General features: G+C 39.5%; 53 protein-coding genes (1 of these 53 running past the window's edge). 22 read left to right on the top strand and 31 right to left on the bottom strand.

The genetic code is table 11. The features are described from left to right. A protein-coding gene (locus I6F42_RS11945; protein WP_101163826.1) for a spondin domain-containing protein crosses the window boundary here: on the bottom strand, positions 1 to 131 show its 5' end (the start). 571 nt of this gene lie to the left of the window's left edge; the window shows 131 of its 702 coding nt (coding positions 1-131); its start codon is at positions 129 to 131; its stop codon lies off the left edge, out of view. 184 nt (positions 132 to 315) lie between these two features. Here I6F42_RS11945 and I6F42_RS11940 point away from each other — a divergent pair, with 184 nt between their 5' ends. Further along, a complete protein-coding gene (locus tag I6F42_RS11940) occupies positions 316 to 681 on the top strand; it encodes a DUF4870 domain-containing protein (RefSeq protein ID WP_007580507.1) in 366 nt (121 codons plus the stop codon). A 228-nt stretch (positions 682 to 909) separates the two neighbouring features. Then, positions 910 to 1,344 carry a YqaA family protein gene (locus tag I6F42_RS11935; protein WP_197112607.1) on the top strand — a complete coding sequence of 145 codons (435 nt, stop codon included), beginning with the start codon at positions 910 to 912 and terminating at the stop codon, positions 1,342 to 1,344. A 17-nt stretch (positions 1,345 to 1,361) separates the two neighbouring features. Here I6F42_RS11935 and folX read toward each other — a convergent pair whose 3' ends face one another. The 7 genes from folX to ycaO all read right to left on the bottom strand — a co-directional run bounded on the left by folX (position 1,362) and on the right by ycaO (position 10,055). Then, positions 1,362 to 1,718 carry a dihydroneopterin triphosphate 2'-epimerase gene (gene folX, locus I6F42_RS11930; protein WP_007377309.1) on the bottom strand — a complete coding sequence of 119 codons (357 nt, stop codon included), beginning with the start codon at positions 1,716 to 1,718 and terminating at the stop codon, positions 1,362 to 1,364. A 4-nt stretch (positions 1,719 to 1,722) separates the two neighbouring features. Further along, positions 1,723 to 2,277 carry a GTP cyclohydrolase I FolE gene (gene folE / locus I6F42_RS11925; RefSeq protein ID WP_002962341.1) on the bottom strand — a complete coding sequence of 185 codons (555 nt, stop codon included), beginning with the start codon at positions 2,275 to 2,277 and terminating at the stop codon, positions 1,723 to 1,725. Between the two features lie 22 nt (positions 2,278 to 2,299). Further along, positions 2,300 to 3,019 carry a dihydromonapterin reductase gene (folM, locus tag I6F42_RS11920; protein WP_010554547.1) on the bottom strand — a complete coding sequence of 240 codons (720 nt, stop codon included), beginning with the start codon at positions 3,017 to 3,019 and terminating at the stop codon, positions 2,300 to 2,302. Positions 3,020 to 3,244: 225 nt separating this feature from the next. Then, the gene (gene nadE, locus I6F42_RS11915) at positions 3,245 to 4,075 is read right to left on the bottom strand and encodes an ammonia-dependent NAD(+) synthetase (protein WP_197152282.1); all 831 of its coding nucleotides are present in this window, start codon (positions 4,073 to 4,075) and stop codon (positions 3,245 to 3,247) included. Between the two features lie 68 nt (positions 4,076 to 4,143). Then, the gene (locus I6F42_RS11910) at positions 4,144 to 4,773 is read right to left on the bottom strand and encodes a YceH family protein (RefSeq protein WP_197152280.1); all 630 of its coding nucleotides are present in this window, start codon (positions 4,771 to 4,773) and stop codon (positions 4,144 to 4,146) included. A 43-nt stretch (positions 4,774 to 4,816) separates the two neighbouring features. Continuing rightward, positions 4,817 to 8,179: an ATP-binding protein gene (locus I6F42_RS11905; RefSeq protein WP_197152279.1), complete on the bottom strand. Its 3,363-nt coding sequence runs from the start codon at positions 8,177 to 8,179 to the stop codon at positions 4,817 to 4,819. A gap of 115 nt (positions 8,180 to 8,294) precedes the next feature. After that, complete coding sequence (ycaO, locus tag I6F42_RS11900) at positions 8,295 to 10,055, bottom strand: 30S ribosomal protein S12 methylthiotransferase accessory factor YcaO (RefSeq protein ID WP_007580513.1); 1,761 nt, start codon at positions 10,053 to 10,055, stop codon at positions 8,295 to 8,297. 156 nt (positions 10,056 to 10,211) lie between these two features. Between ycaO and I6F42_RS11895 the strand changes: the two genes are divergently transcribed. From I6F42_RS11895 to I6F42_RS11880, 4 genes are all read left to right on the top strand, one after another. Beyond that, the gene (locus tag I6F42_RS11895) at positions 10,212 to 12,497 is read left to right on the top strand and encodes a penicillin acylase family protein (RefSeq protein ID WP_197152277.1); all 2,286 of its coding nucleotides are present in this window, start codon (positions 10,212 to 10,214) and stop codon (positions 12,495 to 12,497) included. Positions 12,498 to 12,583: 86 nt separating this feature from the next. Beyond that, positions 12,584 to 13,432 carry an MBL fold metallo-hydrolase gene (locus I6F42_RS11890; protein ID WP_165729336.1) on the top strand — a complete coding sequence of 283 codons (849 nt, stop codon included), beginning with the start codon at positions 12,584 to 12,586 and terminating at the stop codon, positions 13,430 to 13,432. A gap of 99 nt (positions 13,433 to 13,531) precedes the next feature. Next, positions 13,532 to 15,064, top strand: a complete 1,533-nt coding sequence (locus I6F42_RS11885) for a bifunctional GNAT family N-acetyltransferase/carbon-nitrogen hydrolase family protein (protein WP_166419551.1) — start codon at positions 13,532 to 13,534, stop codon at positions 15,062 to 15,064. Beyond that, entirely contained in the window at positions 15,064 to 15,381 is a 318-nt protein-coding gene (locus I6F42_RS11880; protein WP_166377884.1) for a multidrug efflux SMR transporter, read from the top strand. The genes I6F42_RS11885 and I6F42_RS11880 overlap by 1 nt, the downstream gene beginning before the upstream one ends. A 67-nt stretch (positions 15,382 to 15,448) precedes the next feature. Here I6F42_RS11880 and I6F42_RS11875 read toward each other — a convergent pair whose 3' ends face one another. After that, positions 15,449 to 16,327 (bottom strand): DMT family transporter, encoded by an 879-nt coding sequence (locus tag I6F42_RS11875; protein ID WP_197152275.1) that lies wholly within the window; start codon positions 16,325 to 16,327, stop codon positions 15,449 to 15,451. A 239-nt stretch (positions 16,328 to 16,566) separates the two neighbouring features. Here I6F42_RS11875 and I6F42_RS11870 point away from each other — a divergent pair, with 239 nt between their 5' ends. Beyond that, positions 16,567 to 16,950 carry an MAPEG family protein gene (locus tag I6F42_RS11870; RefSeq protein ID WP_002961011.1) on the top strand — a complete coding sequence of 128 codons (384 nt, stop codon included), beginning with the start codon at positions 16,567 to 16,569 and terminating at the stop codon, positions 16,948 to 16,950. Between the two features lie 73 nt (positions 16,951 to 17,023). Here the strand turns inward: I6F42_RS11870 and I6F42_RS11865 are convergent, their stop codons facing one another. From I6F42_RS11865 to I6F42_RS11855, 3 genes are all read right to left on the bottom strand, one after another. After that, on the bottom strand, positions 17,024 to 18,232 hold the full coding sequence (locus tag I6F42_RS11865) for a TonB family protein (protein ID WP_197152273.1): 1,209 nt from the start codon (positions 18,230 to 18,232) through the stop codon (positions 17,024 to 17,026). A 9-nt stretch (positions 18,233 to 18,241) separates the two neighbouring features. Next, positions 18,242 to 18,616: a BlaI/MecI/CopY family transcriptional regulator gene (locus I6F42_RS11860; RefSeq protein WP_007580531.1), complete on the bottom strand. Its 375-nt coding sequence runs from the start codon at positions 18,614 to 18,616 to the stop codon at positions 18,242 to 18,244. A 102-nt stretch (positions 18,617 to 18,718) separates the two neighbouring features. Beyond that, positions 18,719 to 19,411, bottom strand: a complete 693-nt coding sequence (locus tag I6F42_RS11855; protein ID WP_007580533.1) for a pseudouridine synthase — start codon at positions 19,409 to 19,411, stop codon at positions 18,719 to 18,721. Between the two features lie 109 nt (positions 19,412 to 19,520). Here I6F42_RS11855 and I6F42_RS11850 point away from each other — a divergent pair, with 109 nt between their 5' ends. Both I6F42_RS11850 and I6F42_RS11845 read left to right on the top strand, forming a co-directional pair. Further along, positions 19,521 to 19,826 (top strand): DUF6482 family protein, encoded by a 306-nt coding sequence (locus I6F42_RS11850; protein WP_197152272.1) that lies wholly within the window; start codon positions 19,521 to 19,523, stop codon positions 19,824 to 19,826. A 40-nt stretch (positions 19,827 to 19,866) separates the two neighbouring features. Further along, positions 19,867 to 20,274 (top strand): GNAT family N-acetyltransferase, encoded by a 408-nt coding sequence (locus I6F42_RS11845; protein WP_197152271.1) that lies wholly within the window; start codon positions 19,867 to 19,869, stop codon positions 20,272 to 20,274. Positions 20,275 to 20,284: 10 nt separating this feature from the next. Here I6F42_RS11845 and I6F42_RS11840 read toward each other — a convergent pair whose 3' ends face one another. The 8 genes from I6F42_RS11840 to I6F42_RS11805 form a co-directional block, all read right to left on the bottom strand. Beyond that, positions 20,285 to 20,641: a HopJ type III effector protein gene (locus I6F42_RS11840; RefSeq protein WP_197152270.1), complete on the bottom strand. Its 357-nt coding sequence runs from the start codon at positions 20,639 to 20,641 to the stop codon at positions 20,285 to 20,287. Between the two features lie 21 nt (positions 20,642 to 20,662). Continuing rightward, positions 20,663 to 21,766 carry a retroviral-like aspartic protease family protein gene (locus tag I6F42_RS11835; RefSeq protein ID WP_197152269.1) on the bottom strand — a complete coding sequence of 368 codons (1,104 nt, stop codon included), beginning with the start codon at positions 21,764 to 21,766 and terminating at the stop codon, positions 20,663 to 20,665. A gap of 23 nt (positions 21,767 to 21,789) precedes the next feature. Next, positions 21,790 to 22,497, bottom strand: a complete 708-nt coding sequence (locus tag I6F42_RS11830) for an HAD-IA family hydrolase (RefSeq protein ID WP_197152268.1) — start codon at positions 22,495 to 22,497, stop codon at positions 21,790 to 21,792. 10 nt (positions 22,498 to 22,507) lie between these two features. Then, positions 22,508 to 23,452 (bottom strand): tyrosine recombinase XerC, encoded by a 945-nt coding sequence (locus tag I6F42_RS11825; RefSeq protein WP_197152267.1) that lies wholly within the window; start codon positions 23,450 to 23,452, stop codon positions 22,508 to 22,510. After that, positions 23,449 to 24,060, bottom strand: coding sequence for a DUF484 family protein (locus tag I6F42_RS11820; protein ID WP_197152265.1), 612 nt, complete (start codon positions 24,058 to 24,060; stop codon positions 23,449 to 23,451). Before I6F42_RS11820 ends, I6F42_RS11825 begins: the two co-directional genes overlap by 4 nt. After that, a complete protein-coding gene (dapF, locus tag I6F42_RS11815; RefSeq protein WP_007580548.1) occupies positions 24,057 to 24,887 on the bottom strand; it encodes a diaminopimelate epimerase in 831 nt (276 codons plus the stop codon). Before dapF ends, I6F42_RS11820 begins: the two co-directional genes overlap by 4 nt. 64 nt (positions 24,888 to 24,951) lie before the next feature. Continuing rightward, the gene (gene lysA, locus I6F42_RS11810; protein WP_197152263.1) at positions 24,952 to 26,205 is read right to left on the bottom strand and encodes a diaminopimelate decarboxylase; all 1,254 of its coding nucleotides are present in this window, start codon (positions 26,203 to 26,205) and stop codon (positions 24,952 to 24,954) included. After that, complete coding sequence (locus I6F42_RS11805) at positions 26,206 to 26,400, bottom strand: lipoprotein (protein ID WP_024592613.1); 195 nt, start codon at positions 26,398 to 26,400, stop codon at positions 26,206 to 26,208. It abuts the gene before it with no gap. Positions 26,401 to 26,741: 341 nt separating this feature from the next. Here I6F42_RS11805 and cyaY point away from each other — a divergent pair, with 341 nt between their 5' ends. From cyaY to add, 8 genes are all read left to right on the top strand, one after another. Then, the gene (gene cyaY, locus I6F42_RS11800; RefSeq protein WP_002960979.1) at positions 26,742 to 27,065 is read left to right on the top strand and encodes an iron donor protein CyaY; all 324 of its coding nucleotides are present in this window, start codon (positions 26,742 to 26,744) and stop codon (positions 27,063 to 27,065) included. Then, positions 27,062 to 27,718: an alpha/beta hydrolase gene (locus I6F42_RS11795; protein ID WP_007580555.1), complete on the top strand. Its 657-nt coding sequence runs from the start codon at positions 27,062 to 27,064 to the stop codon at positions 27,716 to 27,718. Before cyaY ends, I6F42_RS11795 begins: the two co-directional genes overlap by 4 nt. Positions 27,719 to 27,740: 22 nt before the next feature. Further along, the gene (locus I6F42_RS11790; protein ID WP_197152261.1) at positions 27,741 to 28,718 is read left to right on the top strand and encodes a DUF2914 domain-containing protein; all 978 of its coding nucleotides are present in this window, start codon (positions 27,741 to 27,743) and stop codon (positions 28,716 to 28,718) included. Positions 28,719 to 28,753: 35 nt separating this feature from the next. After that, entirely contained in the window at positions 28,754 to 29,692 is a 939-nt protein-coding gene (gene hemC / locus I6F42_RS11785; protein ID WP_010554568.1) for a hydroxymethylbilane synthase, read from the top strand. Continuing rightward, positions 29,693 to 31,534 carry a uroporphyrinogen-III C-methyltransferase gene (locus tag I6F42_RS11780; RefSeq protein WP_197152258.1) on the top strand — a complete coding sequence of 614 codons (1,842 nt, stop codon included), beginning with the start codon at positions 29,693 to 29,695 and terminating at the stop codon, positions 31,532 to 31,534. Next, the gene (locus I6F42_RS11775) at positions 31,531 to 32,640 is read left to right on the top strand and encodes a heme biosynthesis HemY N-terminal domain-containing protein (protein WP_197152256.1); all 1,110 of its coding nucleotides are present in this window, start codon (positions 31,531 to 31,533) and stop codon (positions 32,638 to 32,640) included. The genes I6F42_RS11780 and I6F42_RS11775 overlap by 4 nt, the downstream gene beginning before the upstream one ends. A 51-nt stretch (positions 32,641 to 32,691) precedes the next feature. Then, positions 32,692 to 35,379 carry a CHASE domain-containing protein gene (locus tag I6F42_RS11770; protein ID WP_197152254.1) on the top strand — a complete coding sequence of 896 codons (2,688 nt, stop codon included), beginning with the start codon at positions 32,692 to 32,694 and terminating at the stop codon, positions 35,377 to 35,379. 126 nt (positions 35,380 to 35,505) lie between these two features. Then, positions 35,506 to 36,507 (top strand): adenosine deaminase, encoded by a 1,002-nt coding sequence (gene add / locus I6F42_RS11765; RefSeq protein ID WP_197152252.1) that lies wholly within the window; start codon positions 35,506 to 35,508, stop codon positions 36,505 to 36,507. 58 nt (positions 36,508 to 36,565) lie between these two features. Here add and I6F42_RS11760 read toward each other — a convergent pair whose 3' ends face one another. From I6F42_RS11760 to I6F42_RS11740, 5 genes are all read right to left on the bottom strand, one after another. Next, positions 36,566 to 36,976, bottom strand: a complete 411-nt coding sequence (locus I6F42_RS11760; protein WP_197152250.1) for a CBS domain-containing protein — start codon at positions 36,974 to 36,976, stop codon at positions 36,566 to 36,568. A 168-nt stretch (positions 36,977 to 37,144) separates the two neighbouring features. Continuing rightward, positions 37,145 to 37,858 carry an NAD(P)H-flavin reductase gene (fre, locus tag I6F42_RS11755; protein WP_024589658.1) on the bottom strand — a complete coding sequence of 238 codons (714 nt, stop codon included), beginning with the start codon at positions 37,856 to 37,858 and terminating at the stop codon, positions 37,145 to 37,147. A 109-nt stretch (positions 37,859 to 37,967) separates the two neighbouring features. After that, entirely contained in the window at positions 37,968 to 39,434 is a 1,467-nt protein-coding gene (gene ubiD / locus I6F42_RS11750) for a 4-hydroxy-3-polyprenylbenzoate decarboxylase (RefSeq protein ID WP_007580574.1), read from the bottom strand. Between the two features lie 71 nt (positions 39,435 to 39,505). Then, positions 39,506 to 41,536 (bottom strand): methyl-accepting chemotaxis protein, encoded by a 2,031-nt coding sequence (locus I6F42_RS11745; RefSeq protein WP_010555427.1) that lies wholly within the window; start codon positions 41,534 to 41,536, stop codon positions 39,506 to 39,508. A 66-nt stretch (positions 41,537 to 41,602) separates the two neighbouring features. Continuing rightward, positions 41,603 to 41,884 (bottom strand): MliC family protein, encoded by a 282-nt coding sequence (locus I6F42_RS11740; protein WP_007580576.1) that lies wholly within the window; start codon positions 41,882 to 41,884, stop codon positions 41,603 to 41,605. 145 nt (positions 41,885 to 42,029) lie between these two features. On the opposite strand from I6F42_RS11740, the gene I6F42_RS11735 reads away from it, so the two are divergent. Continuing rightward, positions 42,030 to 42,935: a DUF808 domain-containing protein gene (locus I6F42_RS11735; RefSeq protein ID WP_024592606.1), complete on the top strand. Its 906-nt coding sequence runs from the start codon at positions 42,030 to 42,032 to the stop codon at positions 42,933 to 42,935. 44 nt (positions 42,936 to 42,979) lie between these two features. Here I6F42_RS11735 and I6F42_RS11730 read toward each other — a convergent pair whose 3' ends face one another. The 3 genes from I6F42_RS11730 to I6F42_RS11720 all read right to left on the bottom strand — a co-directional run bounded on the left by I6F42_RS11730 (position 42,980) and on the right by I6F42_RS11720 (position 47,668). Continuing rightward, complete coding sequence (locus tag I6F42_RS11730; protein ID WP_010555425.1) at positions 42,980 to 43,921, bottom strand: tetratricopeptide repeat protein; 942 nt, start codon at positions 43,919 to 43,921, stop codon at positions 42,980 to 42,982. A gap of 86 nt (positions 43,922 to 44,007) precedes the next feature. After that, positions 44,008 to 45,408 carry a M20/M25/M40 family metallo-hydrolase gene (locus I6F42_RS11725; protein WP_197152248.1) on the bottom strand — a complete coding sequence of 467 codons (1,401 nt, stop codon included), beginning with the start codon at positions 45,406 to 45,408 and terminating at the stop codon, positions 44,008 to 44,010. A gap of 181 nt (positions 45,409 to 45,589) precedes the next feature. Further along, the gene (locus I6F42_RS11720) at positions 45,590 to 47,668 is read right to left on the bottom strand and encodes a TonB-dependent siderophore receptor (RefSeq protein ID WP_007580580.1); all 2,079 of its coding nucleotides are present in this window, start codon (positions 47,666 to 47,668) and stop codon (positions 45,590 to 45,592) included. A 191-nt stretch (positions 47,669 to 47,859) separates the two neighbouring features. On the opposite strand from I6F42_RS11720, the gene dbpA reads away from it, so the two are divergent. Next, complete coding sequence (dbpA, locus tag I6F42_RS11715; RefSeq protein ID WP_007580581.1) at positions 47,860 to 49,248, top strand: ATP-dependent RNA helicase DbpA; 1,389 nt, start codon at positions 47,860 to 47,862, stop codon at positions 49,246 to 49,248. 22 nt (positions 49,249 to 49,270) lie between these two features. Here dbpA and I6F42_RS11710 read toward each other — a convergent pair whose 3' ends face one another. Then, positions 49,271 to 49,843 (bottom strand): DNA-J related domain-containing protein, encoded by a 573-nt coding sequence (locus I6F42_RS11710; protein WP_007580582.1) that lies wholly within the window; start codon positions 49,841 to 49,843, stop codon positions 49,271 to 49,273. A 76-nt stretch (positions 49,844 to 49,919) separates the two neighbouring features. Between I6F42_RS11710 and I6F42_RS11705 the strand changes: the two genes are divergently transcribed. Further along, positions 49,920 to 52,739: an ATP-binding protein gene (locus I6F42_RS11705; protein WP_197152246.1), complete on the top strand. Its 2,820-nt coding sequence runs from the start codon at positions 49,920 to 49,922 to the stop codon at positions 52,737 to 52,739. 63 nt (positions 52,740 to 52,802) lie between these two features. On the opposite strand, the gene rho is transcribed toward I6F42_RS11705, so the two are convergent. Then, the gene (rho, locus tag I6F42_RS11700) at positions 52,803 to 54,062 is read right to left on the bottom strand and encodes a transcription termination factor Rho (RefSeq protein WP_002960945.1); all 1,260 of its coding nucleotides are present in this window, start codon (positions 54,060 to 54,062) and stop codon (positions 52,803 to 52,805) included. 185 nt (positions 54,063 to 54,247) lie between these two features. Continuing rightward, complete coding sequence (gene trxA / locus I6F42_RS11695) at positions 54,248 to 54,574, bottom strand: thioredoxin TrxA (RefSeq protein WP_002960942.1); 327 nt, start codon at positions 54,572 to 54,574, stop codon at positions 54,248 to 54,250. Between the two features lie 91 nt (positions 54,575 to 54,665). Here trxA and rhlB point away from each other — a divergent pair, with 91 nt between their 5' ends. Both rhlB and gppA read left to right on the top strand, forming a co-directional pair. Next, a complete protein-coding gene (rhlB, locus tag I6F42_RS11690) occupies positions 54,666 to 55,943 on the top strand; it encodes an ATP-dependent RNA helicase RhlB (RefSeq protein WP_002960940.1) in 1,278 nt (425 codons plus the stop codon). A gap of 43 nt (positions 55,944 to 55,986) precedes the next feature. Then, the gene (gppA, locus tag I6F42_RS11685) at positions 55,987 to 57,480 is read left to right on the top strand and encodes a guanosine-5'-triphosphate,3'-diphosphate diphosphatase (protein WP_007580584.1); all 1,494 of its coding nucleotides are present in this window, start codon (positions 55,987 to 55,989) and stop codon (positions 57,478 to 57,480) included. Positions 57,481 to 57,671 lie beyond the last annotated feature (191 nt).

Here is a 57,671-nt window from a genome sequence, read left to right as displayed (position 1 = left end):
GCTGTAATTAACAGTGGAGTGAAGTGAATACCCTTGGTTAGGTTAGTAACTTTTAGGTCTAATTCTGCGGCCATAGTCGATTGGCTAGCTGCCGCTAAAAGAATTGCAATTGTTAATGTAGAAGTTTTCATTATTATTCCTGTAAGTGATGATTCGAGTTAAGTATTGAATAATCGTCTCCAGAAACTCTCACAAACTTATCACTTTTTTATCACAAGATTTCACGCTGTGATTTTTAAATACAAATACGTTGGTTGATTTGTAGACATTTGTTTAGTTAAGAGGCAACATACATAAAACAAAAAGGAGAGTGTTATGGAAGAAAATCAACAGGTTGAACCAGTTAATAAAGATGACCGTATGTGGGCTATGTTATGCCATTTGAGTGCGCTTGCCGGATTTATTGTGCCGTTTGGCTCAATAATTGGGCCATTAATTGTGTGGTTAATTAAAAGAGATGAGATGCCAGTTGTTGACGTGCACGGTAAAAAGGCGCTTAACTTTCAAATAACGATGGCAATTGCATATGTAGTTTGTTTTTTACTGATGTTTGTAGCAGTAGGCTTAATATTACTACCTATAGTGGCAATTTTTGGGTTTGTAATGGTTGTAATGGCAAGTATTAAAGCTAATGAAGGTAAAGAGTTTAATTACCCGTTTAGTTTAAATTTGATAAAATAGACACACAGTTTATTTTTATACCAATTGCATTAAATTAGTGATCTATTATAGCGATAAGAAAATAGCTCAATAACAAGGCTAAAATTATGATACATAGTTGTTCTATATGAATAATTTTTAACGTAGTTAGTGAGTTATTTAATACGCTAGAATGATCATGTTTTTAATAAAATTGGTATTATAAACCCAGCTATAGGCTGGGTTTTTACGTTTAGCCATAAGGGCATTATGCTTTATCTCACGTTATTTATTAGCGCATTTATATCTGCCACATTACTGCCTAGCTCTTCTGAGGTGATAATGGTGGGGATGATTGCCCAAGGTAAAGTTAATTTATGGCTTATGTGGTGCGTAGCAACACTTGGAAATGTGTTAGGGAGCTGTGTTAATTACTGGTTAGGCACGCAGGTACTGCGTTTTAAAGATAAAAAATGGTTTCCGGTATCGCAAAAAGGGCTTGATAACGCACAAAAGCAATTTAATAAATACGGTGTGTATAGTTTGTTGTTTGCTTGGCTGCCAGTAGTAGGCGATCCGCTAACTGTAATTGGGGGGATATTTAAAGTACGCTTTAGTATGTTTTTATTACTAGTAACACTAGGCAAAGGCGCGCGCTATTTAGCGGTTATCGCCCTTGCCGTAGGATTCGAAAAGCTTTTTTAAATAAGTTTTTTAAGGCCTTATTTAGCCCAGTCAAGCGTTAACGACACCGAGTCGGCAAAACGCAGTGCATGCGGTTTATCAACACGTGCTTTAGCGTAATGAACACTTGGGTGTGAGTGACAAACCGCAAGAATTTCAGCCACTAATTTTTCGAGCAATAAGAAGTGCCCTTGCTCTACTAAGCTAATTACTTCTTTGGTGATCACTTTATAATTAAGTGCTTGGTCAACTTCATCCGTTTTACACGCGTCATCAGCAGGGTAGTGAATCTCTAGATTGATCACTACATCTTGCTTTTTTTCACGCTCATCGGGGTTAAAGCCAATAAACGTACGCAGGCGCAAATTAGTAACGTTAATAATTGCATTAGCCATAGGGTTAACCTTTTATAAGCTGCAAAAATTCGTTGCGTGTTTTAGGGTCGCTTCTAAAGTTACCTAACATTACTGATGTACGCATGCTTGAATTTTGCTTTTCTACACCACGCATCATCATACACATGTGTTTTGCTTCAACAATAACGCCCACACCTTTAGCGCCAGTAACTTCTTCAACTGCTTTAGCGATTTGATGCGTTAGCTGTTCTTGAATTTGAAAACGGCGTGAAAACATATCAACAATACGTGCAAATTTAGACAAGCCCAATACTTTACCGTTTGGAATATAAGCAATATGGCAACGGCCAATAAAAGGTAGTAAATGATGCTCACACATAGAGTAAAGCTCTATGTCTTGCACTAACACCATGTCGTCAGCGTCAGATGTAAATACCGCTTTATTAGTTATTTCATCAAGCGTTTGACGATACCCTTGCGTTAAATATTCCATTGCTTTTGCAGCACGTTTTGGCGTATCAAGTAAGCCTTCGCGGTTAGCATCTTCGCCTACTGCGGTGATGATTTTTTCGTAACTTTCTTTTAATTCATTGTGCATAAATATCTCAGTTTATTTATATTTACTTTAAATGACGGCCGCCATCAACAGGCAAAGAACGCCCTGTGATGTAGTGGCTTTGTAATAGTAAATCAATGCTATTGATAATTTCTTGGCATCCGGGTTCAATGCCCATTAATGATTTTTTAAGGGTCTTAGCTCGATATTGCTCATCGTCATGTTCATTAAAAATAATGAGTGATGGAGCAACCGAGTTCACTTTTATGTTTGGCGCATATTTAGCGCTAAACGATTTAGTTAAGTTATCGAGAGCTGCTTTACTTGCTGCATAAGCTAAGTGTTTAGGGCTGCCTGTTTCAACTACATAATCAGTAAGGTGAATTATATCAGCAGGTACTTTTTCACTTTGCTGATAGTTTATAAGCAGCTCAGCGCACATTAAATTAATTAAATACGGTGTTTTGGCGTGTATACGCATCATATTATCGAACAGTACTGCAAAGTCAGGATTGTTGGCTTCGCAGTCCCAGCTTGATGCATTGTGAACAACAGCGCGCAGCGATGTTGTATGCTCTTTAAGCGTATTTATAAATGCACTTATACCGTCATCGGTACTAAAATCGGCATAAATACATACAGCGCCTAGTTGCTCTAATTTATCAACAGCGTTGTGGCGAGTACGATACGTAATAATAACAGCCTGCCCTTGGGCTATATAATGCTGAGCGAGCGCTAAACCAATACGTTGGCCTGCGCCGGTAATTAAGATGGGCGATGTCATATAAGGCAGTGTTCTCTTTGGCGGGTAACTTATACCAATATTGTTAAAACATGATCGATCTATCGCTATTTTCTTAGGGCTATAATAGATCACTAATTTAACGCAATTGGTATTATAAAATTTAAAGCGTTAATTTATTAAAATATACGCAGTTTCTTAATCTGTCGATCAAAAAAGCAATTAATCCTCAAAGGCGTTAATTGCTTTATTTTATTTACTAAAACATTAATCGTAAATTGTCGGAATTGGTTGGCGCTTATGTTGTGTACGCATGTAAATACTTACAAGCTTTTGTTCAACGTCTTTAGAAACAGATTTACCTTCTAAAAAGTCATCAATTTGCTCATAGCTCAAACCAAGTGCTTCTTCATCTGTTAAGCCTGGGCGGTCGCTTTCTAAATCAGCTGTAGGTGCTTTATCTACTAATAAAGCTGGGGCACCGAGTGCAGTAGCAAGTGCACGCACTTGGCGTTTTGATAAACCAAATAGCGGAGCTAAATCGCACGCGCCGTCACCAAATTTAGTATAAAAACCAGTAATGTTTTCAGCACTATGATCGGTACCCACTACTAAGCCTTGGCAAAAGCCAGCAATTTCGTACTGAGCAACCATACGTTGGCGTGCTTTAACATTACCTTTAATAAAATCTATCTGAGCTTGCTCAGGCAGTGCTTCACCACAGCCAACTACAGCAGCTATCGCTTGCTCATGCAATGCATCAGCCGCAGGTTGTACGTTTACGGTCATACGTTTACTTGGCTGGATAAAATCAACCGCCATTTGCGCTTCGTCTTCATCGGCTTGTACGCCATAAGGTAAGCGCACAGCAATAAATTGGTATTTGTCAGTATCGTGTTCTTTATTTAGCTCGTTTACGGCAAGTTGACATAAGCGGCCGCAAGTTGATGAGTCAACACCACCACTAATACCCAATATTAGTGATCGTGAGTGAGCTGCTACTAAACGTGCTTTAATAAAAGCAACCCGGCGAGTTATCTCAGCATTTACATCAATAGTTGGCTTAACCTTCATTTCAGCCATAATTTCGGCGCGCATTGCCAGCTCCTTATAAAATTTAATATGTGATACGTAATAAACTTATTATGTGATTTAGTCTTAATTAATTAAAGTTTTAAATGAGCTTTTATTTTGCGAAGCTCTACTTTTAATTCTTCTACTTCTGCTAGTAAATCACTTAATTCTTTATCTTTAATTACTTCGCTTGGTAGAGCAACAAAGGCATCGGCGGGATTATTTTGTTGTTCGCCAAATAAATGAATGTATCGGCTGTCGCGTTTACCTGCTTCTCGTTCTAATTTACGGGCGTAATCGCTTTCAATCAGTTTATTGAGCGCTGTTTCTACTTCATTTACGTTATTAAAATCAGCAAGCCTAGCACTGCGAGTTCTTAATTCACCTGGGGTTTGGGCACCACGTAAAAGTAATAAACAAACAATGGCACGTTGCTGAGCAGAAAATTGCAGATTACTAAACTCAGTGTTGCAAAAGCGGTGGTCGTATTTATTTACGCGACCAGAAAGCGCTTCATCTATAGTTACCAAACGCATGTCTATTAGTTCATCAAGTGCGTTTTGCACGTCACTATCTGTAAGATTTAACACAGGATCGCGATTAGACTTTTGATTACATGCGTTCACTAGAGCGTTTAACGATAGCGGATAATGTTCTGGCGTTGTGCTTTGTTTTTCTAGTAAGCAACCAAGAATACGTTGTTGATTTGCTGATAACTGCATAAATAATCTCAAATTAGTAAGCGTATTTTATTAGCTTACACCTTTATTGGATACCAAGCCATTGCTGGAGTTTAGGTTTTAGAGCGGCTAAATCGAGCGGCTTACTTAAATAGTCGTTCATGCCTGCTGCTAGGCATTTTTCTTTATCGCCCTGCATGGCATTGGCTGTAAGTGCAATAATAGTAATATTTTCATTACCCTTACCTGCATCGCCTTCTCTAATGGCTTTAGTGGCTTGGTAGCCATCCATTTCAGGCATTTGGCAATCCATTAAAACTAGCTTATATGGCTTACCTTGTTTTGCATTGAGTTTTACAATTGCCTCAAGCCCATTTTCAGCAATATCAAAAGTCATACCTGCTTGCTTTAATAGCGCCGAGGCAACTACTTGGTTTATTTTATTGTCTTCAACGAGCAGTAGTTGTGGTTCTGATGAATCGAGTACTGGTGCTTTAGTTAGTTTATTTTGTAGTTGTGCTTGTTGCTGCTGTTGTTCAATGTATTTATCGTTAGTGAGTGAGTCAAACAAATCAGAAGGTGTGAGTGGTTTGAAAATCATACAGTCGACTTCCATACCTACTTTAGACTCTTCAGGTGAATAACTCATTGGCGCCATAAGAACTAACTTGCAACTATGCATATTTATAAAGTTTTTAAGCGCAGTTATATGCGTTTGCGGCGCTTTTTCAAAAAAGTAGTAATCAACTAAAATAGCTTCAGGGTGGGTGGTTACATTATTTAAACAATCATCAACCTCAAGATAGTCATGTATGCAATTAACCTTTGCACCCCATACCGTGAGTTGTTTGCTGGCTGTATTTGCATTTAACGAGCACTCATCAATAATTAAAATATGTTTGTTTTTAATTAAATGACTCGGTAAATCTTGTTCTTTACTTAAGCGAGGCTGTATTTGTATTGTGAAAGAAAATGTACTTCCTTCACCTTGCATGCTGTTTACACTTACTTCACCGTTCATCAGCTCACACAGTTGTTTTACTATGGCAAGGCCAAGCCCTGTGCCCCCAAACTGGCGTGTAGTTGAGGTATCTGCTTGTGTAAACGAATCAAATAACGACGCTTGTTTTTTAGGGTCAATACCAATGCCAGTATCAATAATCGAACATTGCAGGAACGAGCCATCCGTTGTTTCATCCACTTTGGCGGTAATAACTACTTCGCCATCAATAGTAAATTTAACGGCGTTGCCAATTAAGTTATTCAAAATTTGGCGTAAGCGGTTCGGATCACTAATTATTTCGCTAACTGTAATTTGAGTGGCATCTAAAATAAGTTTTGTATTGTTTTGCTCTACTTTTAAAGCAAACGACTCAACCACTTCTCCTAATAACCGAGGTAGGTTAAATTGCACGTTTTCAATATCGAGCTTACCGGCTTCAATTTTAGAAAAGTCTAATATGTCGTTAATTATATTAAGTAAAGATTGAGCTGATGACTGAGCAAGTTCGATATGATGCTTTTGCTGTAGGTCTAGTTGCGTTTGCTTAATTATATTAAGCATGCCTAAAACACCATTCATTGGTGTGCGAATTTCGTGGCTCATACTTGCTAAAAATTCACTTTTAGCTTCAACAGCTTGTTCTGCTGTTTCTTTGGCAGCAACCAGCTTTTGTTCAGTTTCAATTCGTTGCTGGCTCGAGTGCAAGCTGCCAATTAACGCTGCAACGGCAATTAAAAAGCTTTCTTCGTTTTTAGACCAGTGGCGCTTGGATTGACATTGCTCGGCGCAAACAACGCCTATAGCACCACTTCCCGCAGGAATAATTACGCACAGCATTGATTTAATCTCGAGTGGCATTAAATACTGCTCTTTAATTGGTGCGAGTATTGGGTGTTCTAGTGCATCGGGTGCATTAAATACTGCTTGATGATCTATTGCATTAAAAAAGCCGGGGTTGTTTTTTCTTAGCCAAATAGAGTCAATTTTGTCACTAGACGAATGTTTGCTATGTATGGCAAAGGGGCTTAGTTGAGACTTGTCTTCATTAAAAAACCAAATACTGGCACGTTTAATATCGAATGCTTGGCAGATTGCTTCAGTGATAATATCTTTCGATTGGCTAAGTTGCCCATTTAATATTAATTTATTAACGGTAAGAGAAGCTAAAATTTCGTTATGTAATGCGGTTTTATTATTTTCTAATTCAATTTTTTTACGGGTATCAATATTCTGTAGTGAGCCAAAAATACGTGTGCATCGTCCATTCTTTCGTTCTGCTTCACCATGTACGAGTACCCAAACAGATTCACCTTCTGCATCCATTACTTCTAATTCAACTTCGTAGCTTTCACCATATTTTATGGCTCGTTCAATTAAAGGTTTAATTGTTTCTCGGCTAGTGCCTTTTTTAAAGTAGTTTAAATCTTTAGGCCATTCTGGTTGGTTATTTAATGGGTATTTAAATAGTTTTTTGGTCATATCAGACCAATACACTTGTTTAGTTTCTAAGTTAAATGACCATGCGCCTATTTGAGCTAGATCACTCATTGCTTCAAGCATTTTTTCGTTTTGTTGCTGACGATTAAGCATTTTCAAAAAGAATAAAAAGGCCCAGATTAATAACCCGCAAATAATAATAATCGATAACCGAAGTGGCCAGATTGATGAAATAGGAGGGCTCCAACCGATTTTTGGCGCTACATATAACTGCCAGCTGCCGCCTTGAAAATTTAGAGTGAACTCAAGAGGATCTTGCTGAATAATATTTTGATTGCCGAAAAAAAACTCGCCTTTTTTACCTAAACCATTACGCCCTTGAATGGCAACGTTGTACTGTTTTTCTAATTCGTAAACACCAGAGTTGATATAAACCTTGTCAATATCGAGTACAACCGACAACAACCCCCAAAACTCATTATTGGGAGGGGTATACACCGGAACCCTGGCGATTAATGCTTCCCCCCCCTGAACTAATGTTAGCGGTCCTGCCATAATAATTGTGTTGGTATCGCGGGCTCTAAGTGCATCAGTACGCTGATTTTTATTATCTAAAAAATTAAGGCCAATTGCTTTTTCGTTCCCTTTTAAAGGATAGGTCATTTGAATGACCATATTGGGAGCGCCACCAATATTACGAAGTTCATTTGATGTATCAAAAAGAGGAGCTGCGATTTGTTCAAAGCGTTCTTGTTCTAAACCCGGTTCTGCGGCAACGGCAACACCTAAACCCCGTACTAGTTGAATATTAGAAACTAAGGTTGATTCGAGTTGAGCTCTATAAGTACTTACTTCTGAAAGAATTTGTAGGCGGTGAGCATCTTTTACACGATTATAGTTAATACGATCAAGAACAACACCAACTAGTACAGTTAGCGTAAGCGATAACCAAAAGGTCAGCTTAAAGTTATGAACATTCGTTTTTTTGTTATTACTAGACGGTGGCATTAGCTACATCGTGGCGTTAATTTAGGCAAATTAACTATAGCTAATTTATGACATAAATGAAAACGGCGCATTAACAAATGCGCCGTTTATTTTTTATAATTAGTAGTTTAGCGAGTTACGAATCGCTAACTTCACGTGCCCAATGATTTTGCTTTGCTACGTGTAGCTTGCGGTAACCATCAAGTAGTGCCGCATGCTTTTTAAAGCCTTCAAGCGATAAACCTGGAAAAGTTAAACCGTTAAACTGCTTTTTACCTTCGGCAATTTCTATAGCCAGCGCTACATTATTAGCACCAAACATTAAGCCTAATGCATCTTGGTAATCAGCGTATTCGCGCTCGTCATCGTATTTAATTTCAAGAATCGCTTTTAAACAGCGGAAGTGGCGCATTGCATCTTCGTTTACTTGGCCCGTATGAAGTATCCAATCAACCCAATCAATGGCTTCTTCGCTGCCTGCGGCTAAGCATAGGTGCGCTTTAAGCTCACCTATACGCAGTGTGTGCCATGGTGTGTCGGCATCAGTTGCTAAGCCAATAAATTCTGCGGCGCGGATAATATCGCTATGACCGGCTTCTTCTAGGCTGTCGTAAATTTCCATCCATTGCTCTGCATCGTACTGATCAAGCGATAGGAATGCTTCGCGAAATTTTGCGCCTTCGTTGTTGTTGCGCCAAATAAGCTCATCAACTGGATAAATATCTGACATGCCTGGTACTAAAATACGACATGCGTATACGTTTAGGTGCGTGTAATCCATGATGTATATATCGTGATCCATGCTGTGAATCAGGTCAGTACAGAAGTTATACTCTTGCTCTGTTGTGCCGCTAAAGTCCCAGTGTACAAATTCAAAGTCAGGTTTTGCACGGAAGAAATCATGCGAAATCAAACCGCTTGAATCAATAAAGTGCAGTTCAATGTTCTCTGGTGTTGCTACTTCATCGTTATCAAATGTTGCAGGTTGGAATACATCTAGTTGATCTAAACGACGACCTTGTAGTAACTCAGTAACGGTACGCTCAAGCGCTACTTCAAATGAAGGGTGAGCACCAAAAGAGGCAAACACAGAACCATCAGTTGGGTTAATAAGCGTTACGCTCATTACTGGGTAAATCCCCCCAAGTGATGCATCGGCAATACGTAAATGAAAGCCATGGCTGCGAAGCTCTTCACACGCTTCGTGAATTTTAGGATATTGCTTAACAACGTCTTCAGGCACGATTGGTAAACAAATGCCTTCGGCGATGATGCGGTTTTTAATAGCGCGTTCAAATACTTCTGATAAACCTTGTACGCGAGCTTCAAATTTTGTGTTACCTGCGCTCATACCGTTAGATACAAAAATATTACCAATAACGTTTACCGGAATGTATACGTCTTGGTTATCGCGTTGGCGAGTGTAGGGCAGGGTACAAATGCCACGATCAATATTGCCAGAGTTAAAATCAAAAAGGTGTGATGCGGTAAGTTCGCGCTCTGGGTCAAAGTAATCCCATAAGCTTTCATCCATAATGCCTTGTGGTACTTCATCGCCTTCAACTTTAAACCATTTTTCGGTTGGGTAATGAGTAAACTCGCCATTGGCAAATTCTTCACCTAGATAAAAGTCTGCAAAAAAGTAGTTACAGCTTAAACGCTCAAAGTATTCACCGAGTGCTGAGGCAATAGATGCTTTGTCGGTTGCGCCTTTACCATTGGTAAACATAACACCGCAGTCACTGTCTTTTATATGAACCGAATAACAGTTAGCTACAGGGTTAAGCCAAAGCGCTTCTTCAACATTAATGTGTAGGGCTTCAAGCTTGTTTTGCATGGTAGAGATTGACGACTCTAGGTCGCGGTCTTTACCTTTGATAAATGTTTTTTCAGTCATATTGATCTCAACTAGTTCTGCACGATGTGTGGAGCTGACATTATCGTGGATTTTGATGTTTATTTCACCCTTTGCGAGCAAGAACATTATTATTTAATAAAACTGTGGTTATTATATGGCCTTAACGCTTGGTCAAAACGTGCAAAGGAAAGGTTGATGTTTAAAGTAATCAAACGCTTGTTATTATTAATTGTGATTTTAGGGCTGGCAAGTACCGCCGTTGTTTATGGTGTACTTAGTTTAAGTTTACCTGCCCTTGATGGAAACGGACGTAGTAACGCGGTAGTAGATCCCGTAAAAATTTCGCGCGATGCACTAGGGCAAGCAGTGATAAATGCAAATAGCCGAAACGATGCAGCCTATGGTTTAGGTTATGCGCATGGGCAAGACCGATTTTTTCAAATGGATTTACTAAGACGTAATGCCGCAGGCGAGCTAAGTGAATTATTTGGCGAAGCCGCGTTGGGGCTCGATAAAAAGATGCGTTTTCATCAATTACGTAAACGCAGCCAAATTATTTTACAAACGCTGCCTGAGACCGATAAGCAATTACTTAAAAGTTACGCTCAAGGTGTAAACGAAGGTTTAGCGCAAGTAGGGTATTCAAGCTTTGAATATTTACTAACAGGTGCAACACAAAAGCCATGGCAAAGCGAAGACAGCCTACTTGTGATATTTAGCATGTACCTTGATTTGCAAAGCGCCACATTTGAACGCGACCAAGCACTCATTCAAATTGAGCAAGCGTACACAAAGCAAATGGTTGATTTTTTAACGCAACCAAGTAAGTACCAAGCCGCGCTTGATGGCAGTAAATTAGCGCCTTATAGCGGCGGCATACCTACTTTGCCAACTCAAACACAGCATACAGTTAAAAGTATTGAAGCCAACCAAGAGCGCGGCAGTAATAACTGGGCAGTTACAGGAGCGCTGACTAAAACAGGTGCTGGTATGGTGTCGGATGATATGCATTTATCGATGGCAGTGCCTGTAATTTGGTACAGAGCGAAATTAAATTATATACAAAATGGTGAGCAAACTCAGGTAACCGGTGTATCGCTGCCCGGAGCGCCTGCTATTGTAGTGGGCACTAACAATAATATTGCATGGGGGTTTACTAACGGTTATTTAGATACAGCCGATTGGATTGCATTAAACGATGATAGTAAAACATGGCAAGTAGATGAACCTATTGCATTACCCGATGGGGAAGTTGAAAACTACCCATTAATACTCAGCGAATATGGCCCTGTAAAATACATTAACGAAAAACCTTATGCATTGAGCTGGGCTGCACATCAGCCTTACGCCGTTAATATGCAATTATTAAAGTTAGAGCAAGCCGAAACAGTAGATGATGCACTTGCCGTAGCAAGCGATGTAGGAATACCTGTGCAAAACCTAATGGTGGTAGATAGCCAAGGTAACGCAGCGTGGAAAAATATGGGCGGTATACCGGCTCGTAAAACGCCAAGTGAGCTTGGCGTAAATGCCGATGACTACTCAGTGCTTTGGCAGCAAACCGAATTAGAACGTCCCTTTATTAAAAACCCACAAAGCGGGCGATTATGGACTGGTAACTCTCGCGTGGTATCGGCTGAAGATAACGCGCGTTTTGGTAATGGTGGCTATGCACTCGGTGCACGTTCGAGTCAAATTCGCGATAGATTATTTGAAAAACAAACATTTGCTGAGAGTGACTTTTACGCATTACAACTTGATAACCAAGCTCGCTTTTTGATGCCTTGGCATGCTCTGCTATTAAAGCAATTAAAAACCGATAAAACTAAAAATCAGCAATATATAACAGCGCTTGAAAACTGGCAGCAATGTGCGTGTTCAACCTCCACAGGGTATACCTTAGTTAAGCGCTACCGCGATGAAGTGATTAATATTTTATTTAGTAATATTGAAAGCCAATTAAATAAACAGCAAGGCACACTTAAATACGTAAAGCGAGATTTAGAGCCCGCAGTGTGGCAGCTTATTAATAACAAACCCGATACGTGGATAAACCCGCAATTTAAAAGCTGGGATGCACAATTACACGGTGCATTTAACCAAACTATTACTAAGCTTACTGAGCAATTTGGTAATAATGTACAAAGCTGGCAGTGGGGTAAGGTAAATGAGTTAGTGATAGAGCACCCGTTTGCAAAGCAAATGCCGTTACTTGCTAAGTTATTAAATATGCCCACAGCAGCGGGTTTTGGTGATAGCTACATGCCCGCCGTACAAGGGCGTAGTTTTGGCGCATCGCAGCGCTTTATTGCTCAACCTGGGCATTTAGAACATGCAATTTTAGCTATTCCGGGTGGGCAATCGGGACATCCTCTTTCTGAATTTTATAGAGCGGGGTTTAGTGATTACGTAGAGGGTAAACATACACCTTTATTGCCGCAAACACTTATGCATCAAATAGTCATAAGTCCTATTAAATAACGTTTAAGTGATAAGTGATAAGTGAGTGAGCTTAAATAGTGATAAAAACGTTCTATATTAATTACTTCATACAACAGAGAACAAAAATGAAAAAAATACTACCCGCATTAATAACAGGTTTATTACTAAGTACAGCAGCGCAAGCCGACGAGGGACCAGTAACAGCACAAAAGCTAAGTGAGCATATATACGTACTATTTGGGCAAGGCGGTAATATTGCAGCAAGTGTAGGCGATGATGGCATTTATATTATTGATGATCAGTTTGCCAAGTTATCAGACGACATTAAAAAAACGATTAGCGATTTAAAACCAGGCAGTGCAGAGTTTGTTATTAATACGCATCATCATGGCGATCATACCGGTGGCAACGAAAACTTTGCTAAAGCGGGTGCGCACGTTATAGCACACGACAATGTACATAAACGTTTAGAAGAGCAGCATGGAGAAGGGTCAGACTTTTTACCGCGCATTAGTTTTGGTCACGATTTAAAACTGCATTTTAATAATGAACATGCCCATGTAGTGCATTACGAACATGCACATACTGATGGCGACTCGGTTGTTTTTTTTAGTAACGACAACATAGTGCACATGGGCGACATTTACTTTAATTTTGGCAGCTTACCGTTTGTTGATGTAGATAGCGGCGGCAGCGTTGATGGTATTTTAGCGGCAGTAGACGATGTAGTTAAACAAATTGACGACAACACTAAAGTAATACCAGGACACGGTAAGGTAAGTGACCGTTCAGGACTGATAGCGTATGGTAAGCTAGTTCAAAACGCGAAAGACGTAATGCTAAAAGCAATGCAAAATAATGCAAGCTTAGAGCAAGTACTTAAAGCCGATCCATTGGCAGAACTTGGTCTTGAATACGCAGGCTGGTTACCAAAAGAGAAAGTAACCACACTTTTTTATCGCAGTTTAAAGTAGTACATCTAAAGTAAAAAACATGATACAAAGCTGAGTGTATTCTTGATTTAATCGAGCGTACATTCGGCTTTTATTTTCTTATGCCTAAAGGAGTTGTGTATGTCGGCAGAAAAAACCCATCTTGAAATTTGTAACTTAACCAGAGAGCAATATCCGCAAATTAAAACCTTGATGGATCAAGCGTATCCCGACTTAGGTGGTGCGTGGCCAAGTCATACCATTTTTAGATTAATAGACCAATTTCCTGAAGGGCAAATAGGTATTGTAGATGACGGTGTGCTGGTGGGCTTAGCATTAAGTGTACAAGTTGATTACACACGTTTTTCAAACCCGCATACATACGAAGATATTGCAGATGGTCACGACCGGGTATTTAGCGATACCGACGGCGATGCGCTATACGGCTTAGATGTTGCCATTAGCGAAACTCACAGAGGCATGCGCTTAGGTCGTCGCCTTTATGATGCCCGTAAAGAACTGTGCCGCCAATATAACCTACGCGCTATTTTAGCGGGTGGGCGTATTCCGCGTTATTACAATCACAGTAGTGAAATGACGCCAATGGAATACATTGCAAAAGTAGATCAGAGAGAGCTATACGATCCTATTTTAAGTTTTCAGTTATCTAACGATTTTCAGGTAAAGCGTTTACTTAAAAAGTACTTACCAGAGGATCAAGAGTCAGTTGGTTACGCCACTTTACTTGAGTGGAATAACATTATGTATGAACCAACCGACACGGTACTCGAGTCAACTAAATCAATTGTGCGTGTAGGTGCTGTGCAATGGCAAATGCGTTGTGTTGAATCGGTTGAAGAAATGCTAAAGCAGGTTGAATACTTTGTAGATACCGTATCTGACTACAAAAGTGACTTTATATTATTCCCTGAATTTTTTAACGCGCCATTAATGGGCTTAGGAAATCAAAGCAACCAAACTGAAGCGATTCGTTATTTAGCGGAATATACCGAAACGTTTAAAAACGCGATGTCGCGTATGGCAATAGAATACAACGCCAATATTATTACTGGCTCTATGCCGCTTGCCGAAGACGATAAAATTTATAACGTGAGTTATTTATGCCACCGCAGCGGTAAAATAGACGAGCAACGTAAAATACATATTACCCCGCATGAGCAAAACGATTGGGTTATTCAAGGCGGCGACAAAATTGCTGTATTTGAAACCGATGCTGGGCGTGTAGGTATTCAAATTTGTTATGACGTAGAGTTTCCTGAGCTTTCACGCATATTAGCAAAACAAGGGTTAGATATTTTGTTCGTCCCATTTTGGACCGATACTAAAAATAGCTACTTACGTGTGCGCCATTGTGCACAAGCGCGTGCAATAGAAAACGAATGTTATGTGGTTATTGCAGGCTCGGTAGGTAACTTACCACAAGTAGAAAGCCTTGATGTGCAGTACTCACAATCGGCTGTGTTAACGCCATCGGACTTTTCGTTCCCGCACGATGCAACACTTAACGAAGCCACACCTAATACAGAAATGCTGTTATTTAGTGACCTTGATATGGATAAGCTTAAAATCCTTCACAGCGAAGGCACAGTGCGTAACTTAAAAGATCGACGTGAAGATTTATACGACGTAATTTTGAAAAAGAGAGATGTTTAATGGCGTGGATTTATTTGGTTATTGCCGGTTTACTTGAAATTGGCTGGCCGATAGGTTTAAAAGTTTCACAAAACCCAGATACTCGTTGGCAGGGTATCGCAATAGCGGTGGCATTTTTAGTCGCTAGTGGTTTTATGTTGTGGCTTGCACAAAGGCAAATATCAATGGGCACCTCATACGCCGTGTGGACAGGCATTGGCGCTGCGGGTACGTTTTTAGTGGGTATATTGTTTTATAACGATGCCGCTACATTTGGTCGTATTGCGGGAGTATTAATGATTATTAGCGGTGTGATAACACTTAAAATAAGCTCTTAATTGGTAATTTGAATAAACGCTTAATTATGAATAGCGCAGGTATAAAAGCCTGCGCTTTTTTATGCTCTTAACTTGGTAGCATGACTAAAACAGCGGCAATGGCTATGAGTATTAAGCCTGCAGTATCTTGTTTTTTAAGTGGCTGTTTTAACCAAAGTACAGCAATTAGCATGGTAAAAAAGACTTCAACCTGCCCAAGTGTTTTAACGTAAGCAACATGTTGTAAGCTCATTGCACTAAACCAGCCAATAGAGCCGATACAACTAAAAACACTAATTGCGGCTGTAGTGCCTTTGTATTGCCACAGTTTACTGAGTGTTTGCGGTTCTTTTAATAATAAATAGCTCAGTAGTATTAGTGTTTGTAAGCTAATTACAAACAGCAAAACCCAAGCGGCTGAGTGTGGAAATAATAATCCTGAGTTTAAGCTGGCTTCACGTACCCACAGTGATGTAAGTGCAAAGCAAGTACCACAAGCAAGGCCTAATAATGCCGTTTTAGCATTAAAGTGTTTAACGCTTGTTATGCCGCTGAGTAGCAATACGGCAATAGCGCCAAAAAACACACCAAGCCAACCGAGTAAAGAAAGTGCCGAGCCAAAAAATAATACACCTAAAATAGCAGCCACTAACGCCTCGCTTTTGGCAAGCCCAGCACCTACGGCGTAATTATTCATTTTAAATAACTTAACCATTAAACCAGTGGCAAGTATTTGCATCACACTTGCGCCTATAATAAATCCCCAAAAGGCATTATTAAACGTAGGCATGGCGGTATCTTGATATTGATAAAGGCCATATAAATACACGGCAGCAATAGGGCCTGCAATAATAAAGCGGGAGAGAGTTACGCCAGCCACACTCACATCGTTACTTAATTTACTTTGCAGGGCATTACGCCATGCTTGCATAAAGGCGGCTAAAAAAGTGAAAAATATCCAGGTCATGGTCGTCATCGTTAAAATGTAAGGCAGTAAAGTTAACAAGCTTTGTGAAGTAAAGCGATGCATTAACTATGATGTTGAATATTCATCATCTGCGACATTATGTCGCATGGGTTTGAGGATATATTTAGCTATAGTAAGCCTGATGTTATTGTTAGCCGCCAGCGTTTGTCATAAAACGTATCTGGCGGCTTTTTTATTGCGCTTATGCTAAATTATCCGAAACATCAAAAGGATAAATTATGACAACATTAGTTGTATGTGCATTACTTGCGGTATTAATGCCTTACTTTGCAAAAGTGCCGGTTGCTATAGCAATGGCAAAATTAGGTCGATACGACAATAAACACCCAAGGGCGCAACAAACAAAATTAACCGGCTTTGGTGCACGGGCGCTTGCTGCTCATCAAAACTGTTTTGAATCGCTTGCTGTTTTTGCTGTCGCTATTGCAGTTGTACTGGGCACTAACTCTGTAGGTGCAGTAACCGAAATGCTAGCTGTTACGCATATTGTGTCGCGTATTTTGTATTGCGTATTTTACTATATGAACCTAGATATAATTCGCTCATTAGTGTGGTTTATTGGTTTGGGTACAGCCATTGCCATGATTGTGGTGAGTTTGTAACTTTATAGCGTAAAACCACAAAGCAAGCAGCCTAAAAGGGCGCTTGCTTTGTAGTCTTGAACAACTCGAGGTGTTAATGCGATACTTTAATTCGCTCTATTAAATCGGTAGGCGCCACTTCACTATTAATCGCAAAATCTAGTTGCACAAGTACATCTTCAAAACCTGAATCTGATGCTTTATATTTCCATTTTGCTAGCGCCTCTTTCGCTGATTTATCAAAAACATCTTTAGGTTTAGATTGAATAACACTAATGTTTTTTGTTTTACCGTTTGCTGCAATATCGTATTTTAATACAACAGAGCCGCTGATCCCTTGTTGAGCTGCTTGTATTGGGTAAGCAGGTTCAATGCGTATTGTTGGTGAAATGTGATCCTCTTTAGTCATTGCTTCTGGTTGCTTTGCAATTGCTAAGCCACTTAGCATGCTTGCGGCTACAAGTAATAAGCCACCTTTAGCAAACTTTGAACGCTCCCCGTTGTGTTTTATATTAGTAAGTCGTTGTAACATGGTTTTTTTATCTCCGTAGTGTGAATAAGCCATAAGTCCTGTGGGCGCATTTGCCGCGCAGTTTATTAAGGCTTTGCTATATAAAATATGTTGTTGTGTGGTTTTATTGCTAAGTACCCGTTCATCACAAGTCAGCTCTTGTAGTCGGCGCATGCTTGCGTAACAAAACCAAGCTAGTGGGTTAAACCAAAGTAAAATAGTAGGTAGTAATATAAGTGCGTTTGTTAGGTTGTCTTTGCGTTTTATGTGTACGTTTTCGTGCTCTAAAATAAGCGCTAATGTGGCTTTATCAAACTGGGTATTGTAGTTACTCGGTAACACCAGCTTGCTGTTTAAAATACCCACCACCATTGGCGTTGCCACATATTGACTGGTGTAGGTTTTAACACTAGTGGCAAGAGTGCCTTCAAATTGTGTTAACTCAGTTAACTGCAGGCTTTTAACAAAGCGGGTATGCGTAATAAAGCTAGCTATTAATAACCCTGCGGTAATAAGTACATATATGAGCGCCCAGCTAATACCCATTTCATGTGTAAAAGGCTGGTTAGGGGTGATTAAGTAATGGCTAATATTGCTATTTTGCAGTGGTTTAATCGCATTTGGTAAATTAGCAATAACCAATGCCGCAGGTAATAGCCATGCTAATTTATATACAAACCGCGAGCCAAGGGCTTTTAAACCAAATCGCTCGAGTAAAATAAATCCACAAAACAAAATGCTTAATAGTAATTGCTGCTCAATCAACCAATTAAAACCAGTTTGAATAACCATGTTAATCCCTTACTTTTGGTTTTTTTCCCAGTCATCTATAACTTTTTTAAGCTCGTTTATATCTTGCTGAGAAAGCTGCTCCGATTTAGCAAAACCACTTACAAGTGGCGCAATACGCCCACTAAAAAAGCGCTCAATAAAGTTTTGGCTTTCTTTTAAGGTGTAGTCGGCGCGCTCCATACACGGCATATAAATATACTGACGACCTTCTTTTTCAAATGTAAGTGCGCCTTTTTTTACTAGTCGACCTAGTAGGGTTTTAATGGTTTTTTCGTGCCATTGCTTATCGTCGCTTAAGCGCTCAATTATTTGGCTCGCGGTGGCGGGGTAGTTAATCCAAAGTGCGTCGAGCACGTCAAACTCTGCTTTTGATAACTCAATCATGCTATTGCCTACAAATGTAATCTTTAATTAAAGACTACACCTGTAATCTATAATTGCAAGTTTATTTTTTAAATTTTTGAGATGTAATTAAGTGACTTGGTATTAGACTTTTGAAATATCGTTTTTATTAATTTGTATATATTGGTTTTCAGGTAGGTTTAGTTTTGAAAGGGTGAGGTCACTAAATTGCACTCTAAATAAATCAATTACTTTATATCCGCAGTAATGCGCCATTTTACGTATTTGTCTGTTTAGCCCTTGTTTTAAAACAATACTAAACTGATTGCTGGCTATTTTATTTACTTCACAAGGCAGGGTTATGTGTTTATCAACGGGTACGCCTGCTGCCATTTTTTTACAAAAAGCATCGTCTAAAGGCTTATTTACGGTGACTAAATAATGTTTAGGCTGGTGGAAGTCAGGATGTATTAGTTGATTACAAAAATCCCCATCGTTGGTCAAAATAAGCAAACCGCGAGAGTCTTTATCTAATCGACCAATAGGGTAAACGCGGGTGAGTGTGGGCAAATGGTGAATAAGGCTGGCTGGGTCATCAATATTTAATTTACAGTCAATACCTACTGGTTTGTGGTACGCAAAATAAACTAAATCGGCAGCACCTTTAATTTCTTTTTCGTTCACAATTATTGTGTCTTGCTCATCAACGTGATCTATATGATTTGCTGGGCGATTATTTACAGTCACCACACCTTCATCAATTAAACGCGATGCCTGTTTACGAGAACAAATACCTGCATGGGCAATATATTTAGCGAGTCGGATTTTTGTGCTCATAACGTGTGACGCCAGCGGCTAATAAAAATTTGATCGTGATTATAGCAAAGCTGCGTATCGATAATGTTAAATAACCAGAACTCAGGTTAAATATAAAAAGGTAGCCAAGATGGGTATTAAATTTTCACAGTTAAAAAAGCACGAACCGCTACAAAAAGTCATTGTTCACTCGTTAGATATGGCGCTTTATCAAGTATCGGTAATGATTAATAACGTTGAATATTATGTAACAGAAGACAGCGGTGAGTTTTTAAGAGCGCTCAGCCCACTGCATGTTCAAAAGCGTTTTGAAAAAATAGCGTATGCCGAAATGGTACTGCGCCAAACAAGTGCTTACGATGAAATGTGCGGTCAGCCGGATAAAACCAGCAGCAATATGCTTGAAGTACCTTACGGTAAAAATAATCTTTATTGATTGAGCTAATTTGCTAGTATCTACTTTTTAAGGGCGATAAATGTATCAATTAAAAGTAGATAATACCGATGCGTTAAACTCAGCGCTTCGCGCACAAATGGTTGAATTTAACGCCCAGCATTTTGATGCGCAAAGAGTGCCATTAGGCTATAAATTTACTGATGAGCAAGGCGAGCTTGTTGCCGGTATTAGTGGGTGTGTGTTTGGAAATTGGCTGATGATTAATTGGCTTTGGTGTAGCGATAGTGCACGAGGTAAAGGGCTTGCAGATAAATTGCTAACGGCACTTGAGCAAGCTGCTATTGAGCTAGGAGTAACAACTGCTCAGCTTGATACACTTGATTTTCAAGCAAAACCTTTTTACGAAAAGCGCGGTTATAGTGTTAAGTATCAACTTAATAATTACCCACGCTCAGGTACGCGTTACTTTATGGAAAAGCCACTTTAATTTTTGCTGGCTATTTTTCTTTTAGTGGCTCGCCTTCAAAGGTAATTCCTAAAAAAGGTGTTGCCTCTGGTGCTAACATAAAAGTGCGAATATTTAGGTGATCATCGCCTTTTGGGTTTTGCAGCACGTCTTGTCGGTAAAACTTACCAAAGCAATCTAACGTATTTTGTTTACTTAAATCGTTTAATTTAGCAAACGCAAAAATTTTACATGAGCCGTTGTTCTCACTCGCAGCGCTAAGTAATCCATGGTTATTAAAGCCACATGCAGTAAAGTCGTAATTTGCTTCAATCACCGCCATTGTATCGGTAAATTGAATGCTTTTTGGGTTTTCAGCAAGTGCTTTTAAATAGTTATTTAGTGTCATGTGTTACCTTTGGATTTTTAATTATTTAGCGCTCAACTCTAGCTCATCTGTTTGCTGATTTATATTGAATTTAAATCGCGATAAAAAGTTCATCCCTAGCAAACCTTGTCCGCGTGTGTTTTCAATGCTCAACACTTCAAAACCATAAATAATTTGCGAGCCCACTTTAAACGATTCAATTTGATAACGCTTTACAATAATTTGACCATTCGCTGTATTTACCGTTACATCGCCTAAATACAAAGGCAGTGGCGAAATTTTCTCAATAATATTTGTAGGTAGTGAGGTCACGCTTGCGCCTGTATCAATTATTAGTTCGGTCGATAGATTGTTATTTATTTCGGTGTTTATTAAGTAATGCGCGCCGTAAGGCGTTAAAGCAACAAAGTCGTCTTGCGATTGTGCTTTATTGATCATAGCTTGCAGTGTTTGCACTTGGCTTTTTAGATTGTGCTGGTTTGGCATTCGATCAAGGGTTGCTTGTGCACTAATTAAATCGCCTTGCTGAAAGTAGGCGTACGCAAGCGGATATAAAAACTGCGCGTTATCGCTTTTATAATCAAGCCAAATTTGTGTTTGCTCAATAATAGCTTGCCAATTTTGTTGCTCAGTTAATGTGTGTAATTCGTTTTGAGTGAGCGTATTTAAGCGTGTATTTACGTTGTTTTGCTGATCAGCAGGTTGTAATGAATTAAGCTCAAATAAAGCAATAATGGCGTTTTGTGTTTGCTCGCTATTTATTAAATACTCAACCTGTAAGTTAAGTAATTCTACGTTATAAGGGCTGTTATTTAATAGCGCATTGAGAAATGATTCGCTGAGTAATAAATTGCTATTTAGCCATGTTTTAAGCTGTATCAGCCACGATGAATAAAGGTTTTTTGCACTTTCTGGATTGCTGTTTTTGAGTTGTCGATAGCTACTAAGTGCGGCTTCAAATTGGTGTTGTTTAAATTGCTGCTTTGCCGTATTTAGTAACGTATCTTGTTGTTTAGGCGATATGCTTTGCTGGGTACTTTGCGTTTTTTGTGGTGTAGTTAACGCAGGCTGCGGCCATAATAAATAAGCGTTAAGGCTAAGCGAGCCAATTAATAGCAAGGTGATTAGCTTGGTATAGTGGCTCATTGTGACCTCTTATTTTTAATAGGTTATTTAATAAAGTGCGTTAAGGCATGAATATTGGCTATTTCAATATCGGCCAGCCCTTTATAAGCATAATTGGCGCCTTGATCGTTTAACCATACCGATTGGCAACCGGCATTATTTGCGCCTTGTACGTCGGTATCTAGGCTATCGCCAATATGTAAAATATCGCTTTTAGCAACATTTAAATGTGTGGCTGCTTTATCAAATAGGGTGCTGTGAGGTTTTGCTTTACCGTGCATACCTGCTTGCAGTACGAGTTCAAATTTATCGTGTAAGTTAAAGCGTTCAATTTCAACATTGCCGTTAGTAATTGCAACAAGCGTAAAGTGTTTGGCTAGGTTATCTAGTAAGTTAAGTACGTCATCGCTTACGACTATGTTGCTGCGCGCATCGGCAAAGGCGTTATAGGCGGCATTTGCATGGCGCTCTACTTCATCTGCGGTAAAGCCAAGTTTAGAAAGCGCTAAACGTAGGGTGTGTTTGCGCCATTTAGTTACATCATCCGCGAGATCTGGGTTTTGTATTACGGCAAGTTCTCGGCATAGTTGCCAGTACTTTAGACCTTGCTCTTGATAGCCAGGTAGTGCGTTTAAATAATTTTGTTGGGCTTTAACGGCTGCTTTTATAATAGGGTGGTTACTGTATAACGTGTCATCTAAATCAAAGCTCATGACAGAAAATGGCTTAATAGCACGATTAAATCGGATCATATTTATTTTCCTAATCAGTTCGTTTTTTTGCGCGAGGGTGGGTGTTGTCGTACACCTTGGCTAAATGTTGAAAATCTAAATGTGTATATACTTGTGTAGCCGACAAACTGCTGTGCCCTAGTAATTCTTGCACGGCGCGTAAATCACCAGACGATTCTAAAATATGTGACGCAAACGAGTGGCGCAGCTTATGCGGGTGAACCTGCGAGCTAATGCCTTGTTTTATTCCCCACTCTTGCATGCGTAGGCGCACTTGGCGAATCGAAATACGATTTTTTTGGCTACTTAAAAATACTGCTATTTCATCGGGCTTTGCAAACTGAGGGCGTATTGTGAGCCATTTTTTTAATGCATCTAACGCTTTTTTGCCCACCGGAATTAATCGCTCTTTATTGCCTTTACCACGCACTAAAATTTCGCTATTGGCAGCACTAATATCTTGCATGTTAGCGCCAACTAACTCACTTATACGCAGCCCTGATGAATACATAAGCTCCATCATTGCTTTATCTCTAATAGCGAGAGGTTCGTCGTCGGGTATTTCGAGCAAGCGTGCCATTTGATCTACATCGAGATTTTTAGGCAGGGGCTTTGCAAACTTAGGGCCTTTTATACCTATTGCCGGATTATGGTAATGCGATTGCTCGGCAATGTTTTTTGCTTTTAAAAACTTATACAAACTACGAATGCAGCTGAGCTTTAAACTAATAGTACGCCCACTTAATTGTTTTGAGCGTAGTGCCATGCTGTAGCGGCGAATATGCTCGCCTTGCACGCCAAACCAGTCGTCACATAATTTGCTAAAATAAAGTGCTGCAAAGCCAAGCTGGCTTACATATTGGTTTACGGTGTGCGCTGAATATTGTTTTTCAAACTTTAAATAATCGCTAAATAGCGTTATAGGTGTACGCCAATTGTCGCTTAACTGGGTAATATTAGGCGCATCGTCACTCATGCTAGTTTTTGCAACCGCAGGTGTAATGCGTTTATAAAGTCGAGTACAAACAGATTATCTTGAGCGGGCTCAAAATGGTTTACGTTACTGCTACCAAACGCCAAAATAGCGATAGGGTGCTTGGTGTCGCCAATTAAATAAATAGCGACAGATTGTGTATCTTCACTAAATAATAATTCGCGCTCTTGCTGATTAATACGCCCTAAATAATGCCCAGAATGGGTAAGGCGATGCGCAATAAGTTCGTCGTATTTGGGATTATATTTTACTAATTTGCAGTCGTTAACATCTTCACTTGAGCAAATTATATTGCGTAGATTATTTGCAAGAGTATCAAAATCGTCATGATTCCAAAGCTGGCGATGGCACTGGCTAAACAAACGATATACAAGCTCGTTTTGCGTTGCATGCTTGCTCATAGCATCTATTTGGTTTTTTAAAAGCGTGTTGTGCTCGCGTAATTGGCGTTGCTGAATATGTACCAGCGACGTTGCACCTTGAGCTTGCTGTTGCAGCTCAAGTTGTGCGAGTAGCTCCGGGTGTTGAACCAAAAAATCAGGATGTTGATGTAAGTAATCAATAACCTGTTCTTTACTTAGCTCGCTCATAGCGCTACTTGCCCGTCGAACACATGCTCTGCGGGGCCAGTCATGCGTACTGGGTGACCTTCGCCACTCCAACGTACTTGTAAGCTACCGCCTGGTAAATCTACTTGAACGGTTGTTGATAATTTATTTTGCATGTGACCAATAACCATTGCTGCACACGCACCTGTGCCACAGGCTAGGGTTTCGTTAACGCCTCGCTCCCACACTCTTAATTTAATGTGTTCATGCGATACAACTTGCATAAAGCCAATGTTCGCTTTTTGCGGAAAACGTTCGTGGTTTTCAAGTAATGGACCCAATATATCAACTTGCGCGGTGGTTACGTCGTCAACTTCTAGCACGCAATGCGGGTTACCCATAGATACCGCGCCACTAAATACAGTGTGTTCTTCGGTTCTAATAATATAAGTAAGCTCACGCTTGCTCGCTTTTAAAGGGATTTTACTTGGCTCAAAATTTGGATGACCCATGTTAACCGTTACTTGACCGTCTTTTTCTATGTAGAGCGTTAAGTTGCCCGACTTGGTCGACACAGTAATTTTATGCTTGTTAGTAAGGCCCTTCATACGTACAAAGCGGGCAAAACAGCGTGCGCCGTTACCGCATTGTTCTACTTCGGTACCATCGGCATTAAATATTCGATAATGAAAGTCGAGATCAGGAGAGTATGGCGCTTCAACCATTAGCAATTGGTCAAAGCCAATGCCAAAATGGCGATCTGCCAGTTTTTTGATTTGATCTCGCGACAAAAAAACATTTTGTGTAATGTTATCAATCACAACAAAGTCGTTGCCTAAGCCGTGCATTTTGGAAAAATTAACTAACATAGCGCTCTAATTCGGTTTTGCTCTGTGCTAATCATGCCACAGAGCAGCTAGTAGACAAAAACGTTTATGGTAAAACTTTCTCACCCTGATAAAGGCTTTCAATAGTTTCGCGTTCACGAATAAGATGATGCTGCTGACCATCTACCATTATTTCTGCAACACGCGGGCGCGAGTTGTAGTTTGAACTCATGGTAAAGCCGTATGCACCAGCACTTCGTTGTGCGAGTAAGTCGCCTTGTTTAAGCGCTAGTTCACGATCTTTTCCTAAAAAGTCGCCGGTTTCGCACACAGGGCCCACAATATCAAAGTTGTGAGTCGGTGTTTCGTCGTCGCGAACTGATACCGGAATGATTTTTTGCCACGCTTGATAAAGCGCAGGGCGAAGCATGTCGTTCATACCTGCATCTACAATGGCAAAAAATTTGTCTTGGTTTTGTTTAATAAATTCAACTTGAGTAACTAAAATACCTGCGTTAGCTGCAATAGCGCGCCCTGGTTCAAAAATTAGTTCAAGGTGTTTATAGTTAGCTAAGCGTTCGGTAACTTGCGCTGCATATTCACTTGGGTGCGGTGGTTGCTCGTTGTTATATGGCACGCCTAAACCGCCACCAATATCTAAGTGAATTAGCTCAATACCGTTGGTTTTTAGCTCATCAATAAGCGCCATGAGTTTATCAAGGGCTTCTAAAAATGGTCTAACTTCAGTTAATTGAGAGCCAATATGGCAATCAACACCAATAATTTTTAAACCAGGTAAAGCCGCTGCTTGTTGATAAACACTTACAGCAGTTTGTATATCAATACCAAATTTATTTTCTTTTAAACCAGTAGAAATATACGGATGTGTTTTTGCATCTATGTCGGGGTTTACGCGAATAGAAATAGGCGCTTCTAAGTTAAGCTCGCAAGCCACTTCAGAAATACGCTCAAGCTCAGAGGCTGATTCAACGTTAAAGCATTTAATCCCCAATTTTAATGCGTACGCTATTTCGTCTGCTGTTTTAGCCACGCCCGAAAAAACCACTTTAGAAGCATCGCCTCCCGCTTTAATTACACGCGCAAGTTCGCCTTTGGATACAATATCAAAACCCGATCCTAGGCGCGCTAATATATTAAGCACGGCAATATTTGAGTTTGCTTTTACGGCGTAACACACCAAGCTTTTATGATTTTTAGTGGCGTTAGCAAACGCTAAATAATGGCGCTCAAATGTAGCGCGCGAGTACACATAACACGGCGTACCGTATTGCTGCGCTATGCTTGCCACACTGACGTCTTCGGCAAATAATTGGTTGTTTTTGTAGTTAAAATAATCCATTTATTGCTCCTGACTTTGCGATATTTTGGCTTGCTCAGCGGTAGTGGCTGGCTGAGCTGTATTTTGAGGTTGGTTTTGCTCTGTTTGTTGCTCTGGTAAATATAACGGACCGCTTTGTCCGCAGCCAGCTAAGGCGCTTAACAGTACAGTGCTTATTAATAGTTTTTTTAATTGTAAGGTATGTGTCGCTTTCATTAGATTAATACGGTTGCTGGCTTTATAATCGCAGAGTAACAGAATATCTAAAAAATGCAGCTATTCGCGGATGATTTTATTCCTGTTACACTAGGACTTGTTTATCTCTCGAGGTTGAATTTGCGCTGCCCGTTGGGTTCGTCCTAGGAACGATTTACTCTTTGTTGCTCGGTTTTAACTTAGTCCACTAGGTTACAAACCTCGCGCCGCGATTAAATCGCCCCTAGATAGAACAAATTTCAATCCTGAAAGGTTAACAGGCCCTAGCTGCACATTTTTAAAGCTAATTCAAAGCTAAAACGTACCCAATATTAGGCGGCTCGCCTGCAAAGGAAATAACAATGACTGAACACGAATATCACCAATTAGCCGAAGCTCTTATGTTCACTATTGAAGAGCAGGTTGATGATTGCGAAGCTGATTTAGATTACGAATCGGCACAAGGTATTTTAGAAATTATTTTTCCTGATAAAAGTAAAATAGTGATTAACAAGCAAGCACCTCTTCATCAAGTATGGGTTGCGACTAAGTTTAATGGACATCATTTTGAAATGCGTGATGGGTTATGGATTGATAACCGTTCTGGCGCTGAATTTTGGGCGTTTATAAATGAAGCCTCAACTCGCCAAGCAGGCCAAGAAGTTAAGTGGCAATCATCACTATGAGTTTAGAATTTGTAGAATATGCAGCCCAAAGTGAGCACAAAGCAACGGTTATTTGGTTACATGGTTTAGGTGACTCTGGGGATGGTTTTGCGCCAGTAGCTCCGCAGCTTAATTTACCAAGTGAGCTTGGTATACGGTTTGTTTTTCCGCATGCGCCAGTACAACCGGTCACCATAAATGGTGGTATGGAAATGCGCTCTTGGTACGATATTAAATCTATAGAATTAGATAAGCGTGCCGATGAACAAGGCGTAAGGGATTCGGCTGCAAAGGTAGAAGAGTTAATTAATAAAGAAATTGCTAATGGCATACCTGCTAATAAAATTATTTTAGCTGGTTTTTCTCAAGGTGGTGTTGTGTCTCTGCATTTAGCACCGCGCTTTGAGCAAAAGCTTGGGGGTGTTATGGCGCTTTCTACTTATATGTGTGTGCCGCAAAAATTTGCTGATGAAGCAAAGCATACTGATTTAAACGTATTTATGGCTCATGGTAGCCAAGATAACGTTGTACCGCATAGTGCGGGAAGAAGTGCGTTTGAAGTATTAACAGCACATAACATGGATGTAAGCTGGCAAGAATATCCAATGGCCCACCAAGTTTGCGCAGAAGAATTGCAAGCTATTCGCCAATGGTTAATTGCTCGTTTAAGCTAATTTTGGAACCGCTGAGGTCAATATGAGTCAAAAAATAGTTATTAAAGCAAATGTTAAACGCGAACTACAAGAGAGTGTACCAACGGTAAGCTACGAGTGGAATTGGCGTCGTATTGTGAGTATTGCTATGTTGGTATTAATGACCTCTGCAGCAGTTGTGTATGGCTTAACAATGTCAGCCAGTGCAGAGCAAGGTGAGCATCCAAATGAGCAGGAGCAATTTTTAAGCTTTAGCAGTAACGCTCAAAACCAGACAAACCTTGAAGTAACGGATGTTGAGCCTGAATCATCAGTAAACAATACCCCTAATGAGCCTGCAGAGGTAATGCAAGCTCGGATTGAACCGTTGTCAGCTGAGCAAAATGAGGCTCAACTAAGCATTTCAAGTAATACATCTGATGAAGCTGAGCTTGTAAATAATCCCCCTGTTTTATTGGCTAACAACGATAGTGTTACTGAACAAAGCGAAAGCATTAATACAGAGTTAAACTCAAACCTTGATAATGATGTGCAAGAAGAAACCGCAGAAGCTCAAAACGTAGCTGAGCCAGCCAGTCAAAGCGACTTACTTTTAGAGTTAGAAAGTGATGATGGCGCATTGAGTGGCACTGAAGGTTTTTCGCCGACAGCACAAGTGGCAAGTGTGGCTTTGGGCGCGCAAATAGACACGGGTAAAATTAGCCGTGCGGTACTTACTCGTAAAGTAAGTAAGCGTGAGCCCACTAATGTGTTTGCTGCTGATATTAGATTAAGTCAGTTTGATGAAGGTGTATCGTTTTTTAGTGAGATTAAAAATCTTCAAGGCCAGCAAGTTAAGCATGTTTGGTCGTTTGAAGGTGAAACTATGGCTGAAATTACACTTAACGTTACTTCGCCTCGCTATAGAACGTACTCAACAAAAAATATCATGGACACACAAACAGGCCATTGGCGTGTTGATGTAGTTGATGAGCAAGGCAATTTAATTGCCCAAAAAGAGTTTAGAATTTTAGCTGACTAAAACTAGCTAAACGCAGTAATTAATTGGATACCCCTATGACAGAAAAAACAAAATTAGTACGCATCGCAACGCGCAAAAGCGCCTTAGCACTTTGGCAGGCCGAATTTGTAAAAGCAGAGCTTGAGCGTTTTCATGCAGATGTGCGCGTAGAATTAGTCCCAATGTCGACGCAAGGGGATATAATTTTAGATACGCCATTGGCTAAAATTGGCGGTAAAGGCTTATTTGTTAAAGAGCTAGAGCAAGCTATGTTAGATGGCCGAGCTGATATTGCCGTGCATTCTATGAAGGACGTGCCAGTAGAGTTCCCAGAAGGATTAGAACTGTATACTATTTGTGAGCGTGAAGATCCGCGTGATGCGTTTGTATCAAACAATTTTGCAAATTTAAACGAGCTACCACAGGGCGCTATTGTGGGTACTTCGAGCTTACGCCGCCAGTGCCAAATTAAAGCACTTCGCCCTGATTTAGATATTCGTGATTTGCGCGGTAATGTAAATACGCGTTTAGGTAAATTAGATGATGGCCAATACGATGCTATTATTTTAGCGGCAGCGGGGCTTATTCGTTTAAAAATGAGTAAGCGTATTGCTGACTACATTGAGCCAGAAGTGTCATTACCGGCAAATGGTCAAGGCGCTGTAGGTATTGAATGTCGTATTGATGATGAAGTAACAAAAGCATTACTTGCACCACTTGAGCATACCCAAACACGTATTCGCGTAAATGCAGAGCGTTCGATGAACCGCTATTTAGAAGGTGGTTGCCAAGTTCCTATTGGTGCTTATGCATTAGTTGATGGCGAGCAGGTACATTTGCGTGGTTTAGTGGGGGCTGTTGATGGCAGCGAAATTTTACGTGACGAAGTAACAGGTCATGTAAATGACGCAGAAGAACTAGGTATTGAGCTTGCTAAAAAATTACTAGCTCAAGGCGCAGACAAAATATTAGCTGAAGTTTATAGAGACGCATAAATGACACATATTCTGATAACTCGGCCCGAAGGAAAAGGCGCAGCCCTTGCACAGCAACTTGAGCAAGCGGGTTATCAGGCGTCTTTATTTCCGGTATTAAAAATAACGCATTTAACACCCTCCAGCACTGAACTTAGTCCGCTGTTAAATGCAGATAAAATAATATTTATATCGCAAGATGCAGTCAGTGCACTTTCGCAATTAAAACCCGATATAAATACCAAAGCGCAGTTTTATGCGGTTGGACAACAAACAGCCGACATTATATATGAGCAATTTGGTGTGCGCGCAGCAGTACCAAAGCAGTATGATTCAGAAGGGTTACTTGCGCTCAAATCACTCGCCGAGGTTGATGGCAGTAATATAGTGTTAGTTAAGGGGCAAGGTGGCCGCCCTGAGTTAGCTAAAACGCTAAAAGAGCGTGGTGCTTTTTTAAATAATTGTGTTGTGTACAAACGTGAACCCACAGAGAGTATCACCCCTAACTGGACAGACCACTGGAAAAGCCAGAATGTACACGGTATAGTCATAACAAGTAATGCAGCAGTTGATGCTATATTTAAAAGCCTTACTGCACACCAACTACAATGGTTACAACAGTGCCGATTTTATGTTGCAAGCGAGCGGATAGCCGCTTATTTAAAGTTGCAACAGGTAAGTTCGGCTAATATACACATTGCAGCAGGGGCTAGCGATAATGCTATGTTTACCTGCATAAATCAGCAAGGTAGCAACATGAGCGAACAGTCAAAGCCAGTTACGGCAGAAAAAGCCACATCAACAATAGCTAACCCGGCCTCAGCTAAATCAGCTAAGCAAGAGCCAGCAGCTACAAAAAATACGACAGAAAAAAACAAACAAAAGGTAAGTAAGGTTGCAGCACTTGCGCTTCTTATTTCGTTAATTGTGGCCTCTGGTGTTGGATACGAGTTTTATCAAAAATTAAATGCTGGTAAGGCGCAAAACCTAGCCGTTAATGAGTTAAGCGAGCAAAATAAGTTACTCGTTCAAGAGCTGCAAGCACTTAAATCGGCGCAATCTAATTTGCAGCAAGCGCTGTTTAATAGTGAGAAAAAAGTAGCCGCAACCCTAAGTGAAAGTGCAGCTCAAAATCAGCAAGAGCTAAAAGCAGCCCTGCAAAAAGCGCAGCAACAAGGCTCGTCTTTAAACCCACAAGAAGTAACCAGCTTACAGCGTATGGCTGAATTTAAACTATGGGCTGAAAAAGATTACCAAGGCACTAGTGCTGTTTTAAAGCGCTTAGATGCATTACTTAGCGAACACCCAGGAACAGTTGAAGTTCGCCAAGCTATTATGCAAGACATACAAACACTTGATAGCCTTAAACCTGTTGCAACAGAGGCTATTTATTTACAGCTAAACAGTGTACTAAGCAGTATTGACGACTTAGTTTTTAATGCAGTTAATTTACCAGAAGAAGCAGCTACAATAGATGAAAATGCTTTAAGTGGTGACGTGAGTGATTGGCAGCAAAACTTGAGTAATAGCTGGAATAAAATTGTGGATAGCTTTATTACTATTCGTCAGCACGAGGGTGTTTCCATTGAGCCATTACTTACGGATCAAGAGCGCCATTTAATAAATCAACGAATCAAGCTTAATATAACTCAGGCACAAGATGCACTTATGAGTAAGCAGGCGAGTATTTTCTTTAGCGCCCTAAGTGAAGCAAAACGTTTAGTTGGTGAGTACTTTAAGCAAGACGATGATACAACTAAAACGGTACTTAAAGCGTTGTCTAAACTTGAAAAAGAGCAGCTTAACTTTAATCCAAAAGTAACCTTAAACAGTACACAAAAGGTTAAGGAGTGGGCGCAATGATAGGGCTAATTATTTTAATTGTAGCTATTGTTGTTGTACTAGCGGTTACTCCATTCGTTCTAGATGAAAAAGGTTATGTACTTATTTCATTTAACAATACGACGATAGAAGGCACGATAGTATCGTTTTGTATAATGGCAGTCATTACCGCTGTTGTTTTATATTTAACATATAAGTTAATTCGTTATTTATTATCGATTTATCATAATACTAAGCATGGCTTTTTTGCACGTAGCCAAGAGCGCAAACAAGCAGCTATTGAGCAGGCTCTTTGGAGTGCTATTAATGATGATTACGAGCACGTAGAACAGGCTTTATCGGGTAATAGCGTACCAGATAAGTTTGAAGATATTCGCTTAGCATTACTTGCAAAAGCAGCGCTTGCTAATAATCAAACAGATAAAGCACTTGAGCGTTTATTTGAAATAAGCCCAGAGCATCAATTAAAAGTAGCAAAGCTATGGTTGGCAAGTGGCGACAGTAGCGCGATTGAATCACAAATGCGTATTAGCGCAGAAGCTAAAAAAGCCACCGCACTTGAGTTAAAACTTTATGCAGAAGTATTAGTACAGCAACAACACTTTAGTGCGCTGGAAGATTTTTTGCCGCGTTTATTACGCAAAAAAGCACTTACTGATGCACAGTGGACGCAGTTATTTAGTGCCTACTTTAATGCGTTAGATGCAGACAAACTGAGTGAAAAATATAAACAGCTACCGAAAAAGCTGCAAGCTCATGCCCACACCGCATATTTAATGCAAATGGCGCAAGCAGGTCAATTGGCTGCTATTGAAAGTGACTTAATTAAAATGGTTAAGCACAATGAGCAACACTTAGAGCTTGCCAATATATTAAGTAAAGCAACAGCAGCCGATGCGCCTAAGTTGCAAATAAACATACAAGAACGCCTTAAAAAGGATGATTCAAATAATTCACTATTACTTGCGCTGGCTTGCCTTGCTAATGCTAAAGGTGATTATGACTTAGCAGCTAGAATTTTTGATAAAGCACTGAATAGTGACAATAAAAAACAGTTCTCTGAACAAGCTGTTTTAAGTTATAAAAATAGTGCACAAGCAGAAAAGGCGCTCGTTTTATATCAATAAATGACTACACTATAACTACTTAGCATTTTTTGTAGTTCAGGAGCACAAGCATTGAGAAAGTTTTTGATATTAACCCTTAGCTTGGCTTGTGCTTACTTTTTTACTGGGTATTTTAGCAACTCACTTCTTTCTGTAGATGGCTATGCGGTCGCCTCTTGGCCGCCCTCAGGAATTGCTTTAGCGAGCTTTTTAATTTGGGGACGTAAGTCATTTATTGGCCTTATTCTTGGTGCTTTCTGTACTAACTTAATTCATCTTGATAACACCGTAGATATTCTTCATTTTAATGTGCTTTTACAAGCTATTTGCGTCACTTTAGCCTCTGTTTTACAGGCTTGGATTGGTCGTCAAATTATAGTAAATGTTATAAAGGCTCCACTAGATTTATCTTCTTTAAAGCACAGTATACAGAGCCTAATAGTAGCAGGACCAATATGCTGTGTTATTGCTGCAGGTGTGGGAACTAGTTTATTAGCATTGAATAATGTGATCCCTACGCATGCTATTTTTGATAGCTTTATAGCATGGTGGATTGGCGACAGTATCGGTGTACTTATATTTACTCCACTCATGCTCGCAGCCTTTAATTACACGCAAGTACGCCACCGTATGTTGGTAATTTTACCTTCACTATTAATTTATATACTAATCAGCGTTAGTTTTTATGGCGCTGCCAGTGTTAAAAAAGAAAAAGACATTCAAAAGCAAGAAGCCAAAATACTTACTGTGCAAAATGCTATAAGCCAGAAGCTCGATGGTATTACTGCTCACTTAGGATTGTTAGCTACATTTTTTGCTAGTAGTAATGACGTGAACTTTAAAGAGTTTAAACAATTTACTTCAAAGCAGTTGGACTATAGCCAAGAAATTTTAGCATTTGAATGGATACCTTATGTACCAGCAAATAAACTCGCAGATTTTGAAACACATGAAAATACAGCCACAGGCAAACCTTTATATATAAAAGAAAAGTCACTTGATGGAGGTTGGCAACCTGCAGGTACTCGTAGTAATTACTTTCCTGTAAAATATGTATATCCCTTAAAAGATAATGAAGGTGTTTTAGGGTTTGATTTAGCTTCTAGTAAAGTAAGAGGTGCAGCGCTTAGCAAAGCGAAAGAGCTTAATGAACTTGCACTAAGTGAGCCAATTAATTTAGTCCAAAATACAGCTGAAGACGGTGTACTCTTTTTATATCCTGTTTTTGGAGAGTCGTCTACCGAAGATGATTTTCAAGGTTTTGTGGCTGCGATTGTCAGTCTGAAACGCTTATCGCAAACACTATTATTTGATCACAACAACTCAATTTCAGTCAGTTTTTTTGATACAACGATACCAGGGAAAAAGCAGGCAATTTATATTGCCGATACCGATAACTCGCAAACGCTGTTTAAAGAATATCAATTGTTGATTGGCAAACGCATGTGGCAGGTCGAGTTATATGAACCAATAGTTAGAACGTCTTGGTTAATGTATTGGCTTGCACAAATAGTAGGTATGTTGTTTGTGTGGTTACTGATTACATTTTTGATTTCAGTTACAGGTACAAACATACAAATTCGCGAACAAGTGGCTAAGCAAACGCATACATTACGCAAAGAAAAACAAAAAGCAGATGAAGCGAGTCATATTAAAGGACAGTTTTTAGCAAACATGAGTCACGAAGTCCGCACCCCTATTAACGGTATAAAAGGGCTGCATTATTTAGCGCTGCAACAGAATGATTGGCAACAAGCAAGGAGTTACATTGAACAAGCAGATGGAGCACTGGGTGTTTTACTGCGGGTATTAAACGATGTGCTCGACTTTTCAAAAATGGAAGCAGGCAAGCTAGACTTAATGCAAGAGCCTATTAACGTAGCGAGTTTAGCGGATGAAATGCTTAATTTACTTCAGTTTGAAGCTGACATTAAATCAATAAAGTTAAGTCTCGATTTTGATCAAACATCAAATTTGGTCATTAATACCGATCCAATCCGCTTAAAACAAGTGCTGCTGAATCTGCTCAATAATGCGGTTAAATTTACAGGGGAAGGTGAGATCACTCTGAAAATTTGGCAGTCGAAAAAAATGACTTACTTTAGTATTAACGATACGGGTATTGGTATTAGTAGCGAAGCACAAAAACAATTGTTTAAACCGTTTGCGCAAGCCGATAGCTCAACCTCACGTCAATATGGTGGTACAGGCTTAGGGTTAAGTATTTGCAGAAAGCTGGTTGAGTTAATGGGTGGTGCAATTGATTTAGTCAGTTATGAAGGCAAAGGTTCTACATTTACATTTAGTTTGCCGCTTATATCGCCTTTACCAAAGGCAGAGCAAATTCAGCAGCAATACGACGAAATAGATGTAAGTACCTTATCATTCGCAAACTATAAGTTGCTTCTAGTAGAAGATAACCCACTTAACCAGCATGTTGCCAGTGCCATTTTAAAAACAAAAGGGTGTATTGCCGACATTGCTAATGATGGTTTTGAAGCCATAGAAAAGCTAACCGAAAATAGCTACGACATTGTTCTTATGGATATTCAGATGCCAAAAATGGATGGACTCCAAGCAACAAAAGTAATTCGTTGTGATTTAGGGTTAATTGATTTACCCATAATAGGGCTATCGGCGAACGCCCATGACGATGACGTTAAAAAGGCATTAGCCTCTGGAATGAATAGTTATATTACCAAACCTATTGATGCAAATACGCTTTTTAAAACTCTTTGGCATTATTTATCAAATAAATAAGTAACGTTATTTTTTGCACAAAAAGCAGACATATGACCGCTTAAACTTAACGCAAACCATATAGACTTGAAAAATAACTATATCTGCGTATCATGCGCGCAAATTTAACTAAACTGGGTTGCTATTATGATCAATAGAAAATTACCTTTGCTAGATATTCACCGTCATTTAGATGGTAATGTACGTGCGCAAACCATATTAGAACTTGGTCGTCAGTTTAATATAGAGTTACCTGCAGATAACGTTGAGGCATTAATTCCTCATGTTCAAGTTATTGACCCTGAGCCAAACCTTATGGCTTTTTTACAAAAGTTAGATTGGGGTGTCACTGTACTTGGCGACTACGATGCGTGTAGACGCATAGCGATTGAAAACATTGAAGATGCACAAGCACAAGGCCTTGATTATGTAGAGCTTCGATTTAGCCCTTACTACATGGCACAAAGCCAAGGTTTACACCCAGAAGGGGTTGTAGAGGCGGTTGTTGATGGTATTAAATCAGCAACAAAGGGTGCAAATATAAAAGCTAACTTGATTGGTATTTTATCGCGTACTTATGGCGTAAAAACATGTCAAAAAGAGCTTGATGCTTTACTCGCATTTAAAAATGATTTAGTCGCTGTTGATTTAGCCGGTGACGAAATTGGCTTTCCTGGTGAGTTGTTTGTAGAGCACTTTAAAAAAGTACGAAATGCTTATTTAGCTTCGACTATTCATGCTGGAGAGGCACTCGGTGCTCCAAGTATTTGGCAAGCAATTAATGAGCTAGGTGCAAGCCGAATAGGGCATGGCGTTAAAGCTATTGAAGATCCAAAACTAATGGGTTACTTACGCGATAACCGTATTGGTATTGAGTCGTGCTTAACAAGTAATATTCAAACCAGTACAGTAAACGATTTAGCTAAGCACCCACTTAAACAGTTTTTAGATCACGGTATTTTAGCGTGTATTAATACTGATGACCCTGCGGTTGAAGGCATTGAAATTGAGTACGAATATACCGTTGCAGCACCTAAAGCGGGCTTATCTCAAGCTGATATGGAAAAAGCCCAAAAAAATGCATTAGAAATAGCATTTTTAAGCGATGGCGATAAAAAAGAGCTTTCAGCAATCGTTAGCGCACGTTAACTCTATTTAATACACATTAAAAATGCCGCTTTATAAGCGGCATTTTGTTATCTGCAATTTAGTGTGTTTGGCAGCTCATGTAATTATCGTAAAGTGCTTTAAGTACATCTGCTCGGCTGATCATGCCGATTACTTTAACACCCTCTACAACAGGGTAGTTTTTTGGTTTACCGGGCTGCATTTGCTCTGCAAGCTCAATAATATTGGTATCGCCGCTAACGGTCACTACCTTTGTTTGCATAAGTTGCGATACTTTAACCATCCCATCACAAAAATAACTGCTGTGAGTTAGAGGTTTTAGTAATTCTTGCTCTGATATAAATCCGACTAGGCATTTATCTTTATCAAATACTGGTGCGCCAAGTAGTTTAAATTTTTGTAGTTCTGCGATGGCTGTCGTCATTTCTGTATCTGGTGTGATATTTGGCAACTTGCGTTGCATAAAATCTTTTACTTTTGTATTTAGCATTTGGGTCTCTCCCGCTGATGTTCTATACAAAGTATGGTTTATAGATAGGGATTTAGGAAATTGTTTATGTTGATGAGATTGATAGGTTTTAACTATTAAGTATTTGTTGTTATATAAAATAAAAGCACCGATTAGGTGCCTTTATTCATAACTGAAAGTTAATTTCAATTATTTGATAAATGCGAATGCATCTGCGTACATGTTTTCACGAATTGCACCATGAGTAATAAAGTCATCACGGACAATACCTATCATGTCAAAACGACCGGCCATATAAATATCGTATGGTTCAAGTGATACAATATCTTGCATTACCGCTTTATGTACATAGCCAGTGTGACCTTGCCAATTAGCAGATGGATTTTCTACCACAGGGATAAACTCAAAGTTTTTGTGGCTATCGGCCCATGTTTGCATTTCTGTATGTGCGTATAAAGCTGACTCTTCTTTTACACCCCAGTAAAATAATACAGGACGGTCGCACTTAATTTCAGCTAAGTGATCAGCCATTGATTTTGCGTATGAAAAACCAGTGCCACCGGCAAGTAAAATAATAGGGCGCTCACATTGCAGGCGCAACTGTGAAATACCCAAGCCAGCTTCAATGTCTACTAACTGCCCCGTGGTATGGGCGTTTCGTAAATGTTCCAGCGATTGCATTGCATACGAATCGGCACCTGACGCGCCAATATGCAGTTCTATTGCATCGCACTGTGAAGGGCGACTAGCTATAGAAAAAGCACGTTTGTCTTTTTCGCCCAATACGAGTTGCATGTATTGGCCAGCTTCAAAGGTCACAGGTTGTTGTGGCTTTAAAATTACTTTGTGAACAAATTCTGTAAGTGGGCTGATAGCTACAACTTCAGCTTTTAATGTTTGCATTTTTTACCTTTTAGCAGCGCTTTAAACAGCAGATACGCAATCGAATGACTCGATTCTAGCATATCTGCAGGGTTATTTTATAGCCTGTTATGTACTTACATATAAACACTTAAAGAATATTAAGGCTTTCCCAAATATCATCTACGCGGTCTTTGGTGTCTTTATCCATAACAATAGGCTCGCCCCATTCGCGGGTGGTTTCGCCAGGCCATTTATTGGTGGCATCCATTCCCATTTTTGAACCAAGGCCAGAGACTGGCGATGCAAAATCGAGATAATCAATAGGTGTGTTTTCTATTAATGTTGTATCGCGAGCAGGATCCATTCGGGTTGTTATAGCCCAAATAACATCTTCCCAATCACGGGCATTAATATCGTCATCGCACACAATTACAAACTTGGTATACATAAACTGACGTAAGAACGACCAAACTCCCATCATCACGCGCTTAGCATGGCCAGGATATTGTTTTTTCATTGTTACAATCGCCATACGGTATGAGCACCCTTCAGGCGGAAGGTAAAAGTCGACTATTTCAGGAAACTGCTTTTGTAATATCGGCACAAACACTTCATTAAGTGCTACACCTAAAATCGCAGGCTCATCAGGCGGACGGCCAGTAAATGTGCTGTGATAAATAGGATCTTTACGATGCGTTAAGTGAGTTACCGTCATTACTGGAAAGTCATCTACTTCATTATAGTAACCGGTATGGTCACCATAAGGGCCTTCTGGCGCCATTTCACCTGGCATAATGTAACCTTCAAGTACTATTTCTGCACTGGCAGGGACTTGTAGGTCATTTGAAATAGATTTTACAACTTCGGTTCTGCTACCACGTAATAAACCAGCAAATGCATATTCGCTTAATGTGTCGGGTACAGGCGTTACTGCACCTAATATAGTAGCTGGATCGGCACCTAGTGCTACCGAGACAGGGTAAGGTTGCCCTGGGTTTTCTTTACACCATTCCTGAAAATCAAGCGCGCCACCACGATGCGACAACCAACGCATAATTATTTTATTTTTGCCTAATAATTGCTGGCGATAAATACCTAAATTTTGGCGCTTTTTATAAGGCCCTTTAGTGACTGTAAGGCCCCAAGTAATTAATGGCGCTGCATCACCTGGCCAGCAATGCTGAATAGGTAATTTAGTTAAGTCTACATCATCACCTTCTAAAACTACTTGTTGGCAAGGCGCTTTTTTAACTTCTTTTGCTGGCATATTAAGCACTTGCTTAAAAATAGGTATAGCGCCTAGTGCTTCTTTAATACCCTTTGGTGGATCAGGCTCTTTTAAAAAAGCGAGTAGTTTACCTACTTCGCGCAGCTCGCTAACGTCTGTTTGGCCCATGCCCATTGCTACGCGTTTTGGTGTACCAAATAAGTTGGTAAGCACCGGCATATCGTAGCCTTTTGGATTTTCGAATAATAACGCAGGACCTTTAGCACGCAATGTGCGATCAGATATTTCGGTCATTTCAAGATACGGGTCGATTTCTTGGGTGATACGTTTAAGTTCGCCTTTTTTTTCAAGCAAATCGATAAAATCACGTAGATCTTTATATTTCATTGTGGGCCGCTATTAAGCAAAAGAGTTGAAGTATTATACCCATTTCATGCAAGCCAAGTCATTACTTGCACTTAAAACTTAAAGCGCTCTACGGCACTTGTTAAGGAGTGTGCAAGTTGATTTACGTCTTCACTTTCGCTTGCTAGGGTTGTCGCGTTTTTGGCATTCAAGGTTGCTTGCTCTGTCACCTTGGCCATTATTTGTTGAATGTCGTTACTGTTAGTCAATTGCTCGTGTGATGCATGAGCAATCTGCTCACTCATCTGATTAACAGACAACAATGTGCTTTTAATACGCTCTACGGCTTTGTTTAGTTCAGTGCTGTTTTTAACACATTGCTTGGCTTGGTGTTGGCCATCGGTAATGTGTTCTTGAGTTGTTTGAGTGTGCTGTTGCAATGTTTGGATCATGGTGTTTATTTCGCTAGTCGAGGTCTGTGTACGTGCAGCTAATGATCGAACCTCATCAGCAACTACAGCAAACCCGCGTCCGTTTTCACCCGCTCGCGCTGCTTCAATTGCAGCATTGAGTGCCAATAAGTTGGTCTGCTCGGCAATGCTGCTAATTGTTTCAACAATGGCTTCAATAAGCTGAGTGTGTTGGGCTAGTTCCTCAGTGCTGCCTACTGCTTTATCAAGGCGCTGTAATAAAGTTTCTATACTTAGACTATTTTTATTAGCAATCTTGTTTACGTCATTGGCAAATTGCGATGCATTGGTTATTTCACTTGATGTTTTATCTGCTTGTTCATAAACCGCTTGTGAGTTGGTTAGCATATTTTGTGCAAGCGATGTTGCCTGCGCGCTTCGCTCCAACTGCTGTTGTGCAACAACCGTCATTTGCTGACCTTTTTCACTGGTTTTAATAGCGCTGCGGTCTAGTTCATGGGCGTCACTACTAATTGCGCCAATTAACTGGGTAAGGTCTTCACTGAGTTTATTTATGTTATTTAGCAAAGTACCAAATTCATCTTTACTGCGCGGATGGCTTCGCTTTGATAAATCACCTGAGGCGATTCGGGCTAAATCGCGGTTTACTTTTTTAAGCGGTTTTAGCATTGCGCGAGTTGTAAAAATAGAGATAGCGATAATCAATATAATTAAAACAAGCGTAATAATTACTACAGAACTAATCCCAGTATTTATGGCGGCCTTTGCATTAGTTTGTAAGGCATTAAAGCGCTCATCAGCCAATTTATTAAGTTCAATAAGCTGACCTTCTGTTGTTATAAATTGCTGTTGAAAGTGTTCAAAATTTTGAGCCGCAGCAATAGTACTTTTGAGTACTTTATTTTGTTGGGCATAAATTCCTGTATTGTTGTTAAGTAACTCTCTTAATTGATTAAACTTAGTCGTTAAATTTTTAGCATTAAACGCATTATTAAAGGGTAGCGCTTGTTGCTCTAAATAGGTGAAATTAGGTTGGATGTTATCTAGTAGAAATAGGGTATCTTGCTGATGGCTATTTAAATCATTGATACTTGTAGTTTGAGTAATGCTTTTTATATTATTGCTTAAGTTAAACAATAAATCATCTATACGGGTCGCTGTTCCAAACATAGCATTAAGTAGCGCCTGCTGTTTTGCAGGCACTTCTAAAAGTTCTATATCAAGTAAGTTAGAACTTAAATTGTAAAGTTGCTCGTTAAACGTTGCTGATAATTCTATGGTGGAATTTTGCGCTACAAACTTACTCTCTTTAGCACTAAACATTGCGACACTTACTTTAGTCAGTTGCTCAAAGCCTTCGTTGGTACTGGCGAGTAAATTTTGCATTGTTATTTGTTGATTTAGTTGAGTGCTTAACGAATTGAGCATATCGCTAAATTGTTGTTGCTCAGCTTGCGCCTGTTTTTTATTTTGTTGAAGTAAATCAAGGTTTGCTTGGCTGTAAGCTAAGGCATTAAATTTGGTAATAGACAGTAATGATAGCCTTAAATCTTTACTGAACTGTTGTACCGGAACTGCTAATTTTTCGGTTCGGGTATTGTTAACGCTAATTTTGTTTAATGACCAATAAAAAAACACACTACTTGTTAGCACCAATAAACCAATGGCTGTAAAAGCTAAAATTATTTTATGTTTGATCGCAATTGAACGCATAACTTCATCACAATAATGGGTCTTTAATTATTGTAGCATTGCTGTAATTTATTGGTTAGTTTTGTGTTAAACCTTGATGCACTGTCTTTTTTTACCAGCAATGATTAGCATGGCCTCATTTCCCTTACCCCAAAACAGTACCTCTTCACTTATATATTTATTCCCTGATGCACTTTTTTCGTGATTAAGTACATGCACTTTATTGTTAAAGATAAGTTCGGCTTCAGAATTATTAATGATATTGAGTTTTACGCTCTCATCATCGCATTGGTAAGCAGTACTGGTTTGTAAATCACTACATGCGGTTAAGCTTAGTAAAATAGCGATTAATGCTAAATATACTTTCATTTTTCCTCCCATCTTCTTTAAAAGTTAGTTAAAACACAGGGCAAAATTTTAATCTAATGTAAGAATAACAAAGCAAAATTAACCGTTGGTGAAAGTAGCGCTTTACGTTATGTTTATAGCAATATTTTTTGAGCTCGGAAGCTTTATGGCAGGCACTAACCTTTTAACGTTATTAGACGATATAACCACTTTACTTGATGACATTGCGACAATGAGTAAGGTAGCAACAAAAAAAACAGCGGGTGTATTAGGCGATGACTTAGCGCTCAATGCACAGCAGGTTACAGGTGTTGCAGCAGAGCGTGAATTACCGGTTGTTTGGGCTGTGGCAAAGGGCTCATTTTTAAATAAAGCGATACTCGTACCCGCTGCTTTATTAATAAGCGTATGGCTGCCTTGGTTAATAACACCGCTTTTAATGATGGGTGGTTTGTTTTTGTGTTTTGAGGGAGCTGAAAAAGTATTTGCTAAGTTTTTGCCTCATCACAATGAAGTGGTAGATGAAGATGAAAAATTAGATTTAGTTGAGTATGAAAAACAAAAAATAAAAGGGGCAATAAGAACCGACTTTATTCTTTCTGCCGAAATTATTGTTATTACTTTAGGCACTGTGGCAGGCGCTACATTACTTAACCAAGCTTTAGTGCTTTGTGTTATCGCAATTATAATGACGATTGGCGTTTATGGCTTAGTGGCCGGTATTGTAAAGCTGGATGATGCCGGGCTTTATTTACTCAACCAATCTAAAGTGTCAGCTAATAAATTTAAAGAGTTACTTGGTAAAGGCTTACTCGCAGCAGCGCCTAGGTTGATGCAGTTTTTAGCATTTGCGGGCACCATTGCAATGTTTTTAGTAGGCGGCGGGATTTTAGTGCATGGTGTTGAGTTACTGCATCATACTCAAGTGGATGTAACAAGCTATGCTCAGTCTGTTGCTGGCGGCACAGGAGAAGTATTAGCGCCTCTCTTGTTTGATGGTTTGCTAGGTGTTATTGCCGGCTTAGTTGTTGTGCTTATACATGTAAGTTATACAAAGTTATTTAAAAAATAGTTTATAGCTGGCGTACTTGTTGCGCCAGCTATATTTAAATTCACTCATTCACAGTTAGCTATTTTACAAAGCGATTCTAATTCAAATTGTGCTTTAGTATTTTTTTGCTCAATGGCCTTTTTATACCAATAAATAGCCTGTTGATAATTTTGAGCTATTCCCTGACCATCACGATACATTTGCGCTAAATTTAATTGCCCCCATTGAGAACCCGCTTCAGCAGCTTGCTTAAAGCTATTAAATGCTTCAATAAACAAACCATCTTTAAAATAAATAATGCCTTGTTGATTGTTTTTATCGAGTTTTAAACCTTTATATAGTGGCTTAGGTTTGGGAGGAAACATCACAAACCCGCCATAAAGGCTGTTGGCATAAGGTCGCAGCACGTCATAAATAGCTTCGTCTTTATACAAACGCTTTACTTCATCACGAGGGAGGGTGATTGTTTTAGTGGAGAAGTAATTGTCTTGAATTAGTTGGCTGGTACGCATTGCCAAGGTAATACTATTATTACGTTTATAGCTGTAGTTGCTTATCTGAAAGGTAATAAACTGCGTATCAAAACTTAAAACTTGAGCAATTCTTAAATTGGTTAGGGTCCAGGGTTCGTGTGTAAATTTGTCGGCGTGTACTAAGTAGGTGTCATATATTTTAGGTGTATTCAAATAGCTTTGCTTTTGAGTCTCGGTATCAAGGTGTTGTTGATAAAAAAACGAAACAATCCAAAGCAATAAAAATACGCCAATAAAGTATTTAGGTAGGCTTAGTTTTTCTATTAACGGTAGTTGCGGTATTTTAACAGGTTCGCTTTTTCCGCATTGATAGCACTCGCGTTTATAGCTTAATTTTAAGGCAAGCATAGGTAAAATGCTAAATCGTAAATAGCGGCTTTTATTTACTAAATGGTAGGCGTCGCTTTGGCAGTGAGGGCAGCGTGTTATTTGTGCAAAATGTGGAAATGATTCACTCGTGTTGAAAAGTAACATAAAGCACGCTCCTTGTTTAATTACCTAAAGGTAAAACAAGAAGCGTGTTAGTTAAAGCTGCAAACTGTAAGTAAGTATGTCTGTTATTACTTATTTTGAGCTTTAGGCTTGATAGTGGTTTTTGCATCGGCAGCCATTAGAGCAAATACAGCGTATGCAGCGGTATTTTGACGAAGCTTAGCAGGTGTTACTTTATCAAGCGTATCGTCAGCTGTATGGTGGTAATCAAAGTAATCTGTTCCATCTTGAGCAAGTTCAAAAATAGGCGCTGACGTTGCTGCTTTAAGTGGAATTAGATCGGGGCCACCATTCGCTTGGTTTTTACCAATGTGCTCAATATTTAACGGCGCAAGTTCTTTTGCTATAGCGCGAACTACAGGAAGTGACTCTGCGCTTACGTTCGATTCAAAAGCATATACAACATCGGCGCCAAAATCAGACTCAGCGGCTGCAACAATATTGCTTAGCTCGTTTTTATGCTCTGCAAAATAAGCTTTTGCACCCCAAAGACCTAGCTCTTCAGCTGCAAAAAGTACCACACGAATACTGCGCTTAGGGCGTTTTACATCGCTAATATGTTTAGCGGCTGCCATTGTTAGTGCAACGCCTGCGCCGTCATCTAATGCGCCAGTCCCTAAGTCCCAAGAATCTAAATGCCCCCCAATTAATACATATTGCTCAGGGTTTTCGGTACCATTAAATTGGCCAATAACGTTATAACCAGTGCCTTCACCAAGGCTTTCGGTTTGCACATTAATATTTACCGACACTTCTTTATTTAAAGCAACTAAGCGTGCTATTTGATCTGCATCTGGGTTAGCAATTGTTACGTTAGGTATTTTTGTAATACCTTCTTTGTAGTAACTACCGCCAGTGTGTGCAAAGCGATGATGACCGGTACTAACCGAGCGCATCATGTAGGCAACAGCGCCTTTTTTAGATGCTTCTATAGCGCCTGTACCGCGTGCTTTTACAGCAGGTCCGTAACCATTCCCGTCTATGTCGCGGTTCATACGGTAATTAATATACGCAATTTTACCTTTTAAACTGTTTGCCGGTGCGGCTTTTAATTCATCAAGTGTTTCGAATAATACAACCGGCGCTGTAATCCCATCTTTTGGCGTGCTTATACTGTTACCTAATGCAGTTAAGTGCAGTGGTTGCTCGCTTGGTGTGAGTATTTTTCCGCTTTCGCTATAACGGCGCCACTCAGGAAATGTGGCTTTTTCTAACCATACTTTATCAAAACCAAGCTCATTAAATTTAGCTTTAGCCCATGCAACCGCTTTTTTATCGTTTTCGGTACCAGGTAGGCGAGGGCCAACCTCAGTTGTTAATGATTCTAGTAATTTATAACTTAAATCACTATTAAGAGCTGAGGTGCGCACTTCGTCTACTTGTTGTAATTGCTTTTGGGTAAATTCGGCGCTGTTAGCGTTTGCAGCCATACTGCTAGTAAGCAGCAGTGCGGTAATTAATTTTTTCATTTTGGTAGGCCTTTTTAATAATTAGCGCTATTAGAGCATGTAACAAACATGATAAAAAATAGATGAGATGAATAGGCTTTGTAATAGGTTTAATGCTGTTAGGTATAAACGTTTAGATATAAAAAAAGCCCGCGTAAATGTACGCGGGCTATATTTTAACACTGTTATTTAAGGCATTTATTTAAAAGCTAAATTGCGCTGCTAAACGAAGATTTGTACCCTCGCCAACAGTTACATTACTAGTGCCGCCACCACCTAAATAGCTTTTATCAAATAAGTTTTCGATGTTAAGGCGTAAGTTAATATCGGTATTGCTTAAGTTAAACTTATAAGTGGCGCCAACATCAACACGTGTATATGCATCTTTAGTAATTGTATTGGCGCTATCGGCAAAGCGCTCACCTTCGTAAAAAGCACCAGCATTAAGTGCAATGGCGTCGTTTAATTCATAACGCGTCCAAAGTGATGCCGACCATTTTGGTGCATCGGTAGGGCGTTTACCTTCCAATACTTCATCGCGTTCAAAGTTAGCATCTAGATACATAGTTGATGCCATAACAAATAAGCGGTCAGTAGCGGCACCTTGTGCGCTTACTTCAACACCTTTGTGGCGTTGTTCACCCACTTGGTTTGTTTCACTTGTGAATGAGCCAATAGGCGTCTCAAGTTGTTCGCTAACAAGAGTACCTTCTTTGCTAATATCAAAAATAGCACTGGTAAGCATTAGGCGGTCATCAAATAACTGCCATTTAATACCAATCTCTCTTTGCTTAGATGTAACAGCATCTAATTTCATGCCGTTATTTACATCTGTTTCATCAATCAGTGTTTCACTACCTTGAGGCTCAAAACCTTCTGAGTAACTAGCGTATATAGTTGCAGAAGCATTTGGGTGATAAAGCACACCTACTTTTGGTACAAATGACTCGTTATCATTTCCTGTGCTATTTTGTTTGTCGTAACGACCACCCAATGATAGTTGCCACTCAGGCGAGAACGAAATTAAGTCTTGAACGTAAATTCCGTAGTAGTCGTATTCAGTTTCGCTTACTGTATCATCTGTTTTATAGCTTACTGATGGACGAGATGGTTCTGCTTGTCCTGCAGAAAAATCAAAATAGTCGGCAGAGGTACGGCGCTGTCCGTAGTAATAATCAAGCGAGTTTGCGCCAATTAAAAATTGGTGCTGTAAGCTACCTGTTTTAAATTCACCAATAAAATCAATAAATGCAGTTTTAAATTGCCAATCGTCAAAGCGATCATAAGGGCGAGATTCATAACTATCGCCTTCAGCAAAGCCACCTGGCATACGCGGTGCTGACTCAAAGCGTTGGCGTTCAAATGTTTGTTCGTTATAGCCAAGCTTTACTTGCCAGTTATCGGTTAAAAATACTTCTAGGTCTACACCTAGGTTTTCTACGGTTATATCGGTAAACGCCCAAGACATATCACGGATTGTTTTATCATCACCAATTACATTGGCATTGTCGTCTATCCATGCACCAGTATCTAAACCTGCTTCGTCGTCTGTGCGGTCGTAATGCACACGTACTAATGCGTTGTCGCTAATATCGTAATCTACAACTAAAGCACCTAAAAAACGGTCACGCTCGCGGTTTTCACCGTTTTGGTATTCACGCCAGTAATCAACATCTTGTTTAACTAAAATACCACGAGCACGTAAATCTTCAGATTCAGTCAAGGCACCAGCAGCATCAACCATAAAGCGCGTTGAGCCATGTTGGTCTACATCGGCACTGGCATTAAATAATGTTTGTGCTGTAGGCTTTTTAGTAACCATGTTCACCAAGCCACCCGGACCTGATTGACCATATAAGATGCTCGATGGGCCTTTAATTACTTCAACTTGCTGCAAAATTTCGATTGGTTGTTGGTAGTGCGACCAATGCTGATGACCGTCGCGTAAATAACCTGTCGATGAGCTCAGCTCAAAGCCGCGTAAGTTAAATACCTCACGATTTCGTTGTTGTGAGCCTGCAGTTAAGCTTGCGTCATTTGTTAGTACTTCGCCAAGGGTAGTGGCAAGTTGCTCACTAATAATAGTGTCGGTTATTACGGTTACAGATTGTGCGGTTTCAAGTAATGAAGCTGATGTTCTCATTGCGCCATTAGCGTTATCTACTTTGTAATCGTTAAAGTAGCTACCTTTTACTTCTATACGCTCAAGGTCAGTAGTGTTTGCGTATGTGTTTGTTGTAATGCTTGCTAATAGTGCTATGTAAAGAGAATTCAGTTTCATTGTTTGCTTCCAGCAGTGATATGTAAAAAACAATCGCGATCTTAATGCAAACTACTATCATTTTCAACACCTTTTGTTAACGTGCTTTATTATGTGTTTGTTAATGGTTGCTAATTACGAATTCTGCTATTATTAGCAGCATATTTAGTGGGGCTTTCCCCCACGTTATTTTTATTGCTATGGAACTTACTGTGACTTCAACTGCTTTTTCATCTTTGGCTTTACCAGCTGGACTCGTTGATAATTTATCAACACTTGGTTATGCGCATATGACACCTGTACAAGCGCAAAGTTTACCGCCTGTACTTGCTGGTAAAGACATCATTGCTCAGGCAAAAACCGGTTCAGGTAAAACTGCTGCGTTTAGCTTGGGTGTGTTAGCTAAATTAAACGTAAAACGCTTTCGTATTCAATCTTTAGTGTTGTGTCCTACTCGTGAGCTTGCCGAGCAGGTTGCGGTTGAAATGCGTAAATTAGCGCGCGGTATCCATAACATTAAAATATTAACGTTATGTGGCGGTGTATCAATTGGTCCACAAATAGGCTCGCTTGAACATGGCGCGCATATTATTGTTGGCACACCTGGACGTGTTGATGACCATATTCGTAAAGGTACTTTACGTTTAGATGATGTTGAAACATTGGTACTTGATGAAGCCGATCAAATGCTTGATATGGGTTTTCAAGATACACTTGATGCAATTATTGAGCGTATCCCACAAAATCGTCAAACATTGTTATTTAGTGCAACATTCCCAAGAGCTATTGAAGCAATTGCTAAGCGTGTACTTAAAAATCCAGAAATGGTTAAAGTAGAAGAAGAGCAAGCCAAAAGCACAATTAAGCAGTACTTCTACAAAATGGATAATAATAAGCAGCGCTACCCAACGCTAAAATTATTATTACTTAAATTTACACCACAAAGCTGTGTTGTGTTTTGTAATACTAAAGTAGAAACACAACAAGTGTGTGACGATTTAGCTGATGAAGGCTTTAGTGCTGTTTCGCTACACGGTGATTTAGAACAGCGCGATCGTGAACGTACGTTAATTCACTTTTCAAATAAAAGTGCTTCAATACTTGTTGCAACCGATGTTGCTGCACGTGGTTTAGATATTGACGATATGGATATGGTGATTAACTACCATTTAGCACATGACACGCAAACACATGTGCATCGTGTTGGTCGTACAGGTCGCGCTGGTAAAAAGGGCATTGCATGTTCTATTTACGGTGAAGCAGAAGCGTTTAAAATTGCTCAAATAGGCGAACATTACGAACGCGATATTACTCCAGAGCAAATGCCACCATTTAATTTATTAGACAAGCCGCCATACCGCCCTGAAATGGTTACTTTGATGATTGATTCAGGTAAAAAACAAAAAGTACGTGCAGGTGATATTTTAGGTGCTTTAACGGGTAAAGATGGGGTTGCAGGTCGTCAGGTGGGTAAAATTAACGTACTTGATAACGTAGCGTTTGTTGCTGTTGAGCGTAACTCATTAAAACCTGCGCTTCGTAAATTAACCGAAGGCAATATTAAAGGGCGTAAAATACGCGCACGCCGCCTTACTCGTTAATTTAAACTTCTAAATTAATAGATTAACGAGCAGCTACCTTTAGCTGCTCGTATTGTATTTTTATTTTTTTAAACTCAACTTCACAGCCATTTGGTTTATCTGGGTGCACTTGTAATGCAAGTTGTCTCCAGCGCTTTTGAACATTTTTAAGAGTGAAATTTTCAGGCAACTTCCATTCTAAAGCCAACGCTTTAAATTCATTTTCATTTAAAGCCTGTTGTGGTGATGTCGTTTTAAACTGACGCCAAAAGCTATTTAAAAGCTCATCAATCTGCTCTTCACTGGTATCGTAATTATGCCAATCTAAATAATAATCTCGCAAATTTTCGCTTGTTGTTACTAAACTATTATCTCCTTTTTCTAAAAGCTCGATATGCAGAGCTGAAATGAGTAAACTCTGAGGGCGTAATTGTGCCTGCAGTTGGTACAGTGCATTCATGATTAAAAAGTTACGTTTAAATAAATCACGTTCAGGACTTTTATCGAGAGTGGTCATAGCGCTGCGGTTTGTCAGTTCTGCTGCTAAAGTATGAACTTGCCAAACCTGCTTTGTTAGTATTAGCTCAAAAATCTCATCAATCAGTGGGTTAAGCATTGTTTAGGCCCTAGTAGTTGGTGTATCTTCAATAAAGATTACACTGATATAAGTAACGGTTTGAAGGATTAAAATTATGCTGGGCAAGTTAAAATGCCTCTTATTTACTATATGCTGTGTACTAATAGCTCCTAGCTATGCCCAAAATAATGATTCGTTATTTGAGCAATTCAAAAACGAAGTGCAGTGGGAACCTAAATTACAATTAGCAAACATGCTACTTGCTAATAAAAATGCCTCCAAAAAGGAGCGTGTCGCTGTTTATTCGGCATTGGGTAATACTGCGTTATCGGTTGATAATTTTAAAGACTCATTACATTACTTTAAATTACTCGAACAACATACTTCGGATACTTTCTTCCCTGATGAGCACTTTCGTGCAATTAAAATGCAAGGTGTTGTACTTTTTTATCAAGGCTTATTTCAAAAAGCGATTATTGAATATACCCGTACCCTAGCATTAGCAGAAAAGAATAAGCAATTACTAGAGCAGGCAAACTTATTAAATAATATTGGTTTGGCCTATTTTAATATGAATAAGCTAGGCGATACCCTAGAGTTTTATTTAAAAGCAAAAGCTATCTACGAGGCGTACGGCAGTGAGCAAGATAAAACCGATATATTACTTAATATAGCAGGCGTTTATATACGCTTATCACGCTACGATAGTGCGTTTGGTCTTTATCAAGATGTACTTAAGGTTTATCAACGATTAGATGATAAAAGCGGTATTGCGCAGGTATATAACAATATGGGTGTTGCCCATATGGAGAGTAATCAATTTGACTTAGCACTGCATTATTATCAGCTAGCGCTGCGCTATTATATTTCAGCTAATGATTACAATAAGTTATCTACACAATATACAAATTTAGCTAACACTAATTTAGTATTAAAAAAAGTGGATGAAGCGTACGAGCAAGCTAAATTAGGTGAGTACTATGCCCTTAAAATAGATAATCATAATTTAGAGCTTAATGCGCTACATGCGCTGGCTAAAATTCAGTTTGTTAAGGGTAACTTAGAAGAGGCGCAAATAAATTTAGATAGAGCAATTTTACTTGCTCATGAATATGGTAGTGAGCGAATAATTAGAGAGAGCTTGGGGGCCAAAGCACTTCTTGAAGCCAGTAAAGGCGATTATTCAAGCGCAATGGCTTTGCAACAAAAATATATTAGTGAGTTGCGAAAGCTCAGAAGTACGGCAATTATAAATGCACTAGCGGTACTTCAGCATCAATTTAAAGCAACGCAATTAAACCAAGAGATAGAAAAACTTAAACAAGATCGCCGTGTGCAAGAGCTAAAAATGTCGCAGCGTTCTCAGCTTACTTTATTCTCTTTTTTACTATTACTTTTAGTTGTCGTAACTGGTATTGCGCTTTATCGCCGTGGTGCAGAAAAACGCGCTAAGCAGCAGTTAACAGAACAAGTTACGCAACGTACTGCAGAATTGCAGGCAATTGCACAAGAGCTGAGAGAAGCCAACGATGTTAAAAGCCAGTTTTTGGCTAATATTAGTCACGAAATTCGTACTCCACTAACGGCTATTTTAGGGCAAACAGATGCTTTGATTAATGAATTATATGAGCCTGAGTCACTTAAAGATGAATTAAGAGTAATTCAGCGTCACAGTGACCATTTAAAAAGCTTAATAAATGATGTACTCGATTTAAGTAAAATTGAAGCCAATAGATTAGAGTTAAATATTTCGTGCTTTGATATTGTAGAGCTGGTAAATGATGTGCACGCAATGTTTATCACCCAAGCAAAAGCAAAAAATCTACATCTTATTTTAGACAATCAAGTGGATAATGAGTTTTACACTAAGCTGGATTTAATACGCGTAAAGCAGATTCTTATAAACTTATGTGCAAATGCTATTAAGTTTACTCACTCTGGGCAGATCATTATTGCATTAAATAAGAGTGAGCAAGGACTAGTTATTATTGTAAAAGATACCGGTATTGGTATGAGCTCTAAACAGTTAAAGCTTATTTTTGAATGCTTTAGCCAAGCTGATAACAGCATTAGCCGTCGCTTTGGTGGTACAGGGTTAGGCCTTAGCTTATCGCAACAATTAGCTGCGATGATGGGTGGTTATATCAGCGTACAAAGCGAATACAAAAAGGGCAGTCAGTTTTCGTTCTTTTTACCGTGCGCAGAAGTAAATAAATCGCAAAGCATGATTGAAACTCAAAGTGCTCCTAAGGCAAATAAGCAATTGGCAGGTCGTGTCGTACTTGCGGAAGATCATCCTGATAATCGTAGGTTAATAAGTCGTTATTTACGCTCAATGGGACTCGAGGTTATTGCTGTTGAAAATGGTGAGCAAGCGGTAGAGCAGTGCTTAAAAGAATATCCAGATTTGGTATTGCTCGATATTCAAATGCCAGTGATGGATGGGCGTTCTGCTTTTCAGCTATTAAAACAATGTGGTTTTGAGCGACCTATTTTTGCTTTAACAGCAAATGCTATGAGTCATGAAGTGGATGGTTATTTAGAGTTAGGGTTTACTGGTTACTTAGGTAAACCGATAGACAAAGAGTCATTTTATAAAGCGCTTTCTAGTCACCTACATAATGCAGAAGATCAGCCAATTACAAAGCAAAATGAAGTTGATATGAGCGATCTTGTGATTAGTTTCAAGCAGAGCTTTGCTTTGGAGAGTGAAACGATTGCGCAGCATTTTATAAGCGAAGATTTAGATGCGCTACAAAAAGATAGCCATCGCATTTTAGGGGCTGCACAAATGTTTGGTTTGGATGAAATTGCGCAATCGGCTAAAAATTTAGACAGAACACTTCTACGCAGAAGCAAAAAAAGCAGTGCAAATGACTTTAAAGCGCTCGTTGATACGCTGCAGGGTGTACTTAAAAAGTATAATGAAAGTTAAACTGTATTTAATCCAGACACAAAAAAAGCGCCTAAGGCGCTTTTTTATTCAATTAAAACGCTTTTATTGGCGTCTCATCGAATCAAAAAATTCATCATTGGTTTTGCTCATCGATAGTTTATCGATTAAGAATTCCATTGCATCAATTTCTGACATGTCATGAACAATTTTACGTAAAATCCAAAGCTTTTGAAGTTCATCTGGTTTTGTTAGTAATTCTTCACGACGAGTACCTGAGCGGTTAAAGTCGATAGCTGGGAATACACGTCTTTCCGCAATTTTACGGTTAAGGTGAAGTTCCATGTTACCAGTACCTTTAAACTCTTCGTAGATAACTTCATCCATTTTAGAGCCAGTATCGATAAGAGCTGTAGCTATGATTGTTAAGCTACCACCTTCCTCAACGTTACGTGCAGCACCAAAGAAGCGCTTAGGTTTATGTAATGCGTTAGCGTCAACACCACCAGTAAGTACTTTACCTGATGAAGGAATAACGGTGTTATAAGCACGTGCTAAACGAGTGATTGAATCCAATAAGATAACAACATCTTTTTTATGTTCAACTAGGCGTTTTGCTTTTTCGATAACCATTTCGGCAACTTGTACGTGACGAGAAGCTGGTTCATCAAACGTTGATGCAATAACTTCACCTTTAACTAGGCGTTGCATCTCTGTTACTTCTTCCGGACGTTCATCAATAAGTAAAACCATTAATGTTACATCAGGATGATTGTGCGTAATTGATTGTGCAATATTTTGAAGTAGCATTGTTTTACCCGCTTTTGGCGGAGCTACTAACAAACCACGTTGGCCGCGGCCAATAGGAGATGCTAAATCAAGTACACGGGCTGTAATATCTTCTTTACTGCCGTTACCACGTTCCATGCGAAAACGTTCGTTTGCATGTAATGGAGTAAGGTTTTCAAAAAGAATTTTAGTTCGAGAGTTTTCAGGTTTATCAAAGTTAACTTCATTTACTTTAAGTAAAGCAAAGTAACGTTCACCGTCTTTAGGTGGACGAATAAGACCTGAAATTGAATCGCCAGTACGCATGCTGAAACGGCGAATTTGGCTAGGTGAAACATAAATGTCATCTGGGCCAGCTAAGTAAGAGGCTTCTGATGATCTTAAGAAGCCGAAACCATCTTGTAAAATCTCTAATACACCGCCGCCGAAGATATTCTCTCCGCCTTTGGCATGGGATTTAAGAATGGCAAAAATGATATCTTGCTTTCTTAAGCGGGCTACGTTTTCGAGCCCCATGGACTCAGCTAAGTCTACAAGCTCTTTAATGGACTTGTCTTTTAATTCGCGTAAATGCATATTGGTGGGTTCTTTATTACAGTTGTCATACTCAAAATCGCTTTGATCGTTGAGTGAGGTTTGTTGAATATAACTAAGGATTAGTTGGCTTTATAAACTAGCAGTTCACTGGCAAAGCGTCCAGTCTTTATACAAAATAAATTTAAAAAAGGGCAAAAAGCCCTTTTTATTGTTCTAGCTTACAGTTAGATGTTGTTTTCTAAAAACTCAATAAGTTGAGTTTTTGAAAGAGCACCTACTTTCGTTGCAGCTACTTGACCATCTTTAAAAAGAAGTAAAGTAGGGATACCACGAATACCAAATTTTGGCGGTGTGCCAGCATTTTGGTCAATGTTTAATTTAGCAACAGTCACACGGCTGTCGTATTCATCAGCAACTTCGTGAAGAATAGGGGCGATCATTTTACAAGGTCCACACCATTCAGCCCAGAAATCTACTAGTACTGGTTTGTCAGATTGTAATACGTCAGCTTCAAAGCTATCGTCAGTAATTTGGATTATTTTCTCGCTCATTGCGCTCTCCGATTTAGTTAGGCGAAATATTTAGTGCGTATTTAAACACTCTTGTTTCTTATTGCAAGTTTAAACGTTATGCTTAAACGCTATGACTAAGACACATTTAACCGATAAAAAGTTTTCAGACTTTGCTATCGCACCGGAAGTGGTTGCCGGTTTAACCGAGAATGGGTTTGAATATTGCACACCTATTCAAGCAAAATGCCTACCTTTTATTTGTGATGGACGCGATATCGCGGGCCAAGCTCAAACAGGTACAGGCAAAACGTTGGCGTTTTTAACTGCCACGTGCCATCGGTTATTACAATCTAGCAAAGCACCTAGTAAACATCCAAGAGCCCTGATCATGGCCCCTACTCGGGAGCTTGCGATTCAGATACACAAAGATGCTAAAATTTTAGCGCCGCACTGTAATCTTAACTTAGGTTTAGTATATGGTGGCGAAGATTACGAAAAACAACGTGCACAACTAGAAAAAGGCGTTGATATTTTAATTGGTACTACAGGTCGTCTAATTGATCTGTATAAGCAAGGCTGTTACACCCTTAATGAAATTGAGGTAGTCGTGCTTGACGAAGCTGATCGTATGTTCGATTTAGGTTTTATCAAAGATATTCGCTATATGTTCGATCGTATGCCAGATACATCAAAGCGTTTAAACTTATTATTTTCTGCCACATTATCGTATCGCGTACAAGAATTAGCTTTTGAGCACATGACAAACCCAGAACATGTTCAAATTGAACCTGACGTTAAAACGGGTAAACGTATTCAAGAAGAGCTATTTCATCCTTCGCAAGAAGATAAAATTAAGCTGTTGTTAACCTTAATTGAAGAAGAATGGCCAGAGAAAGCAATCGTGTTTGCAAATACCAAGCACAGTTGTGAAACAGTATATGCTTGGCTTAAGTCAGACGGTCATCGTGTAGGTATGCTTACTGGTGATGTTAACCAGAAAAAACGCCAAACTATATTAGCGCAGTTTAGCAAAGGCGACTTAGACTTTTTAGTTGCGACTGATGTTGCAGCGCGTGGTCTTCATATTCCAGAAGTAAGTCATGTATTTAACTTTGATTTACCTGACGATTGTGAAGATTATGTTCACCGTATTGGCCGTACTGGCCGCGCTGGTGCATCAGGCCACGCAATTAGTTTTGCATGTGAGCAATATGCATATAACCTGCATGAAATTGAAGAATATATAGAGCACAGCATTCCTTTATCACATTATGATAAAACAGCATTGCTAGATGATTTAACTCAGCCTATTATTCAAAGAAAGCGCAACTATTCAACAGGTCCACGTAACCGTAGTAATAACAGCGGACGTCGCCCAAATAATAGTTACCAAAAAGGACGGTCGTAAACGACCGTTTGTATAAGTAGTAGTAACTAGAGGTTTTTGAACGGTGGGGCAACTTAAACCGCAAAAAAATGTGTACGCAGTTATTGATTTGGGCTCAAATAGCTTTCATATGCTTATAGCCAAATCAATTGCTGGCGGTCTACAAACAATTGGACGTGTTAAACGCAAAGTCCGATTAGCCGCAGGGCTTGATAAAGATAACGTATTGAGCACTGAAGCAATGCAGCGAGGCTGGGAATGCCTTGCCCTTTTTGCTGAGCGTCTACAAGATATCCCAGATAAAAACATCACCATAGTAGCAACAGCCACCTTACGGCTAGCCACTAACGCCGAAGTATTCAAAAATCATGCAGAAAAGATTCTTGGCCATAACATTAATGTTATTAGCGGAGAATTAGAAGCGCGTACAATTTATAAAGGTGTTGCTCATACTTCATCTTGTACTGGCAAACAGCTTGTTATTGATATTGGTGGTGCAAGTACCGAAGTTGTAATTGGTAAAGCATTTGATGCCTTACATTACAAAAGCCTCAATATGGGGTGTGTTACCTATCTTGAACGCTATTTCAAAGACTGCCAATTAAGTAAGAGTAACTTTAACGCAGCCATAAAAGCAGCTCGTACAGTCATTGATGAAATTTCTCCAGAATATAAAACAGCGGGATGGCAAATTGCATCTGGTGCTTCTGGCACAGTGCAAGCAATTCAAGAAATTATGGTCGCTCAAAACCTTGACGATTTACTTACGCTTGAAAAGCTCAACACTATAAAAGAGCAAGCAATTGCATTTAGCACTATTGCAGCGCTAGACCTTCCTGGATTAAGTGAAGACCGTCGACTGGTATTTGTATCAGGGCTCGCAATCTTAATCGCACTATTTGAATCTCTTGAAATAGAAAAAATGGGATTGGCGGGTGGAGCACTGCGTGAAGGCGTTTTATATAGCATGGTTCCGGAGTTTCATAATAACGACATTCGTAAACGCACAGTTGATGGGTTTATGAGTCGTTATCACGTTGATCAAAAACAAGCGTGTCGGGTTTCAAGCTTAGCTATGCAGTTAGCGGTAAGTATTGATAAAGATTGGCCAATTGAACGTTTAAATGGGTTACCACTATTAAAAGCGGTAGCGCAGCTTCATGAGATTGGATTACTAATAGAATATAAGCAGTACCATAAACACACCGCTTATATTTTGGAAAATACCGATATGCCTGGTTTTTCACAGTCAGAGCATAAATTAATAGTAGCGGTAGCAGATGCGCATCGTTCTGATTTTCCAAAAGGCTGTTTTAATTCACTCGGCGTAAATAGTCTATTGGCGCAATATATAGTGAGATTACTACGGATAGCAGTCATCTTATCAATGCGCAGACAAGATGATGTACTGCCTATGTTTGAGTTAACTGCTAAAAATGAAGTGTTAGACCTTAAGTTTGAAAGTAACTGGTTAAAAGATCATCCATTAATGGCCAGCGAGCTACAACAAGAGTCTAAACAGCAAGGTAAACTTGGGTGGAAGCTCATAGTAAACTAATTAAAAAGGCCCATCAGGGCCTTTTTAGTGTTTAAAGTAACCATTTCGATGCAAATATGTGCGAACAGCACATTATTTCAAGTTTTCTTCAAAAAAGGGTTGATCTGTTTTCGGATCTCCCTATAATGCGACCCCACTGAGACGGGAAACGCCAACGCATAGCGAGGCACGAACAACTCAGGGTGTTAAAT

The sequence above is a fragment of the Pseudoalteromonas sp. SWYJZ12 genome (assembly GCF_015864395.1).
Lineage (GTDB): Bacteria > Pseudomonadota > Gammaproteobacteria > Enterobacterales > Alteromonadaceae > Pseudoalteromonas > Pseudoalteromonas arctica.
This window is presented reverse-complemented; position numbering and strand designations above follow the sequence as displayed.

Excerpts from the sequence above, each read along its gene's own strand:
- I6F42_RS11760 (WP_197152250.1), bottom strand. The coding sequence starts at position 36,976 with ATGCTAAATACAAAAGTAAAAGATTTTATGCAACGCAAGTTGCCAAAT.
- I6F42_RS11905 (WP_197152279.1), bottom strand. The coding sequence starts at position 8,179 with ATGCCACCGTCTAGTAATAACAAAAAAACGAATGTTCATAACTTTAAG.
- I6F42_RS11820 (WP_197152265.1), bottom strand. The coding sequence starts at position 24,060 with ATGAGCGAGCTAAGTAAAGAACAGGTTATTGATTACTTACATCAACAT.
- ubiD (WP_007580574.1), bottom strand. The coding sequence starts at position 39,434 with ATGAAATATAAAGATCTACGTGATTTTATCGATTTGCTTGAAAAAAAA.
- I6F42_RS11710 (WP_007580582.1), bottom strand. The coding sequence starts at position 49,843 with ATGCTTAACCCACTGATTGATGAGATTTTTGAGCTAATACTAACAAAG.
- I6F42_RS11725 (WP_197152248.1), bottom strand. The coding sequence starts at position 45,408 with ATGAAAAAATTAATTACCGCACTGCTGCTTACTAGCAGTATGGCTGCA.
- I6F42_RS11720 (WP_007580580.1), bottom strand. The coding sequence starts at position 47,668 with ATGAAACTGAATTCTCTTTACATAGCACTATTAGCAAGCATTACAACA.
- cyaY (WP_002960979.1), top strand. The coding sequence starts at position 26,742 with ATGACTGAACACGAATATCACCAATTAGCCGAAGCTCTTATGTTCACT.
- I6F42_RS11775 (WP_197152256.1), top strand. The coding sequence starts at position 31,531 with ATGATAGGGCTAATTATTTTAATTGTAGCTATTGTTGTTGTACTAGCG.
- I6F42_RS11735 (WP_024592606.1), top strand. The coding sequence starts at position 42,030 with ATGGCAGGCACTAACCTTTTAACGTTATTAGACGATATAACCACTTTA.
- I6F42_RS11825 (WP_197152267.1), bottom strand. The coding sequence starts at position 23,452 with ATGAGTGACGATGCGCCTAATATTACCCAGTTAAGCGACAATTGGCGT.
- I6F42_RS11865 (WP_197152273.1), bottom strand. The coding sequence starts at position 18,232 with ATGGTTATTCAAACTGGTTTTAATTGGTTGATTGAGCAGCAATTACTA.
- I6F42_RS11730 (WP_010555425.1), bottom strand. The coding sequence starts at position 43,921 with ATGTTACTTTTCAACACGAGTGAATCATTTCCACATTTTGCACAAATA.
- lysA (WP_197152263.1), bottom strand. The coding sequence starts at position 26,205 with ATGGATTATTTTAACTACAAAAACAACCAATTATTTGCCGAAGACGTC.
- I6F42_RS11835 (WP_197152269.1), bottom strand. The coding sequence starts at position 21,766 with ATGAGCCACTATACCAAGCTAATCACCTTGCTATTAATTGGCTCGCTT.
- folE (WP_002962341.1), bottom strand. The coding sequence starts at position 2,277 with ATGCACAATGAATTAAAAGAAAGTTACGAAAAAATCATCACCGCAGTA.
- add (WP_197152252.1), top strand. The coding sequence starts at position 35,506 with ATGATCAATAGAAAATTACCTTTGCTAGATATTCACCGTCATTTAGAT.
- I6F42_RS11845 (WP_197152271.1), top strand. The coding sequence starts at position 19,867 with ATGTATCAATTAAAAGTAGATAATACCGATGCGTTAAACTCAGCGCTT.
- I6F42_RS11780 (WP_197152258.1), top strand. The coding sequence starts at position 29,693 with ATGACACATATTCTGATAACTCGGCCCGAAGGAAAAGGCGCAGCCCTT.
- rho (WP_002960945.1), bottom strand. The coding sequence starts at position 54,062 with ATGCATTTACGCGAATTAAAAGACAAGTCCATTAAAGAGCTTGTAGAC.
- I6F42_RS11805 (WP_024592613.1), bottom strand. The coding sequence starts at position 26,400 with ATGAAAGCGACACATACCTTACAATTAAAAAAACTATTAATAAGCACT.
- I6F42_RS11890 (WP_165729336.1), top strand. The coding sequence starts at position 12,584 with ATGAAAAAAATACTACCCGCATTAATAACAGGTTTATTACTAAGTACA.
- I6F42_RS11850 (WP_197152272.1), top strand. The coding sequence starts at position 19,521 with ATGGGTATTAAATTTTCACAGTTAAAAAAGCACGAACCGCTACAAAAA.
- I6F42_RS11855 (WP_007580533.1), bottom strand. The coding sequence starts at position 19,411 with ATGAGCACAAAAATCCGACTCGCTAAATATATTGCCCATGCAGGTATT.
- fre (WP_024589658.1), bottom strand. The coding sequence starts at position 37,858 with ATGCAAACATTAAAAGCTGAAGTTGTAGCTATCAGCCCACTTACAGAA.
- hemC (WP_010554568.1), top strand. The coding sequence starts at position 28,754 with ATGACAGAAAAAACAAAATTAGTACGCATCGCAACGCGCAAAAGCGCC.
- nadE (WP_197152282.1), bottom strand. The coding sequence starts at position 4,075 with ATGCGCGCCGAAATTATGGCTGAAATGAAGGTTAAGCCAACTATTGAT.
- I6F42_RS11860 (WP_007580531.1), bottom strand. The coding sequence starts at position 18,616 with ATGATTGAGTTATCAAAAGCAGAGTTTGACGTGCTCGACGCACTTTGG.
- I6F42_RS11875 (WP_197152275.1), bottom strand. The coding sequence starts at position 16,327 with ATGACCTGGATATTTTTCACTTTTTTAGCCGCCTTTATGCAAGCATGG.
- dapF (WP_007580548.1), bottom strand. The coding sequence starts at position 24,887 with ATGTTAGTTAATTTTTCCAAAATGCACGGCTTAGGCAACGACTTTGTT.
- I6F42_RS11885 (WP_166419551.1), top strand. The coding sequence starts at position 13,532 with ATGTCGGCAGAAAAAACCCATCTTGAAATTTGTAACTTAACCAGAGAG.
- I6F42_RS11840 (WP_197152270.1), bottom strand. The coding sequence starts at position 20,641 with ATGACACTAAATAACTATTTAAAAGCACTTGCTGAAAACCCAAAAAGC.
- I6F42_RS11870 (WP_002961011.1), top strand. The coding sequence starts at position 16,567 with ATGACAACATTAGTTGTATGTGCATTACTTGCGGTATTAATGCCTTAC.
- rhlB (WP_002960940.1), top strand. The coding sequence starts at position 54,666 with ATGACTAAGACACATTTAACCGATAAAAAGTTTTCAGACTTTGCTATC.
- I6F42_RS11940 (WP_007580507.1), top strand. The coding sequence starts at position 316 with ATGGAAGAAAATCAACAGGTTGAACCAGTTAATAAAGATGACCGTATG.
- I6F42_RS11790 (WP_197152261.1), top strand. The coding sequence starts at position 27,741 with ATGAGTCAAAAAATAGTTATTAAAGCAAATGTTAAACGCGAACTACAA.
- folM (WP_010554547.1), bottom strand. The coding sequence starts at position 3,019 with ATGACATCGCCCATCTTAATTACCGGCGCAGGCCAACGTATTGGTTTA.
- I6F42_RS11745 (WP_010555427.1), bottom strand. The coding sequence starts at position 41,536 with ATGCGTTCAATTGCGATCAAACATAAAATAATTTTAGCTTTTACAGCC.
- ycaO (WP_007580513.1), bottom strand. The coding sequence starts at position 10,055 with ATGACTGAAAAAACATTTATCAAAGGTAAAGACCGCGACCTAGAGTCG.
- I6F42_RS11830 (WP_197152268.1), bottom strand. The coding sequence starts at position 22,497 with ATGATCCGATTTAATCGTGCTATTAAGCCATTTTCTGTCATGAGCTTT.
- I6F42_RS11910 (WP_197152280.1), bottom strand. The coding sequence starts at position 4,773 with ATGCAGTTATCAGCAAATCAACAACGTATTCTTGGTTGCTTACTAGAA.
- I6F42_RS11795 (WP_007580555.1), top strand. The coding sequence starts at position 27,062 with ATGAGTTTAGAATTTGTAGAATATGCAGCCCAAAGTGAGCACAAAGCA.
- I6F42_RS11740 (WP_007580576.1), bottom strand. The coding sequence starts at position 41,884 with ATGAAAGTATATTTAGCATTAATCGCTATTTTACTAAGCTTAACCGCA.
- I6F42_RS11935 (WP_197112607.1), top strand. The coding sequence starts at position 910 with ATGCTTTATCTCACGTTATTTATTAGCGCATTTATATCTGCCACATTA.
- folX (WP_007377309.1), bottom strand. The coding sequence starts at position 1,718 with ATGGCTAATGCAATTATTAACGTTACTAATTTGCGCCTGCGTACGTTT.
- I6F42_RS11880 (WP_166377884.1), top strand. The coding sequence starts at position 15,064 with ATGGCGTGGATTTATTTGGTTATTGCCGGTTTACTTGAAATTGGCTGG.
- I6F42_RS11705 (WP_197152246.1), top strand. The coding sequence starts at position 49,920 with ATGCTGGGCAAGTTAAAATGCCTCTTATTTACTATATGCTGTGTACTA.
- I6F42_RS11895 (WP_197152277.1), top strand. The coding sequence starts at position 10,212 with ATGTTTAAAGTAATCAAACGCTTGTTATTATTAATTGTGATTTTAGGG.
- trxA (WP_002960942.1), bottom strand. The coding sequence starts at position 54,574 with ATGAGCGAGAAAATAATCCAAATTACTGACGATAGCTTTGAAGCTGAC.